Origin of the sequence: Roseovarius maritimus (assembly GCF_043355895.2) — a bacterium.
Classification (GTDB): domain Bacteria; phylum Pseudomonadota; class Alphaproteobacteria; order Rhodobacterales; family Rhodobacteraceae; genus Roseovarius; species Roseovarius maritimus.
In genome coordinates, this window is record NZ_JBHFPF020000007.1 from 1 (window position 1) to 55,092 (window position 55,092).

General features: G+C 63.0%; 59 protein-coding genes (1 of these 59 only partly in view). 30 read left to right on the forward strand and 29 right to left on the reverse strand.

Annotated elements, in window-relative coordinates; translation table 11 throughout:
- Positions 1-128 precede the first annotated feature (128 nt).
- Entirely contained in the window at positions 129-884 is a 756-nt protein-coding gene (locus ACEWPM_RS13100; RefSeq protein ID WP_393962821.1) for a sulfotransferase-like domain-containing protein, read from the reverse strand.
- Between the two features lie 327 nt (positions 885-1,211).
- Between ACEWPM_RS13100 and ACEWPM_RS13105 the strand changes: the two genes are divergently transcribed.
- From ACEWPM_RS13105 to ACEWPM_RS13115, 3 genes are all read left to right on the forward strand, one after another.
- Positions 1,212-2,174 carry an ABC transporter substrate-binding protein gene (locus ACEWPM_RS13105; RefSeq protein WP_393962820.1) on the forward strand — a complete coding sequence of 321 codons (963 nt, stop codon included), beginning with the start codon at positions 1,212-1,214 and terminating at the stop codon, positions 2,172-2,174.
- 69 nt (positions 2,175-2,243) lie between these two features.
- Positions 2,244-3,317, forward strand: coding sequence for a quaternary amine ABC transporter ATP-binding protein (locus ACEWPM_RS13110; RefSeq protein WP_393962819.1), 1,074 nt, complete (start codon positions 2,244-2,246; stop codon positions 3,315-3,317).
- A complete protein-coding gene (locus ACEWPM_RS13115; RefSeq protein ID WP_393962818.1) occupies positions 3,314-5,383 on the forward strand; it encodes an ABC transporter permease in 2,070 nt (689 codons plus the stop codon). Before ACEWPM_RS13110 ends, ACEWPM_RS13115 begins: the two co-directional genes overlap by 4 nt.
- Here the strand turns inward: ACEWPM_RS13115 and ACEWPM_RS13120 are convergent.
- Positions 5,380-6,324: a response regulator transcription factor gene (locus ACEWPM_RS13120; RefSeq protein ID WP_393962817.1), complete on the reverse strand. Its 945-nt coding sequence runs from the start codon at positions 6,322-6,324 to the stop codon at positions 5,380-5,382. The genes ACEWPM_RS13115 and ACEWPM_RS13120 overlap by 4 nt on opposite strands.
- A gap of 260 nt (positions 6,325-6,584) precedes the next feature.
- On the opposite strand from ACEWPM_RS13120, the gene ACEWPM_RS13125 reads away from it, so the two are divergent.
- The 7 genes from ACEWPM_RS13125 to cls all read left to right on the forward strand — a co-directional run bounded on the left by ACEWPM_RS13125 (position 6,585) and on the right by cls (position 13,542).
- Positions 6,585-7,565 (forward strand): NAD(P)-dependent oxidoreductase, encoded by a 981-nt coding sequence (locus ACEWPM_RS13125; protein ID WP_393962816.1) that lies wholly within the window; start codon positions 6,585-6,587, stop codon positions 7,563-7,565.
- A 5-nt stretch (positions 7,566-7,570) separates the two neighbouring features.
- Entirely contained in the window at positions 7,571-8,332 is a 762-nt protein-coding gene (locus ACEWPM_RS13130; RefSeq protein WP_393962815.1) for a class II aldolase and adducin N-terminal domain-containing protein, read from the forward strand.
- Positions 8,333-8,369: 37 nt separating this feature from the next.
- Complete coding sequence (locus ACEWPM_RS13135; RefSeq protein ID WP_393962814.1) at positions 8,370-9,518, forward strand: TauD/TfdA family dioxygenase; 1,149 nt, start codon at positions 8,370-8,372, stop codon at positions 9,516-9,518.
- A 353-nt stretch (positions 9,519-9,871) separates the two neighbouring features.
- Positions 9,872-10,753, forward strand: coding sequence for a LysR substrate-binding domain-containing protein (locus tag ACEWPM_RS13140; RefSeq protein ID WP_393962813.1), 882 nt, complete (start codon positions 9,872-9,874; stop codon positions 10,751-10,753).
- Between the two features lie 87 nt (positions 10,754-10,840).
- Complete coding sequence (locus ACEWPM_RS13145) at positions 10,841-11,278, forward strand: META domain-containing protein (RefSeq protein WP_393962812.1); 438 nt, start codon at positions 10,841-10,843, stop codon at positions 11,276-11,278.
- A 141-nt stretch (positions 11,279-11,419) separates the two neighbouring features.
- Positions 11,420-12,115 (forward strand): endonuclease/exonuclease/phosphatase family protein, encoded by a 696-nt coding sequence (locus ACEWPM_RS13150; RefSeq protein WP_393962811.1) that lies wholly within the window; start codon positions 11,420-11,422, stop codon positions 12,113-12,115.
- Positions 12,112-13,542 carry a cardiolipin synthase gene (gene cls / locus ACEWPM_RS13155; RefSeq protein WP_393962810.1) on the forward strand — a complete coding sequence of 477 codons (1,431 nt, stop codon included), beginning with the start codon at positions 12,112-12,114 and terminating at the stop codon, positions 13,540-13,542. The genes ACEWPM_RS13150 and cls overlap by 4 nt, the downstream gene beginning before the upstream one ends.
- Positions 13,543-13,545: 3 nt before the next feature.
- Here the strand turns inward: cls and ACEWPM_RS13160 are convergent, their stop codons facing one another.
- Positions 13,546-14,445 carry a LysR family transcriptional regulator gene (locus ACEWPM_RS13160; protein ID WP_393962809.1) on the reverse strand — a complete coding sequence of 300 codons (900 nt, stop codon included), beginning with the start codon at positions 14,443-14,445 and terminating at the stop codon, positions 13,546-13,548.
- Between the two features lie 121 nt (positions 14,446-14,566).
- On the opposite strand from ACEWPM_RS13160, the gene ACEWPM_RS13165 reads away from it, so the two are divergent.
- From ACEWPM_RS13165 to ACEWPM_RS13210, 10 genes are all read left to right on the forward strand, one after another.
- Complete coding sequence (locus ACEWPM_RS13165) at positions 14,567-15,352, forward strand: 5-oxoprolinase subunit PxpA (RefSeq protein WP_393962808.1); 786 nt, start codon at positions 14,567-14,569, stop codon at positions 15,350-15,352.
- 20 nt (positions 15,353-15,372) lie between these two features.
- Entirely contained in the window at positions 15,373-15,606 is a 234-nt protein-coding gene (locus tag ACEWPM_RS13170) for an acetyl-CoA carboxylase (RefSeq protein WP_393962807.1), read from the forward strand.
- Between the two features lies 1 nt (position 15,607).
- Positions 15,608-16,990: an acetyl-CoA carboxylase biotin carboxylase subunit gene (locus ACEWPM_RS13175; RefSeq protein ID WP_393962806.1), complete on the forward strand. Its 1,383-nt coding sequence runs from the start codon at positions 15,608-15,610 to the stop codon at positions 16,988-16,990.
- Entirely contained in the window at positions 16,987-17,862 is an 876-nt protein-coding gene (locus ACEWPM_RS13180) for a 5-oxoprolinase subunit B family protein (RefSeq protein ID WP_393962805.1), read from the forward strand. Before ACEWPM_RS13175 ends, ACEWPM_RS13180 begins: the two co-directional genes overlap by 4 nt.
- The gene (locus ACEWPM_RS13185; protein WP_393962804.1) at positions 17,852-18,823 is read left to right on the forward strand and encodes a 5-oxoprolinase subunit C family protein; all 972 of its coding nucleotides are present in this window, start codon (positions 17,852-17,854) and stop codon (positions 18,821-18,823) included. Before ACEWPM_RS13180 ends, ACEWPM_RS13185 begins: the two co-directional genes overlap by 11 nt.
- Positions 18,824-18,894: 71 nt before the next feature.
- Complete coding sequence (torT, locus tag ACEWPM_RS13190) at positions 18,895-19,971, forward strand: TMAO reductase system periplasmic protein TorT (RefSeq protein WP_393962803.1); 1,077 nt, start codon at positions 18,895-18,897, stop codon at positions 19,969-19,971.
- 60 nt (positions 19,972-20,031) lie between these two features.
- Positions 20,032-21,531: a sugar ABC transporter ATP-binding protein gene (locus ACEWPM_RS13195; RefSeq protein WP_393962802.1), complete on the forward strand. Its 1,500-nt coding sequence runs from the start codon at positions 20,032-20,034 to the stop codon at positions 21,529-21,531.
- Positions 21,528-22,538 (forward strand): ABC transporter permease, encoded by a 1,011-nt coding sequence (locus ACEWPM_RS13200; protein WP_393962801.1) that lies wholly within the window; start codon positions 21,528-21,530, stop codon positions 22,536-22,538. The genes ACEWPM_RS13195 and ACEWPM_RS13200 overlap by 4 nt, the downstream gene beginning before the upstream one ends.
- Before the next feature lie 119 nt (positions 22,539-22,657).
- Complete coding sequence (gene dps / locus ACEWPM_RS13205; protein ID WP_393962800.1) at positions 22,658-23,146, forward strand: DNA starvation/stationary phase protection protein Dps; 489 nt, start codon at positions 22,658-22,660, stop codon at positions 23,144-23,146.
- Positions 23,147-23,415: 269 nt separating this feature from the next.
- The gene (locus ACEWPM_RS13210; protein WP_393962799.1) at positions 23,416-24,159 is read left to right on the forward strand and encodes a hypothetical protein; all 744 of its coding nucleotides are present in this window, start codon (positions 23,416-23,418) and stop codon (positions 24,157-24,159) included.
- A 219-nt stretch (positions 24,160-24,378) separates the two neighbouring features.
- Here ACEWPM_RS13210 and ACEWPM_RS13215 read toward each other — a convergent pair whose 3' ends face one another.
- The 4 genes from ACEWPM_RS13215 to ACEWPM_RS13230 all read right to left on the reverse strand — a co-directional run bounded on the left by ACEWPM_RS13215 (position 24,379) and on the right by ACEWPM_RS13230 (position 27,715).
- Complete coding sequence (locus ACEWPM_RS13215) at positions 24,379-25,125, reverse strand: ZIP family metal transporter (protein WP_393962798.1); 747 nt, start codon at positions 25,123-25,125, stop codon at positions 24,379-24,381.
- Between the two features lie 60 nt (positions 25,126-25,185).
- The gene (locus ACEWPM_RS13220; protein WP_393962797.1) at positions 25,186-26,868 is read right to left on the reverse strand and encodes a sensor histidine kinase; all 1,683 of its coding nucleotides are present in this window, start codon (positions 26,866-26,868) and stop codon (positions 25,186-25,188) included.
- Positions 26,869-26,966: 98 nt separating this feature from the next.
- Positions 26,967-27,545: an RNA polymerase sigma factor gene (locus tag ACEWPM_RS13225; RefSeq protein ID WP_393962796.1), complete on the reverse strand. Its 579-nt coding sequence runs from the start codon at positions 27,543-27,545 to the stop codon at positions 26,967-26,969.
- On the reverse strand, positions 27,542-27,715 hold the full coding sequence (locus tag ACEWPM_RS13230; protein ID WP_393962795.1) for a NepR family anti-sigma factor: 174 nt from the start codon (positions 27,713-27,715) through the stop codon (positions 27,542-27,544). The genes ACEWPM_RS13225 and ACEWPM_RS13230 overlap by 4 nt, the downstream gene beginning before the upstream one ends.
- A 129-nt stretch (positions 27,716-27,844) precedes the next feature.
- On the opposite strand from ACEWPM_RS13230, the gene ACEWPM_RS13235 reads away from it, so the two are divergent.
- On the forward strand, positions 27,845-28,675 hold the full coding sequence (locus tag ACEWPM_RS13235; protein ID WP_393962826.1) for a response regulator: 831 nt from the start codon (positions 27,845-27,847) through the stop codon (positions 28,673-28,675).
- 86 nt (positions 28,676-28,761) lie between these two features.
- Here the strand turns inward: ACEWPM_RS13235 and ACEWPM_RS13240 are convergent, their stop codons facing one another.
- Positions 28,762-28,923, reverse strand: coding sequence for a DUF1328 domain-containing protein (locus tag ACEWPM_RS13240; protein ID WP_393962794.1), 162 nt, complete (start codon positions 28,921-28,923; stop codon positions 28,762-28,764).
- 166 nt (positions 28,924-29,089) lie between these two features.
- Between ACEWPM_RS13240 and ACEWPM_RS13245 the strand changes: the two genes are divergently transcribed.
- Positions 29,090-29,404: an ElaB/YgaM/YqjD family protein gene (locus ACEWPM_RS13245; RefSeq protein WP_393962793.1), complete on the forward strand. Its 315-nt coding sequence runs from the start codon at positions 29,090-29,092 to the stop codon at positions 29,402-29,404.
- A gap of 5 nt (positions 29,405-29,409) precedes the next feature.
- Positions 29,410-29,772: a hypothetical protein gene (locus ACEWPM_RS13250; protein ID WP_393962792.1), complete on the forward strand. Its 363-nt coding sequence runs from the start codon at positions 29,410-29,412 to the stop codon at positions 29,770-29,772.
- Here ACEWPM_RS13250 and ACEWPM_RS13255 read toward each other — a convergent pair.
- From ACEWPM_RS13255 to ACEWPM_RS13285, 7 genes are all read right to left on the reverse strand, one after another.
- Complete coding sequence (locus ACEWPM_RS13255) at positions 29,769-30,725, reverse strand: YihY/virulence factor BrkB family protein (RefSeq protein WP_393962791.1); 957 nt, start codon at positions 30,723-30,725, stop codon at positions 29,769-29,771. The genes ACEWPM_RS13250 and ACEWPM_RS13255 overlap by 4 nt on opposite strands.
- A complete protein-coding gene (locus tag ACEWPM_RS13260; RefSeq protein ID WP_393934190.1) occupies positions 30,722-30,913 on the reverse strand; it encodes a PLD nuclease N-terminal domain-containing protein in 192 nt (63 codons plus the stop codon). The genes ACEWPM_RS13255 and ACEWPM_RS13260 overlap by 4 nt, the downstream gene beginning before the upstream one ends.
- A 96-nt stretch (positions 30,914-31,009) precedes the next feature.
- Positions 31,010-31,594: a hypothetical protein gene (locus ACEWPM_RS13265; protein WP_393962790.1), complete on the reverse strand. Its 585-nt coding sequence runs from the start codon at positions 31,592-31,594 to the stop codon at positions 31,010-31,012.
- Between the two features lie 36 nt (positions 31,595-31,630).
- Positions 31,631-32,500, reverse strand: coding sequence for a sulfotransferase domain-containing protein (locus tag ACEWPM_RS13270; RefSeq protein ID WP_393962789.1), 870 nt, complete (start codon positions 32,498-32,500; stop codon positions 31,631-31,633).
- Between the two features lies 1 nt (position 32,501).
- On the reverse strand, positions 32,502-33,410 hold the full coding sequence (locus tag ACEWPM_RS13275; protein WP_393962788.1) for a sulfotransferase domain-containing protein: 909 nt from the start codon (positions 33,408-33,410) through the stop codon (positions 32,502-32,504).
- 97 nt (positions 33,411-33,507) lie between these two features.
- On the reverse strand, positions 33,508-34,608 hold the full coding sequence (locus tag ACEWPM_RS13280) for a porin (protein WP_393962787.1): 1,101 nt from the start codon (positions 34,606-34,608) through the stop codon (positions 33,508-33,510).
- Between the two features lie 471 nt (positions 34,609-35,079).
- Complete coding sequence (locus tag ACEWPM_RS13285; RefSeq protein WP_393962786.1) at positions 35,080-35,364, reverse strand: hypothetical protein; 285 nt, start codon at positions 35,362-35,364, stop codon at positions 35,080-35,082.
- Between ACEWPM_RS13285 and ACEWPM_RS13290 the strand changes: the two genes are divergently transcribed.
- Positions 35,357-35,641, forward strand: coding sequence for a cupin domain-containing protein (locus ACEWPM_RS13290; RefSeq protein WP_393962785.1), 285 nt, complete (start codon positions 35,357-35,359; stop codon positions 35,639-35,641). The two genes, ACEWPM_RS13285 and ACEWPM_RS13290, sit on opposite strands and share 8 nt — an antisense overlap.
- Positions 35,642-35,644: 3 nt before the next feature.
- Here the strand turns inward: ACEWPM_RS13290 and ACEWPM_RS13295 are convergent, their stop codons facing one another.
- From ACEWPM_RS13295 to ACEWPM_RS13305, 3 genes are read right to left on the reverse strand one after another with little or no spacing between them, the layout of a single operon-like run.
- Positions 35,645-36,439 carry a dimethylarginine dimethylaminohydrolase family protein gene (locus ACEWPM_RS13295; protein WP_393962784.1) on the reverse strand — a complete coding sequence of 265 codons (795 nt, stop codon included), beginning with the start codon at positions 36,437-36,439 and terminating at the stop codon, positions 35,645-35,647.
- A 28-nt stretch (positions 36,440-36,467) separates the two neighbouring features.
- Positions 36,468-37,655 (reverse strand): pyridoxal phosphate-dependent aminotransferase, encoded by a 1,188-nt coding sequence (locus ACEWPM_RS13300; protein ID WP_393962783.1) that lies wholly within the window; start codon positions 37,653-37,655, stop codon positions 36,468-36,470.
- Positions 37,652-38,314: a TetR family transcriptional regulator C-terminal domain-containing protein gene (locus tag ACEWPM_RS13305; RefSeq protein WP_393962782.1), complete on the reverse strand. Its 663-nt coding sequence runs from the start codon at positions 38,312-38,314 to the stop codon at positions 37,652-37,654. Before ACEWPM_RS13305 ends, ACEWPM_RS13300 begins: the two co-directional genes overlap by 4 nt.
- A gap of 99 nt (positions 38,315-38,413) precedes the next feature.
- On the opposite strand from ACEWPM_RS13305, the gene ACEWPM_RS13310 reads away from it, so the two are divergent.
- Genes ACEWPM_RS13310 through ACEWPM_RS13325 form a run of 4 tightly spaced genes read left to right on the forward strand, consistent with a single transcriptional unit; the run spans position 38,414 to position 41,579 of the window.
- On the forward strand, positions 38,414-39,238 hold the full coding sequence (locus tag ACEWPM_RS13310; protein WP_393962781.1) for an ABC transporter ATP-binding protein: 825 nt from the start codon (positions 38,414-38,416) through the stop codon (positions 39,236-39,238).
- Between the two features lie 51 nt (positions 39,239-39,289).
- Positions 39,290-40,069 (forward strand): transporter substrate-binding domain-containing protein, encoded by a 780-nt coding sequence (locus ACEWPM_RS13315; RefSeq protein ID WP_393962780.1) that lies wholly within the window; start codon positions 39,290-39,292, stop codon positions 40,067-40,069.
- Between the two features lie 9 nt (positions 40,070-40,078).
- Positions 40,079-40,795 carry an ABC transporter permease gene (locus tag ACEWPM_RS13320; protein WP_393962779.1) on the forward strand — a complete coding sequence of 239 codons (717 nt, stop codon included), beginning with the start codon at positions 40,079-40,081 and terminating at the stop codon, positions 40,793-40,795.
- Positions 40,796-40,799: 4 nt separating this feature from the next.
- A complete protein-coding gene (locus tag ACEWPM_RS13325) occupies positions 40,800-41,579 on the forward strand; it encodes an ABC transporter permease (RefSeq protein WP_393962778.1) in 780 nt (259 codons plus the stop codon).
- Here ACEWPM_RS13325 and ACEWPM_RS13330 read toward each other — a convergent pair.
- Genes ACEWPM_RS13330 through ACEWPM_RS13340 form a run of 3 tightly spaced genes read right to left on the reverse strand, consistent with a single transcriptional unit; the run spans position 41,576 to position 44,831 of the window.
- Positions 41,576-43,111, reverse strand: a complete 1,536-nt coding sequence (locus ACEWPM_RS13330) for a rhodanese-like domain-containing protein (protein WP_393962777.1) — start codon at positions 43,109-43,111, stop codon at positions 41,576-41,578. The genes ACEWPM_RS13325 and ACEWPM_RS13330 overlap by 4 nt on opposite strands.
- On the reverse strand, positions 43,108-43,692 hold the full coding sequence (locus ACEWPM_RS13335) for a cysteine dioxygenase family protein (protein WP_393962776.1): 585 nt from the start codon (positions 43,690-43,692) through the stop codon (positions 43,108-43,110). Before ACEWPM_RS13335 ends, ACEWPM_RS13330 begins: the two co-directional genes overlap by 4 nt.
- Positions 43,693-43,706: 14 nt before the next feature.
- Positions 43,707-44,831, reverse strand: a complete 1,125-nt coding sequence (locus ACEWPM_RS13340) for a CaiB/BaiF CoA transferase family protein (protein ID WP_393962775.1) — start codon at positions 44,829-44,831, stop codon at positions 43,707-43,709.
- Positions 44,832-45,006: 175 nt separating this feature from the next.
- Between ACEWPM_RS13340 and ACEWPM_RS13345 the strand changes: the two genes are divergently transcribed.
- Together ACEWPM_RS13345 and ACEWPM_RS13350 are read left to right on the forward strand one after the other, a co-directional pair.
- Positions 45,007-45,810, forward strand: a complete 804-nt coding sequence (locus ACEWPM_RS13345; RefSeq protein WP_393962774.1) for an HpcH/HpaI aldolase/citrate lyase family protein — start codon at positions 45,007-45,009, stop codon at positions 45,808-45,810.
- Positions 45,807-47,297, forward strand: a complete 1,491-nt coding sequence (locus tag ACEWPM_RS13350) for a FumA C-terminus/TtdB family hydratase beta subunit (protein ID WP_393962773.1) — start codon at positions 45,807-45,809, stop codon at positions 47,295-47,297. Before ACEWPM_RS13345 ends, ACEWPM_RS13350 begins: the two co-directional genes overlap by 4 nt.
- Positions 47,298-47,317: 20 nt before the next feature.
- Here ACEWPM_RS13350 and ACEWPM_RS13355 read toward each other — a convergent pair whose 3' ends face one another.
- The 8 genes from ACEWPM_RS13355 to ACEWPM_RS13390 form a co-directional block, all read right to left on the reverse strand.
- Positions 47,318-48,067 (reverse strand): SDR family oxidoreductase, encoded by a 750-nt coding sequence (locus ACEWPM_RS13355; RefSeq protein WP_393962772.1) that lies wholly within the window; start codon positions 48,065-48,067, stop codon positions 47,318-47,320.
- Positions 48,068-48,077: 10 nt separating this feature from the next.
- The gene (locus ACEWPM_RS13360) at positions 48,078-49,529 is read right to left on the reverse strand and encodes an aldehyde dehydrogenase family protein (protein ID WP_393962771.1); all 1,452 of its coding nucleotides are present in this window, start codon (positions 49,527-49,529) and stop codon (positions 48,078-48,080) included.
- Positions 49,529-50,209 (reverse strand): ABC transporter ATP-binding protein, encoded by a 681-nt coding sequence (locus tag ACEWPM_RS13365; RefSeq protein ID WP_393962770.1) that lies wholly within the window; start codon positions 50,207-50,209, stop codon positions 49,529-49,531. Before ACEWPM_RS13365 ends, ACEWPM_RS13360 begins: the two co-directional genes overlap by 1 nt.
- Positions 50,209-50,955 carry an ABC transporter ATP-binding protein gene (locus ACEWPM_RS13370; protein WP_393962769.1) on the reverse strand — a complete coding sequence of 249 codons (747 nt, stop codon included), beginning with the start codon at positions 50,953-50,955 and terminating at the stop codon, positions 50,209-50,211. The genes ACEWPM_RS13365 and ACEWPM_RS13370 overlap by 1 nt, the downstream gene beginning before the upstream one ends.
- Complete coding sequence (locus ACEWPM_RS13375; protein WP_393962768.1) at positions 50,952-51,908, reverse strand: branched-chain amino acid ABC transporter permease; 957 nt, start codon at positions 51,906-51,908, stop codon at positions 50,952-50,954. Before ACEWPM_RS13375 ends, ACEWPM_RS13370 begins: the two co-directional genes overlap by 4 nt.
- 13 nt (positions 51,909-51,921) lie before the next feature.
- The gene (locus ACEWPM_RS13380; protein WP_393934094.1) at positions 51,922-52,827 is read right to left on the reverse strand and encodes a branched-chain amino acid ABC transporter permease; all 906 of its coding nucleotides are present in this window, start codon (positions 52,825-52,827) and stop codon (positions 51,922-51,924) included.
- Positions 52,828-52,963: 136 nt separating this feature from the next.
- Positions 52,964-54,250, reverse strand: a complete 1,287-nt coding sequence (locus ACEWPM_RS13385; protein ID WP_393962767.1) for an ABC transporter substrate-binding protein — start codon at positions 54,248-54,250, stop codon at positions 52,964-52,966.
- A gap of 66 nt (positions 54,251-54,316) precedes the next feature.
- A protein-coding gene (locus ACEWPM_RS13390) for a cyclase family protein (protein WP_393962766.1) crosses the window boundary here: on the reverse strand, positions 54,317-55,092 show its 3' portion. 187 nt of this gene lie beyond the right edge of the window; only the last 776 of its 963 coding nucleotides appear in the window; the start codon falls outside the window, past its right edge; the stop codon is at positions 54,317-54,319.

The window sequence follows — 55,092 nt, forward strand, 5'->3', positions numbered from 1 at the left end:
TGGCTGACCAGATCCGCCGCCTCCACCTTCAGCTTCTGCGCAGACTCGTGGCTGACGTATAGTTCCGGGATCGGGGTCATCAGGGTGGTGGGCATTTCAGTTTCCTTTAGGCGACTAATGAAGGTGCCTCACACTTGCAGCGCGTGCGCCTTCAGCATTTCATAGTGCGGTAGATGATAATCAAGATACTCCTGCGCGCGGGGCTGTTTCTGCACCAATTCGGCAAACTTGCGCCTCTTCTCGGCGACTTCCGCCTCGCTGATCGGCGCGATGCCGGTCGAGGATGACGCGGTGCCGTGCCACTCTCCGACCTGTTTCCAATCCTCGGGCTGCTCCTCCTGCCAGCTGAACGCATGGTCCGCAGGCGGCAGGCCGATGGCCCGCCAGAGCGCGCTGACGGTGCCCTTGGTATCGCGCCGTACGTCCTCGGCGCAGATGACGGGGGCGGTGATCCCTCGATCCTGCAGCGCCTTGAAATGCTGCGCCTGCGCCTCGAGGCCGATCTCCTCGCAGGTCGCATCGGGGTCAATCTTGAAATAGGACAGGATCGACGCGACGGGATCGCGGATGAGAAAGCAGTTCACCAAGGCGTCGGACAGCGCGGCATCGTCCATGATGCGTGGCATGACGTAATAGCTCATATCCTTGATAAATACCGGGCCCATCGCCGCGCGCTCCAGCAGCATCTTGCGCACGGCCTCATAAGACACCGGGCGGTCCGCTTCGGCCTCGAAATGCGGCATCTTTCGAACCTGTCGGTGCAGGTAATAGTCATACATGAACGGCTCGTGATGGCAGTCCAGATCGCCACGCTCGCGCATCACGCGCTCCATCGCGGTCGACATCGAGCGCGGGTGGGACCAAAGGGCATAAATGGGGTGCATGGGGCCTTCCTTGGCGCGCGGCCTTGGATCATGGGATAGCGCCGCGCTGCTGCCCGGCCCCGTCAGGATAGGCCGGCGAGGCGCCTTGCGTAATGGTGCCTCCAGGCACTATTACGCCGATCGCAGAGCGCGCTAACATCACGGTGACGACACCAATGACAGCGATCGGCGCTGCTGCCCGTTACAATACCCACCCCTGCGCGGTACACTGAGCGGGAGCGGCGCCGCCCCGACAGAGCATGCGGGACGCAGGCCACAGACTATAGAGACCCCAAGGGGCCGAGCACAGGTCCTGACAATCAAGACCGTGACAACAAGGAGACCGACATGAAAGCGATCAAGACACTGACCAGCCTGCTGCTGGCAGGGGCATCCACCATCGGCATGGCCAGCGCCGCCGAAATGGGTGCAACGGACGAGCCGATCAAACTGGCGATCAATGAATGGACCGGCCAGCATATCTCGACGCATGTTGCAGGTACTATCCTCAAGGACATGGGCTATCAGGTGGAATACGTCACCGCCGGCAACTATCCGCAATTCACCGCGCTGGGGGATGGCGATCTCTCGGCCTCACTCGAAGTGTGGCTGAACAATGCGGGCGAGATCTATCCCAAGATGAAGGAGGCCGGCAAAACCGTCGATATCGGCGACCTCGGCCTCGAGACGCGCGAGGGCTGGATGTATCCCAAGCATATGGAAGAGACCTGCCCCGGCCTGCCCGACTGGGCCGCGCTGATGGAGTGCAAAGAGTCGCTGATTACCGCCGAGACTTTCCCGCAGGGGCGCATCCTGTCCTATCCTGCCGATTGGGGCACCCGCTCGGCCGATATCATCGAAGCGCTGGATATCGACTACAAGGCCGTGCCGGCGGGCTCCGAAGGGGCGCTGGTGGCCGAGCTGAAATCGGCGACGGCGCAAAAGACGCCGCTCGTGATGATGTTCTGGTCGCCGCACTGGGTCTTTGCCGAAGTCGAGGCCGGTTGGGTCGAATTGCCCGCGTATGATCCGGCCTGCGAAACCGATCCGGCCTGGGGACCTAACCCCAACGCGACCGGCGATTGCGGCGTCGAGCGGCCCGTGACGATGAAGGTCGCATGGTCAGGCTTCGAGGAGAAATGGCCGGCGGCCTATGCGTTTCTAGAGGCGTTTCAAATGAACACCGCCGATCAGGAAGTCATGATGAAGGCCATCGACCAGGACGGCGAAAAGCTGGAGGACGTGATCAGCGCCTATGTCGAGGCGCAGAAAGAGACGTGGACTCCCTGGGTCGAAGGGGCCAAAGAGTAAGCACAATCAGCGGCCTGCGCCTTGACGCGGGCCGCACCCCACGACCGCTTTTCCCGACCGGAGCATGCAATGCCCAAACGCCAAGGCACCGCGCCATCGACCACTGCCAAGCTTTCGGTGCGCGGCCTCTGGAAGGTCTATGGCGATGATCCCGGCGGCGTCACCTCGGGCGATTTCGAGGCCATGACGCTGGAGCAGCGGATGGCGCATGTGCGCGCCGCTGATCATTTCGTTGCCGCAGGCAATGTCAGTTTCGACGTGGCCAAGGGCGAGATCTTTGTCATCATGGGCCTCTCCGGCTCGGGCAAGTCGACGGTGCTGCGCTGTATCTCGCGGCTGATCGAGCCGACGCTGGGCGAGGTTTTCCTTGACGGAACGGACTTGCTGAAGGCCAGCAAGCGCGAGTTGACTGAGCTGCGCCGCCGCAAGATGGGCATGGTGTTTCAAGATTTCGGGCTGCTGCCACACCTGGATGTAGTTCAGAACGTTGCCTTCCCGCTCAAGGCGCAGCGCCAGCCGCGCGAGACGCGCCGTGCCCATGCCCGCAAGATGATCGAACTGGTCGGCCTCAAGGGCAAGGAAAGCGCCTATCCGCACGAGCTGTCGGGCGGTCAGCAACAGCGCGTCGGCATCGCCCGCAGCCTTGCCGCTGACCCAGAACTCTGGCTGCTCGACGAGCCGTTCTCGGCGCTTGATCCGCTGATCCGCAGCCAGATGCAGGACGAATTCCTGCGCCTGCAGAAACAGCTGTCGAAAACCATCGTTTTCGTGACCCATGATTTCCTCGAGGCGCTCAAGCTGGCTGACCGGATCTGCATCATGAAGGACGGTCAGATCGTGCAGATCGGCACTCCCGCCGAGATCGTCCTGAAACCGGCGAATGCCTATGTACGCGATTTCATAGGGGACGTGCCCCTGGCCAACGTCCTGTGCGCCGAGGACGTGATGGGCCCCAGCCATAATGATGGCAAAGACCACCCGCAGGTGCCGCGCCGCGCCAATCTGAACGAGGCGATCAAGCTCTTTGACGACGATACCGTCACGGTGGACGTGACCGGAGATGACGGGCAGGTCATCGGTGCGCTGCACCCGCTGACAGTGATCCGCTCGCTCTATCACGACGACGCCGTCGCAGATATATGAGCCGCGCCGCCACCCGTATCCTGCGCTCGTCCATCGCCGCCTGGCCCTGGCTGGCTCTGATCGCGGCGACGGCCCTCCTGGTTCTTTTGCGGCAGGACGTCCCGCTGGTACTGGAATATCCCGCAGGCTGGACCGTGCCGCTGGAGGACTGGACCAACGCCGCCGCCGACTGGTTCGTTGCGCAGGCGCAGCCGTTCTTTCGCGCCATTTCGCACGGATTGGGCGCGGCCTTCACTCTGGTGCAACGCCTGCTGACCGAGATGCCGTGGCTGAGCGTCTGCGCCGTCGTGGCGTTGGCGGCCTGGCAGGGCGGCGGCCCGAGGCTGGCCATAATCGCGGCGCTGGGGCTGCTTTATATCCTGATTTCGGGCTATTGGATCGAGGCAATGAACACGCTGTCGCTGGTCTTTGTCGCCCTGCCACTGGCCGTGGGTCTGGGTTTCGCCTTCGGATATCTGGGGTATCGCTCGCACCGCTCGCACTTTGCGATCATGCCCACGCTCGACCTGATGCAGACGGTCCCGGCCTTCGCCTATCTCATACCCATCCTGCTGCTTTTCGGCTTTGGCCCCGTCGTTGGGCTGGTGGCCAGCGTCATCTTTGCGGCGCCGCCGATGGTGCGCAACACGGTGCTGGGGTTCCAGTCCATCCCGCCCGCAATCGTCGAGAGCGCGCGCATGTCCGGCTGCACCGGCTGGCAGAGGTTCCTCTGGGCCGAGCTGCCCAGCGCTTGGCGCCAGATCCTGATCGGCGTGAACCAGACCACGATGGCGACGCTGTCGATGGTCATCATCGCGGCCATCATCGGCGGATTCGAGGATATCGGCTGGGAGGTGCTGTCGTCGATGCGCAAGGCCCAGTTCGGCCAGAGCCTGATGTCCGGCCTCGTCATCGTCGTCATGGCAATCCTTCTGGACCGGATTACCGCCGCCTATGCCGCGCGCGCCCTGCCGATGGCCAGTTTCGTCGGCCTGCGCAGGCTGCACTTCTTCGGCGCCCTCGCGGCCGCCATCGCGCTGAGCCTTGCCGCCGCCTATGTCCTGCCGGGCCTCTGGCGCTGGCCTGAATGGGCCGTCTGGTCGCCCGCGCAAACGATCAACAGCGCGGTTGAGGGCTTCCTGGTGCGCTATGGCGGCGCGATGTCGGCTTTCAAGAATGGCGCGCTTTACTATGTGCTGCTGCCGGTCAAGATCGGGCTCGAGCGCGCCATCGTGCCATTCACTTGGGGCGTCAGTTTCGCCCCCGCCGCCAAGGCCGCCTATTGGGCCGCCGCGGCGCTCCTCTGCCTTGCCGGCTTTGCTACCGTTGCGTGGCGGGGCGGAGTTGCCGCGGTCGTCATGGCGGCCTTTCTCTATTTCGGAGCGACGGGGCTGCCCTGGCTGTCAGTGCTGGGCTTTGCCACGCTGCTGGCATGGCAGCTGGGCGGTTGGCGGCTGGCGGCCTTCGTGGGCGGGGCAACCGCGTTCCTGCTGGTCAACGGCATCTGGCCGCAGGCGATGCTGTCGGTCTATCTCTGCTCGGTCGCCGTGCTGATCTGCATCGTTCTGGGCGGACTGATCGGCGTCTGGGGTGCCACGTCCGACATCGTGTCGCGCGTGATCCGGCCCGTGAACGACATGCTGCAGACCCTGCCGCAATTCGTGCTGCTGATCCCAGCCCTGATGCTCTTCCAGGTGGGCGATTTCACCGCCCTGCTGGCCATCGTCGCCTATGCCATCGTGCCGATGATCCGCTATACCGAGTTTGGCCTCCGCTCGGTCTCGACCACGCTGATCGAGGCGGGCGTGTCCAGCGGATGCTCGCCCTGGCAGCTTTTCTGGCAGGTGCGCCTGCCGCAGGCGATGCCGCAGATCCTGGTCGGGCTGAACCAGACGGTGCTCTATGCGCTGGGGATGCTGGTGATCGCGGCGCTGGTCGGCACGACCGGGCTGGGACAGCTGATCTTTCTGGCGCTGGGGCGCGCCGATGCGGGGGCGGGGCTGGTCGCGGGGCTGGGCATGGCGCTGCTTGCAATGATCGTGGACCGTATCCTGCAGGCGGTGATGCGGCGGCGGCGGGCGCCCTAGCCCGCGTCGGTGGACATCGCGGCGATATACATCGCCAGCAGATCGCGCTCCGAGCTGATGTCGAGCTTGGCGTAGATCCGGCGCTTGTGGTTCTTGACGTTGCCCACCGACAGGCCCAGCGCCGCCGCGATCCCCGCATTCGCCTCGCCCCTCAACGCCGCCGCGACGATATCGCGCTCGCGCGGTGTCAGGCCCAGCTGCGCCACCCAACCCGCCAGCGATGCGCCCGGCGCTACCCCCTGCCGCAGCGGCGTTGCGCGGTAGGTTTCGGGCGCCTGTGCCGGCACCGCGCCCGCGACCTCGACCAGCGCCAGATCGGGGCGCTGCTGCGCGCTCCATTCATTGGTGTACCAGATCGTCGCGCCGCTACCCGAGGTCGCGCGCGCCGGATTGCCCAGCGAGGGCGAGCCATCGCGCGCTGCGCCCTCCTGCCCCAGAAGCGTGCGGATATGCAGCCGGTAGAGCGCCGCCGCCGCATCGAAAACCTCACGCACCGCCTGCACATCGCCGAGCGAAAAGAGCCGCTCCCGCCGGTTGTAGAAAAACGCGACCGAGTCGCGCGCCACGGCGGGCATGAAAACACCGATCTCGTCGCACACACCGATCTGGGGCAGGAAAACCTCGGTATATCTGCGGTATCGCTTGCGCGAGAATGCGATGTCCTGCAGCCAGACAACCCCTGGCGCCTCGGCGCTGCGCCAATGCTCGATATAGGGATCCGCATCAACGAATTGCGACAGGTAAAGCTCGGCCATATGCGAGGGGAAGGTGTAGGAGTGGACCAGGAAGCGCGGCTTTTCATGCACCGAATAGCGCGCCATCGTGATGAAATCATAGCTGAGCACGCAGCCGATCGCATCGGCCAGCTGCTTTTCAAAGCGGGTGGTGCCGACCGCATCCATCGCGGCAGGCAGGGCATCCAGAAAACCGGCATCGGGCATTGGCGGGCGTCTCGCAAGTAACAGGCAGCGCCAGCATAGCCCGCGCCGCGTGCAGGTGCCGCAATATTATGCAGAGCGCCCCCAAAAACGGCGCCGCCGCAACAGTGCGAAACCGCGCAAAGGGCCGCAGCATAACGAAGAAAGGCTCTCCCTCAAAATATCCGCCCCCAATGGGTAAAAACCCATTGCTTTACGTTGGTTTCGAGTTGCTTCACGGTCGCGCGCAGAACGCAATCGCTCATGCGGAAGGGCACACGCACATGAAAATCGGATTTATCGGCCTCGGCAATGTCGGCGGCAAGCTGGCGGGCAGCCTGCTGCGCAACGGCCATGACCTCATGGTGCACGATCTGGACCCCGAGTTGGTGGCAAAGTTCATCGCAATGGGCGCCAAGGCAGCGGCCAGCCCGCTGGCGATGATGGAGGAATGCGAAGGCGTCATCACCTGCCTGCCCTCGCCCGCCGCCTGCACCGCCGTGGTCGAGCAGATGCTGCCCGCCATCGACAGCAGCAAGATCTGGATGGAGATGTCGACCACCGATGGCGGCGAGATGAAGCGCCTTGCCGCACTGGTCATCGAGCGCGGCGGCGCGGCGATGGAATGCCCCGTCTCGGGTGGGTGCCACCGCGCGGATACCGGCAACATCTCGATCTTCGCAGGTTGCGACCGCGCCACGTTCGACCGGATGCTGCCCGTCCTGACCACGCTGGGCCGCCGCGTGCTGCATACCGGCGAGATCGGGACCGCCTCGGTGCTAAAAGTGATGACCAACTATCTGGCCACCGCCAACCTGCTGACCTGCTGCGAGGCGCTGGTGACGATGAAGGCACAGGGCATCGACATGAACACCACCTATGAGGCGATGAAGATCTCCTCGGGCACGTCCTTTGTGCACGAGACCGAAAGCCAGTTGATCCTGAATGGCTCGCGCGACGTCTCGTTCACCATGGACCTCGTGAAAAAGGATATCGGCCTCTTTCAGAAGCTGGCCGAGGACGCGGGCATTCCGCTGGAGATCAGCCCCCTGTTGGTCGACATCTTCAACGATGGCATCGCCCGCTATGGCCCGCGCGAGTTATCGCCCAACATCATCCGCCGCCTTGAGGACGCCACCGGCCTCAGCATCACCGCGCCTGGCTTTCCGGACCACCTGGTCGATGACGAACCCGAGGAGCCCGGCTATGAGGTCATCCCGACAGGCCTCACGCACCCCGCGGCGGCCAAACCAGCAGCGGAGTAAGCACAATGCAGAACCCGAACCCCACCCCCGCCGCCAATCTCAGCCACTGGGCCGAGCGCGCCGATCTGGCGGCCGCGTTTCGCTGGGCCGCGCGCCTTGGCATGCACGAGGCCGTGGCCAATCATTTCAGCCTTGCTGTCAACGATGCCGGCACCGAATTCCTGATCAACCCGAACCAGCGGCATTTCTCGCGCATCAAGGCGTCTGACCTTCTGCATCTCGATGCCAATGACCCCTCCGCGCTGGAGGCGCCCGACGCGCCCGATCCCACCGCCTGGGGCCTGCATGCGGCGATCCACCGGACCTGCCCTCATGCACGCTGCGTGATGCATGCGCATTCTATCTGGGCAACGGTTCTGGCCTGCCTTGCGGACAGCACCCTGCCGCCGATCGACCAGAACACGGCGACCTTCTACAACCGCACTGTGATCGATGACGCCTTTGGCGGTCTGGCCTTCGAGGAAGAGGGCCTGCGCTGCGCCTCGATGCTGTCAGACCCGTCCAAGAAGGTGATGATCATGGGCAATCACGGCGTTCTGGTGATCGGCAGCGATGTCGCCGACACCTGGAACCGCCTCTACTACTTCGAGCGCGCGGCCGAGACCTACATCCGCGCCCTGCAAACCGGTCTGCCCCTGCGGGTGCTTTCAGACGAGATCGCCGAGAAGACGGCGCAAGAGCTGGAAGACTACCCCGGTCAGGCCGACGCGCACCTGTCGGAGCTGCGCGCGATCCTCGATGCCGAGGGCGACAGCTATGCCAGCTAAACCCTGAACCTTCCCGCCTAAAAACAGGATGACAGATATGAGCGATACAACCTTTGATCTTCGCGACAAGGGCATGACCATCGGCTTGCCCGGCGGCGACACCTATTTCAACTACTACTGGCTGCGCGACGCCTGCGTGTCCTGCATTGACCCGCAAACGCGCGAGCGGATCTTCGACGCATCCGAGCTGGCCGGGCCCCCGCGCGCCAGCTCGGCCATGATCGAGGATGACATGCTGGTCATCGGCTGGCAGGACGAGGCGCAGGCCTCGCGCGTGCCGCTGGCGCTGCTGCAGCAGGTGGCCGCCAATGGCCGCGCCGCTGATCCCGCCGAGCTGCCGCGCACGCTGTGGTATGGCGACTACCTGCCGTCGATCACCCGCGTCGCGCAGGATGACGTGGTGGACAGCGACGAAGGCCGCGCCCGCCTGACCCGCGCCCTGATCGAGGATGGCATCGCGATCGTGACGGACATGGAGAAAAGCACCGAGAGCCTGCCGCGCCTTGTCAACGCCGTCGGCCCCATCACGCCGTCGGCTGAGGGTCTCTTCTTTGACGTGCGGGTCGAGATCGAACCGACGAACCTGGCCTTCACCGCCGGCCCGCTGGAGATGCATACCGATCTGCCGGGCGAAGAGACCGCACCGGGCGTACAATTCCTGCACTGCCTTGAGAACACCGTCGAGGGCGGCCTATCGCTGTTCCTGGATGGCGCCGCCGTGGCCGAGGCGCTGCGCGCCGAAGACCCGGAGGCCTTCGCGCTGCTGGCCGGGCACGAGATCCCGTTCTTCTACCGCCACGAGAACTGGGATTACCGCGCCCATCAGCGCGTGATCGAGCTGGATGCAGACGGCAAGGTAACGGGCGTGACCATCTCGCAGCACCTGCAGGACAACATGGATCTGCCGCAGGACCTGCTGGACGACTATTACCCGGCCTTCATCAAGTTCATCCGCATGATGCAGGAGGATCGCTTTACCATGCGCTTCCGCTCGGAGGCCGGGAATTGCGTGGTGTTCGACAACCACCGCATCGTGCATGGGCGCGAGGGCTATGTCGCCGAGAGCGGCAGCCGCCATCTGCGCGGCTGCTACACGGATCGCGGCGCGGTGCGCAGCACCTACCGCGTCATGGCGCGCAAGGGCCATTCGCAGGATGAAGAGACGCCCCAGCGGGCTCGCGCCTGACGGGCAGCCCCACTGTCACTATCAAAACGGCGCGGCGTTTTTCGCGCCGTTTTCTTTTGTCCGGCATGCCTTGACTTCAAGACAGCGCTCCGCTCAGGCGGGCCCGGCCCGTAGGCGTGGCGACGCCGATGAAAACGCGCTAAGGCTAGCCACACGCATAACGGCATCTCCAAATGCAGGGACCGGCATCGCAATTTTTCGCCCGGTGGGATCAGAGCGAACAGAAATCGCAGCGGCAGCGCTGCAACCAATGGCTTTGGCCGCTATGCCCGGCCATTAATTCGCTCCGGGCGCGTAGCCGCCCCCCCCCGGCGGATCACGGCCATCATCGCGCTCAAATGAAGGGACATTTCATGCGCCGACTGCCTCATGTCACCTGGCTGCGCGCGTTCGAGGCGGCGGCGCGGCACAGCTCTTTCACCTCGGCGGCGGAAGAACTGAACTTTACCCCCGCCGCCGTCAGCCAGCAGATACGCCTGTTGGAGCAGCATTTGGGCGTGCAACTGTTCAAGCGGCTTGCCAAGGGGGTAGAGTTGACCGATATGGGTCAGGCCTATGCGCTGCCAATCCGCAAGTCGTTCCAGGCGATGCAAACGGCGACCGATGGCCTCTTTCGCCATCAGCGCGGGTCGCTGATCCGGGTGCGCTCTTCCATCTCGTTCGCCGCCCTCATTCTGGCGCCGCGACTGAACGAATTTCGCGAATTGCACCCGGATATAGAAATCGAGCTTTCCACCACCGTCTGGGCCGACCGGATGAATGACGCGAGCATCGATCTGGATATCCGGTACGGCGACGGAAACTGGCCCGAGCAGAACATACATCCGCTGGCGCTTGCGCCTGCCACGATCGTCTGCCACCCCGACTACGCGCGCCACATCGCTGGTGCGCCCCCGGAAGAAACGCTGCCCGGTGCCGATATCGTGCAGGTCGTCGGCTCAGAGACCGACTGGGACCGCTGGTTCGAGCGAAACGGCTATGATCGACCCGCTCCCACCCATTGGATGAGGGCCGATTCGTCGCTGATTGCGCTTCAGATCCTCTCAGCCGGACATGGCTGCGCCATCATCAGTCGCAGCTTCGCCCGGCATGCCTTGGACAGCGGCGCATTGGTGGCGCCCTTTACCGGCGAGATGCCGATGCAAGAAAGGTTTTCAGCCGTAGAGCGAAACCATATCGACAGCCGCGACGATGTGTTGAAGATTATCGACTGGTTGAATGCCACCCCGCTCTAGCACCCAGCCGCCCGGCGCACGGACTTGATCCTGTCCGCGACGGTGCACAGGTAGAAGTGATCCGTTTATCCGTCAGAAAGTACGCCCATGAAACGCATCATCCTTGGCTTCATCATCCTCGCGGCTACCGGCATCGCCGCCATTTCCGCGCTCGTGGCCCAGGACCGCGACAGTCCGGCCCTGACCGGCGGCCCGTGGGGCATTGAGTATATCGGCGATCGCGGCGTGATCGACCGCTCGCCCGCGACGCTGTCCTTTCAGCCGGATGGCGCGCTTGCGGGCAATGCCAGCTGCAATCGCCTCGTCGGCGAATATACCGCCGGGCCGGGTGGCGCGATGGAGTTGTCGCCCACGGCCACAACGCGGATGGCCTGCCTGCCCGCTCTGATGGAGCAGGAGCAACGGCTGCTGGCGCTTTTACCCGAAATCACGCGCTACGAAATCGACCGGACCGGCGCGCTGGTTCTGACGGCGCCGGACGGCCAAACGATCCGCGCGCATCGGCGCAAGGATGGCGCGCAATAAGGGCGGCCCCGGCCTTTCCTTTTGCCGCGCGGCGCGGCATCCTTGCCGGGCATCATACCCCGGCAGGAGGCCCCCAAGAATGAGCGACCCGGCCCCCGGCGCACTTCCGAAATTCATTGCGCGCGGCGCGCGGCGCCGCTGATGCGCATTGCCAGCTACAATATCCGCAAGGCCGTGGGCCTCGACTGGCGGCGGGACGGCGACCGCATCGCACGCGTGCTGCAAGAGATCGGGGCCGATGTCGTCATCCTGCAGGAGGCGGACAAGCGTGTCGGCAAGCGCGCGGGGGTTCTTCCGCTGGACATGCTGCGTGAAAAACTGGGCTATCGGCTGGTCGATCTCTCTGTGCGCCCGGCCAGTCATGGCTGGCATGGCAACCTGATCCTCTATCGCGACCAATCTCTGGTGCTGACCGATTCCACCCGGATCGAGCTGCCCTCGCTGGAGCCGCGCGGCGCGGTCTCGGCACTGTTCGGCGCGCCCCGAATCGAGGTGATCGGCGTGCATCTGGCGCTGGCGCGGCGGGTGCGGGCGGGGCAACTGTCGGCGTTGGGGCGGCACATGAAAAATGCCGACCACCCCGTGCTGCTCGCCGGGGATTTCAACGCATGGCGGCACGATCCGGCCATCGCAGGCCTTCTGGGCGGCAGTTGCCGCATGATCCTTCCCGGCAACAGCTTTCACGCGTCCCGGCCCACGGCGCCGCTGGACCGCTTCGTGCTGCGCGGCGATCTGCAGGAGGTGTCTGCGCATGTTCACGTCTCGGATCTGGCGGCCCGCGCCTCGGATCACCTGCCCGTAGTCATAGACCTCGAAATGCCAAAGGATGCCGGATGAGTATCGCCCTTGCCGCCCACATTCTGATGGTGCTGTCGCTGTCGGTGCGGCTGATGCTGCGCGATGACCTGTCGCCGCCCGCGCGCCTGGCCTGGATCATCGTGCTCATCGTCCTGCCGATCTTTGGCAGCATCGTCTATTTCCTCTTTGGCGAAAACAATCTGGGCCGCCGCGCCCACGAGATGCAGCGTAGCATCCGCGAGCAGCTTCATGGCGTTGCGCGCGCGCTGATAGGCGAAACCTCGGCGCTTGACACCGAAATCAAGGCGCAGTTCCGGCCCGTTTTCAGCTATGCGGCCTCGATCAACGGCTTTCAGCCCGTTCCCGGCAATGCCGCCGAGTTGATGGAGGATGCCACCCATACGCGCGTCCGGATGATTGCCGATATCGACGCCGCGACCGATCATGTGCACGCGCTCTATTACATCTGGCTGGAGGACGGCACCGGCATTGAACTGGCCGAGGCGTTGATCCGCGCCACCCGGCGCGGTGTCACTTGCCGCGCGATGGCCGATGGTCTGGGCTCGCGCGCGCTGATCCGCTCGACCCTGTGGATACGTATGCGCGAGGCGGGCGTACACCTGGCCGTGGCGATGCCGCTGACTCGGCCCATCCGCACGATCCTGACCAGCCGCCTCGACATGCGCAACCACCGCAAGATCACGGTGATCGACGGGGCCGTTACCTATTGCGGCAGCCGCAATTCGGCAGATCCCGAGTTTCTGCCCAAGGCGAAATACGGCCCCTGGGTGGATATCATGCTGCGCCTCACAGGGCCGGTCGTGGCGCAAAATCAGCTTCTCTTTGCCAGCGACTGGATGCGCGCAACGGGCGAGCCACCCGAGGCGCTGGCCCATTCCTGCCCGCCTGTCCCCGGCGGCTTCGCCGCGCAGGCGATGGGCCACGGGCCGACCGAGCGGCGCAGCTCCACACCGCAGCTTTTTGCGACGGCGATGGGATGTGCGCGCGACCGGCTGGTGATCTCGACACCCTATTTCGTGCCCGATGCCACCGTGCTTGAGGCGCTGTGCGCCGCCGCGCACAGGGGTATTGCCGTGACGCTGATCATGCCGCACAAGAATGACAGCCTGATCGTCGCCGCCGCCAGCCACAGCTACTACCGCCGTCTGCTCGAGGCGGGCTGCATCATTCACGAATACACGGGCGGCCTTCTACACGCCAAGACGCTGACCATCGATGGCACGGCCTGCCTCATCGGCTCGTCCAATATCGACCTGCGCAGTTTCGATCTGAATTTCGAGAACAACATCCTGCTTCAGGACACCGGGATCGCGCAGGCGGTCGAGGCGCGACAGGGCGATTATATCGCCGGATCTGTGCAGATCACACTCAGCGATGTCGACGCCTGGCCCTATTACCGGCGCATCTGGAACAACGCGGTGGCGACGGTCGGCCCGATCCTTTGATGGCTACCCGGCATAGGGCGAATTGAACGCCTGCCGGAAATAGGCGTGTATCAGGTCCATCTGCGGGGTGAATACCGCGCCGCGCCGCCATGCCAGACCCACATCCATCGTCGGCACCTGTCCGGCGGGCATGACCGTCGCGATACGCTTGCCCTCCAGCGACCAGGGCCGGTAGACCATGTCGCTGAGGATCGTGATCCCCTGCCCGTTGGCCACCATCGAGCGGACGGCCTCGATCGACATGGTGCGCAGGCGCACGCGCGGCTCGCGGGTCTGGGCGCTCCAGTATTTCATTGCGGTATTCGCGGCCTCGTCGACGGTCAACAGGATGTAATCCTCGTCCGCGATCTCATCGAAGGTGATGTTGCGCCGCTGCGCGAATGGGTGCCCACTGGCGCACCATACCCGCCGGGCCGAGCGCAGCAGCGTCTCGCTCTCCAGTCCCGGATTGGTGATGTTCGACGTCAGAAGAACCGCGACGTCAAAGCGGCCCGACAGCAGCCCCTCCTCGATGCTGTCGCGATTCAGCTCGTGCAGCTCGATGTTCAGGTTGGGGTGCAGGCGGCGCAGACGGTCGAGGTGAAAGGGCAGAAAATAGCCGATCACCGTATAGCTGGCGGCGATGCGGATGGTGCCCGAGGCGTCGGTGTCGCGGTGGCGCAGGTTCTGCGCTTCGTCGATCTTGCCAAGGATCGCATAGGCCGAGGCCAAGAGCTCGCGCCCCGCATCGGTCAGGTCCATCCCGTGCCGCGTCCGCAGGAAAAGAGTCGCGCCAAGAGACGTTTCAAGATCGCGGATCGCCGTTGTCACCGAGCTTTGGGAGATCGACAAGGCCGAGGCCGCCCGGCTGACCTGCGCCGTCTCGGCCGTGGCGACAAAGTATTTGAGTTGCCTTAAATTCATACGATGCCTCGCAAATTCGGATTATCGGATTATCCGATATTAGTTGCGCAATTTTTTGTAATTTACAAACACTCAATCGAGGCGCAGGCTCTGCACAACAATAGTTTCGGGGGGATACGGTATGCGCAAGATTGTGGATCTCAACTGTGACATGGGCGAAGGCTTTGGCCATTGGAGCTATGGCGACGCCCCTGACGAGGCGCTGATGGCCGTCATCAGCTCGGCAAATGTCGCCACCGGGTTTCATGCGGGCGATCCCAATTCGATGAACCGCGTCGCAGCCTTGGCCAAGGCGCATGGCGTCGGTCTGGGCGCGCATCCGGCCTACAAGGATCTTCAGGGCTTTGGCCGGCGCAAGATCGACGCCGCCGATGACGAGCTGGTTAACGACATCCTCTACCAGATCGGCGCACTGCGCGAATTCGGCCGCCGCCACGAAGTGCCTTTGCAGCATGTGAAACCGCATGGCGCGCTCTACATGGAGGCCGCGCGCAACGAGGATCTGTCGCGTCACCTGGTCGAGACGCTGCAGGCGACCGCGCCCGATCTGATCCTTTTCTGCATGGGCGCTGCACTCACCTATGAGGTGGCCAAACGGCATTCGCACCCGGTGGTGCGCGAGTTCTATTCGGACCGCGACTATGGCGATGACGGCATGATCATCTTTACGCGCAAGGGCGCAGCGGCCGACCCGGAGGCGATTGCCGCCAAGTGCCTGCGCGCCTGCAAGGAAGGCAAGGTCGAGACCGAGAGCGGCAAGGATATCGACGTCGCCTTCGAGTCCATCTGCGTGCATTCCGACACGCCCGGCGCGGTCGAGATTCTCAAGGCGATCCGCAAGACCCTGACCGAAAACGGTATCATCATCGCACCCGCGCGCGACGTGCTGGCGCATGACGCCAGCTGAACACTTACAGGAGACACCCCATGGCTGACATTCAATCCCCCGTCCCCGGCACCTTCTACCACAAGCCATCGCCCGATGACGCGCCCTTCAAATCGACGGGCGATGCGGTCAAGAGCGGCGAGACGATCGGACTTGTCGAAGTGATGAAATCCTTTATCGAGGTGCAGGCCGAAGAGGATGGCACCTTTGGCGGTTATTCAGCGGAGAACGAGGCGGCCGTCTCGGCGGGCGACGTTCTGGCGACACTGAAGTAAGATGAGCATTCAACGCCTTTTCATCGCGAATCGGGGCGAGATCGCCGTGCGCATCGTGCGCGCCGCGCAGAGCCTTGGCATCCACACGATCCAGGCCCATTCCGAGGCGGATGCCGAGATGCTGGCCGTGCGCATGGCCGATGAGGCGGTGTGCATCGGCCCGGCGCAGGCCTCCAAATCCTATCTGGATGTGGATGCCGTGGTGAAGGCGGCCAAGGACGCCGGCGCGGATGCGGTGCATCCCGGCTATGGCTTTCTGGCCGAAAGTCCCCGCTTTGCCCGCGCGGTGGTTGACGCGGGCATGATATTCGTTGGCCCCTCGGCAGACACGATCCAGAGCATGGGCGACAAGGTGTCGGCGCGGCAAGTGGCCGAGACAGCAGGCGTGCCCGTGGTGCCCGGATCGGACGGGCGCGTCGATGACATGGATGCAGCCGCCGAGATCGCCGAGCGCATCGGCTATCCGGTGATGATCAAGGCCAGCGCGGGCGGCGGCGGGCGCGGTATCCGCATCGCGGACACGCCCGAAGACCTGGCCAAACTTGCCCCGCGAGCCCGGCAGGAGGCTGAGGCCTCCTTTGGCGATGGTGGTATCTATATCGAGAAGGTCATTGAGCAGCCGCGCCATATCGAGGTGCAGATCCTCGGCGATGGCAAACGCGCGGTGCATTGCTTCGAGCGCGAATGCTCGCTCCAGCGCCGCCGCCAGAAAGTGTGGGAGGAGGCCCCCGCCTTCGGCTTGCCCGAGGCCACGCGCACCGCGATGTGCGACGCCGCCGTCGATCTGGCCGAGGCGGTTGAATATTGCGGCGCGGGAACGGTCGAGTATCTCTATGACGTGCGCGCCGACAAGTTCTACTTCATAGAGATGAACACGCGCATTCAGGTGGAGCACCCTGTGACCGAGATGATCACCGGCCTCGATCTGGTCGCGCTGATGATCCGCGTCTGTGGCGGCGAAGAGCTGCCCGTCACGCAAGACGAAATCGCGCTGAACGGCCACGCAATCGAGGTGCGCCTCAATGCCGAGGACCCGCTCAAGAAATTCATGCCTTTCCCCGGCGTGGTCGGCAGCCTTGATCTGGCGGACGACAAGGACGGCATCCGCGTCGATCACTTCCTCTACGAGGGCTACCAGATTCCGCCATTCTACGACTCGCTCATCGGCAAGCTGATCGTGCACGCGGATACCCGCGAGGCCGCGATCGACAAGATGGCGAGCGCGCTGGACGCAGTAAAGATCGACGGGCTCAAGACCACCATCCCGCTGCACAAGGCGCTGGCAACATCGCCAGATGTGCGCGCAGGCCGCATCCATACTCAATGGCTCGAGCCGTGGCTGGACGCGGACAATCTCACCAACGAGACAGGAGGAGCATCGTGAAGACACGGTATTCATACGGCGGAGACGAGCATATCTTCGTCGAGATGGACGAGGAGATGTCGCTGGACGCGTTCTTCAAATCCCTCGCCATGAGCAACGCGGCGCGCGAGGCCGATATCGACGGCGTGCGCGAAATCTGTCCGGCCAACGCCTCCTTTCAGGTGCGCTATGATCCCGATGTGATCGCGCCCGAAGACATGATGGCCAAGCTGAAAGAGCTGGAGAAGAAGGCCGAGAATGCGGAAAAGCGGCTGGAGACGCGCATCGTCGAGGTGCCGGTCTTCTACCAGGATCCCTGGACACATGACTGCGTGATGCGCTTTCGCGAGCGCCATCAGGACCCGTCGGGCACCGATCTGGATTATGCCGCCCGCATCAACGGCTATGATAGCGTCGAGGCGTTCATCGAGGCGCATCATAGCGCGCCGTGGTTCGTGTCGATGGTCGGCTTCGTGTCGGGCCTGCCATTCCTCTACCAGCTGGTCGAGCGCGACAAGCAGATCGAGGTGCCCAAATATCTCAAGCCGCGCACCGACACGCCGAAACAGACGGTCGGTTATGGCGGCTGCTTCTCCTGCGTCTATTCGGTGCGCGGCGCGGGCGGCTACCAGATGTTCGGCATTACGCCCATGACCATCTTCGATGCGGATCAGGAGGTCAGCTATCTCAAGGACTTCATGGTCTTTTTCAAGCCGGGCGATATCGTCAAATGGAAGCCGATCGACCGCGAAGAATATGACCGCATCCTCAAGGCGGTCGAGGACGGCACTTACCAGCCGCGCATCGCCAACGTGACCTTCGATCTGGAGGATTTCAACGCGAATATGGAAGGCACCAACGCCAAGCTGATGGAGGCTCTCAATGACGTTTGAAGTTGTCAAACCCGGCCTTTTGACCACCATTCAGGATCTGGGGCGTCCGGGCTATTTTCACCTCGGCATTCCCGAGGGCGGCGCGATGGACCGCGCGGCAATGCGCATCGCCAACATGCTGGTCGGCAACCCCGAGGATGCCGCCGGATTGGAAGCGGTCTTCATGGGACCTCAACTTACCTTCAACGACGATGCACTGGTCGCTATCGGCGGCGCGGAAATGCCCGTTTATGTGGATGGTGAAGAGCGCAAATGCTGGTCGTCCTTCCCGGTCAAGGCCGGGCAGACGCTTAAATTCGGATTCCTGAAAACCGGCGCGCGCATCTATATCGCCATCGCTGGCGGCATCGATACGCCCCCGGCGCTTGGCAGCCGCTCGACCTATCCGATCGGTGCATTGGGTGGCTTTGAGGGCCGCGCCTTGGCGGCTGGTGATGTTGTCCCCGTGGGCAAGGCCAGCGCAAATGCCAAGGAGCGTACGCTGGATCATTCCTTGCTGGCCGAATTGCCCAAGCCTGTGGAGTTGCGCGTTTTGCCGGGCCTTTACTGGCACCGACTGACGGAGGGCTCGCAAAAGCAGTTCTTTGCGGATGAATGGAAGGTCGCGCCCGAGGCGGACCGCATGGGATACCGCTTTCGCGGCGGCAAGCCGATGGAGTTCGTCGAGCGCGAGCAGCCCTTTGGCGCAGGCTCGGACCCATCGAACATCGTCGATGGCTGCTACAGCTACGGCTCGATCCAGATCCCCGGCGGGACGGAGCCCATCGTGCTGCACCGCGACGCGGTGTCGGGTGGCGGTTACTTCACCGTCGGCGCGATCATCTCGGCCGATATGGACCTGATCGGGCAGCTTCAGCCCAACACGCCGGTCAAGTTCGTCGAGGTCGATATGGAGACCGCGCTGGAGGCGCGCCACGCGCGCACCGCCCGGCTGGAGAAGATCCGCAGCGCCCTGAACTAGGCGCGCGCGGCAAAATAATCAACGAGGCGGGCATCACGCCCGCCCGCACATACCAAAGGGAGTAACGATCAATGACAAAGACACTGACAAAACTCACCCTCGGCACGGCACTTGCCGCGCTGATGCCGGTGGCTGCCGTCGCGCAGGAAGCGTGGTTCCCCTACGAGGCCGAGCAAACCGAACCGGCCTTTGCTACCGATGGCGAGCGCACGCCGGTCACCTACGAGGCGCTGGATAAGGCCGAAAAGGCCTGGAACATTTGCGCCGCCCTGCCGCACATGAAGGACGCCTATTGGCTGGGCGTCGATTATGGCCTCGTCGAGGAGGCGCGCCGCCTTGGCGTCAAGCTGAACGTGACCGAGGCGGGCGGCTATACCGAACTGGCGAACCAGATCAGCCAGATCGAGGATTGCGTCGCGGGCGGCGCGGATGCCGTCATCATCGGCGCGATTTCCTATGATGGCCTCAATTCGGTCATCTCGGAGGTCGCGGACCAGGGCATTCCGGTGATCGACGTCATCAACGGCGTCTCGTCGCCAGATATCGCCGGCAAGGCGCTGGTGTCGTTCCAGACGATGGGCAGTGAAATCGGCAATTACCTGGCCGAGCAGCATCCCGCCGGCAGTGATGAAGTCACCGTTGGCTGGTTCCCCGGCCCGGCGGGCGCCGGTTGGGTCGAGGCCGCGAATACGGGCTTCATGCAGGCGGTCGAAGGCTCTGCGGTTAGCGTGCTCGAGCCGCGCTATGGCGATACCGGCAAGGAGGCGCAACTGAAGCTGGTCGAGGACGTTCTGCAGGCCAACCCCGAGGTTGACTATATCGCGGGCACCGCCGTGACCGCCGAGGCGGCGCAGGGTCTCATCCGCGAGCGCGGTCTGATGGGCGAGACGGGTATCCTGGCCTTCTACCTGACGCCCGGCGTCTGGACCGGGATCGAGCGGGGCTTCATCACCGCGGCACCTGCCGACTCGATGGTCATCCAGGCGCGCATGGCGGTCGATCAGGCCGTCCGCATCCTGGAAGGCAAGGACGTGATCCAGCATGTCGGCCCCAAGATCTTTGTCATCAATCAGGACAATATTGCGGACACCGACCGCAGCACCGTTCTGCCGCCCGAAAATTTCTCGCCGGTCTTTTCGATCGAGTAATACGTGTTTCCGGGCGGCCCTGCGCCGCCCGGCGCTCCCTTTCGAAGGGCCAATTCCCCCATGACCGACACCCCCCTCATCCAGACGCGGCGACTGACGCGCGCCTATCCCGGCGTGATCGCGCTTGATCATGTCGACTTCGACGTGGCGCGCGGCGAGGTGCATGTGCTTTTCGGTGAGAATGGCGCGGGTAAATCGACGCTGATTTCGCTGCTGGCGGGCGCCAACACCCCGTCCGAGGGCAGCATTGAGGTCGAGGGACGCGCGGTGCGCTTTGCCTCGGTCGCAGATGCTCAGGCGGCGGGCATCTACACCGTATTTCAGGAATTCTCGCTGATCCCGACGATGACCGTTGCGCAGAACATGTTTCTGGGCCGCGAGCCGGGGATCGGCCCCTTTACAGACCACCGCGCGATGCGCCGCGGCGCTCAGGAACTGCTGGACCGCCTCGGCTTTGACGTGCCCGTGGGCGAGACGGTCGCTCACTTAAGCCGCGCGCAGCAGCAGATGGTCGAGATCGCCAAGGCGTTTCACGGCCAACCCAAATGCCTCATTCTGGATGAGCCGACCGCATCGCTGACCGACCGCGAAGTCGATCACCTCTTCGAGACGATCCTAAAGCTGCGCGCTGAGGGCGTCGCGATCATCTATATCTCGCACCGCATCCACGAGTTCGAGCGCATTGCGGACCGCGTCACTGTGCTGCGCGATGGCGCCTATATCGGCACCGTGCCGATGGCCGAGACTGACGAGGCCACGCTGGTCGAGATGATGGCCGGGCGCGCCATTCGTGACATCTATCCCGACATTCCGCACGATCCCGCCGAGGTGCTGCTGGAGGTCGAGAGCCTACGCGCATGGGGCGTGAACGGCGCTTCCCTGACCGCGCGGCGCGGTGAAGTTCTGGGGATGGCGGGGCTTGTCGGATCGGGCAAGTCACGCATTTTTCGCAGCATCATGGGGATCCAGCCCATTCGCGGCGGCACCGTGCGCTGGAAAGGCAAGGATATCACTGGAACGGCCACCCGACACGTGATCGGCGCGGGTATCTATTACCTGTCTTCCGACCGCAAGGCCGAGGGGCTCGACCTGGCCAAGAGCGCCTGGCAGAACCTCGGGATCGACCTGATGATGGGGCGCGAAGCCAGCGCGATGATCCGCCCGCGTGCCCTGCGCGAGACTTCGGCCGAGATATTCGAGACGGTCGAGCTTAAGGAGAGCTACCGGCCAAAGGCTGTCGCGCAGCTTTCGGGCGGGAACCAGCAGAAGGTGCTCTTTGCGAAGAGTTTTGGCCATGACGCCGACCTTTTCATCTTTGACGAGCCGACGGTGGGCGTCGACATGGGCACGCGCGCCGCGCTTTACCGGCTGATCGGCGACATCGCCGCGTCGGGCAAGGCGGTGATCGTGATCTCGTCCGATCTGCCCGAAGTTCTGAACCTCGCGCACCGCGTTCTGGTCATGGCCGAGGGCCGCATCACCGCCGAACTGACCGGCGATGCGCGTACCGAAGACAACGTGCTGCGCCACTTTTTCGACGACACTGGAGAGACTGCATGAACACCGGAACCGAGGGCGACACAAAGGACAACCTGCTGAAGCGGATCTTCATCCGGGTTGGCGTGCTGCCCTTTTTCCTGGGAATCGCGCTGATCGTGTTTACGGTGCTGTCGGACAAATTTCTGACGGTTCAGAACCTCGTCAATGTTGGTCGGCAGTCGGTCTACCTGATCCTCGTGTCGCTGGGCCAGATGCTGGTGCTGATCTCGGGCGGCTTCGATCTGTCGGTGGGCACGGTCATAGCGCTCAGCTCGGTCGTGTCGGCGATGACCATGGTTGCGATGGCGCCGATCTTTCCGGAGGCCGTGTGGCTGGCGATCGCCATAGGCGCGCTGGCGGGGTTCGGTGCGGCGCTGATCGTCGGCGGGATCAATGGCATCGGGGTTGCGGTCTTTGAGGTATCCCCCTTCATCATGACGCTGGGTGTCAGCTCGGTCGGGGCGGGGCTTGCCCTTTTCCTGACGGGCGGTATCCCGGTTTCGGGCCTACCCTTCGCTTTTGGCAATGTCTTCGGCTTCGGCAGGCTATGGGGAGTGCCGATACCTGTGATCGTTGCTGCCATCTGCATCGTGGCCATGTGGATTCTTATGTCGCGCACCCGCGTCGGCGCGCAGATCTATGCGGTGGGCGGCAACATCAAGGCGGCGCATCTCTCGGCGATCAACACCAAGCGGACCTTGATGACCGCCTATATCCTCTGCTCGCTGATCGCGGCGCTTACCGGCCTGTTGCTGACAGCCCGCGTGGAATCGGGCGAGGCCAATCTGGGCGGCACCATCGCACTGGAATCCATCGCCGCCTGCGTCATCGCCGGGGTCAGCCTGCGCGGCGGGCTTGGGCGGGTCGAAAACGTGGTGCTAGGCGGCTTCTTCATTATTCTCGTGCAGAACGGGATGAACCTCGCGCAGGTCAGCTCCTACATGCAGATGGTGCTGCTGGGCGCGCTTCTGATCCTTGCGGTGATCTTTGACCAGCTGCGATTCCGCATGATCATGAGTGGCCGCTGAGCGGGTCAAATCTTTCGTCACATTCCGGGAACCGAATGGGTTGCCGGGGCGTATACCCCACATACCAGCGCGGCCCCGGAAACGGCGCCGCGCGAAGGGATTGGAAGAAAGGATACGCCATGACCGAGAAGTTCACCGACTATCTCAGCGACAACGCCCGCGAAGCCTCGATCAATCACCTGAATATCGCCCTGGCGACCGGCATTCAGTTGCAACTGGCGATCAAGCAGGCACATTGGAACATCAAGGGCCCCAGCTTTATCGGCATCCACGAACTGCTGGACGATGTCTATGCCCGCATGGGCGAGCATGTCGACACCATTGCCGAGCGTTGCGTCATTCTGGGCGGCACCGCCGACGGCACGCTGGAAGGTGTCGAGAAGAACGGCAAGCTGGAGGCGTATCCGCGTGATGCTGTCCATCAGGACGCCCATATTGAAGAGTTGAAGAAGCGCATGGTGCAGTTCACCACCATCGTCCACGAGAGCCTCAAGGAAGTGGGCGAGTCGGGAGACGAGGAAACCGCGGACCTCTTCACCGGCGTCAGCCGCGGCGTCAGCAAGGATGCTTGGTTCATTGGCGCGCACCATACCAGCGCCAAGAAATAATCGGATCCTGTCGCGATGTGTAAAGGGTGGCCCCTGTTGGGGTTGCCCCTTACCGAATGTGTGGGAAAACCGCGCATGACCCAAAGTGCAACATGATCCTCGACAGGCGAATACCCTCGCAAAAATCCGCGAGGGCGGTTACGTCGTCCGGGATGCCAACTCAGCGCGCTTTTCTGCCTTTTTGCTGCGGCTGCATCGATGGCAGCTTTCGAATTTTGTGCAACGGTCAGCCGACGTGCCCGGGGCAAAGCAAGAAATGGCCCATTTGAATGCGGGATTTAACTGCAAAAGAGCTATTGGTAATTCACATTGAAATCGGGAGACCCACTATTGACTGGGCTTTCGGCAAGCAATTGCTTGATCTTTTTTTCAATTTTGACCATCGACTCGCTCCAAAAACCCTGAGTGTTTGGGGCGAAAAAGTTGCGAACTTATCTGGCAGCGAAGATGTTCGACCCCACTGGGCAGGCTTAGGCCAGATGCGGGTCAACGGCTCCTTATCTGAGTTTCACGTTGGCATCGGTTGGCACCGCAAGTTGACCACAATGTATCACGCAGAAATCCAGCACGAGAGCCAAAATATTCGAGGGCGCTTGATACCAGCAAAGCTATCCGTGTACGCTAAACCACATAGAGCAATCGACTGGCGAGGCTTTACGAATCTCTTATTTGAATTGACGGAGGCGCAGTATGGGTTTGCCCACCTTCACAGGGATGCCCATCTGAGAACGGACTTGTCAGAAGCCCGAGAACCAATTTGGATCACCGGCGACAGAACATCAAAAACGGTCCCACAACTCGGGTGGTCGACATTTCTCGGTCGGCCCTACGTCGATATCGTCAGTCCGCTCTCAGACCAAATCCAAGATGTGGAGATTGCCAAAATTGGCGATGGATATGCAATCACGCTAACCGACAGCATATTGGATGTGGCAGACAGATATGAGGAGTTCAATGAAATACGGTCAAAAGTGAAGACCTGCTTCCCGAGGAGCTTTTTTGATATTCTGTGATGCAAGAATCTCAACTGTAACATCGCCAATATTGGAATGCTTGTCCCCCCGGTAAAAGCGGACATTTACACGCCATGCAGCATCCGGCAAAACGGGTTCAAAGCGTACGAACGTACTGTTGATGATTGCGATTAATCCGATCGCGATCATCAACACATCTGGTAAAAGGCTTGCCCTGCTGGGGTTGCCCTTTTTTTCATGCGTAAACCGTGACGTTTGCTAGAACAGATGGCTACCCGCAAAGGCCAGCAGAAATCCGACCGCCGCGATAGGGCCCGACAGCGCGTGTATCTTGTCAAAAGCTTCCGGGATCATCGTATCAATCAGCATGACAAACACGGCCCCTGCGGCGCAAGCGGTCGCTGCCGCGATCCAAAATGGGCCCAACTGACCGACCACGACATACCCCAGAAACCCCGACATCGAACAGGCCAAGGCAATTCCGGCCCAAATGCTGAAAATATAGCGCGCGGACTTGCCAGCGGCCTTCATGCCCACTGTACTCGACAGCCCCTCGGGCACATTCGAAATGAATACGGCGATCAGCGCGATAATGGCCACCCCCTCCTCGTCCAACAGCGAGATGCCGATAGCCGTGCTTTCGGGAATTCCGTCCAGCAGCGATCCGATCGCGATGGCCAGCGAGGCGGAAGCCGCTGTCGCTCCGCCCCGGTCTGACCTTTTGCGCTTGTGCGCGCCCGCGCCGGCAAGCACCGCATTCGCCAGCGCATAAAGGCCACCGCCCACCGCAAACCCGAGCGTTGCCGCCCAGATTCCGCCGACGACAAAGGCCTCATCCATCAGATCGAAGGACAGGGCCGAAACAAGAACCCCGATCCCGAATGCCATGATCGACGAGGCCGCCTTGGCGGGCAGTCGCAGGAAATAGCCCGCCGTGGCCCCTATGAGCAGCGCGCTTCCGGCCAGCAGACCCCAGAACGCCGCCTGAACCTCCGGCGCAATCAACCCGTCATCCTGCGGTTTACAAACGGGCGGACTGGCGCTGCGCGGGACGTCCGACGCCGATCAGACACGCGGCGTGTGCTGCTCCGGCTCGAATTCCTGCATTTTGAAGCAGACCTGCATCGCATACCATCCAGCCTCCTCTGTGCTGCTTTTCATGCGGCAATCAAGCTGTGCACAGAAGGCCTGTATCAGTTTCAGGCCCAGCCCCTCCTCGCTCTCGGCACGGATCTCGCACTGCACCGTATTGGCGATCTCGAACATGACCATATCGGGGCCGGACGAATGAGGATAGAGGCGCACGCGGATGCGCTTGCGCCCATCATCGCCCGCCGTGGCGTATTTCAGTGCGTTGGTGAACCCTTCGGAAGCAAGCAGGGCCAGAGGACCGGCCTGGTCCGGCACCAGCGTGATCGGCTCAAGCTGCAGATCCACGTTCAATGGCGTCGAGCCGCCATCGCCCAGCTTGGCCAACTGGCCCAGCAGATCGTCCAGCAGCGTATCGACGCGCACCTGACTGACCTGAGGCGTCTCGTAAAGCCCGCGATGTACGGCAGCGAGGCTGGTGAGGCGGTCCTGTACCTTGCGCAGAGCACTGCGCGTGTCCGTGCTGGGCGCATTGCGCGATTGCATGTTGAGGATCGACGCCATGAGCTGAAGGTTGTTCTTGACCCGGTGATGCACTTCCTTGATCAGAACATCGCGTTCGTGAACCGTATTCTCCAGGTCCGCCTCATCCCGTATGACCTTTTGTGCCATGGTCGCGAAAGTTTCGCCAATTTCGCGCAGTTCACTGGGGGCATTGTCCAGCGCATCGTTTTGAAAGACACGGCGGCCTTCGGCGAAATCGCGCATCTGGCGACCGAGAATGCGAATGGGCCGGATGACCTGCAGCCGTATCGCGACCAGTGCAACGGCAAGGCTGATCAGCCACATCAGGAGCGGAAAGAGCAGCGTGAAGAGTGAAAAGGCACGCTCGCGCATCAGGGGGCGCGTCGCCTCCCAGCTGCCCAGCGCGTAGGCTGCGCCCTCGATGATCGGCACGACGGCGAAATCGCGCGTCGCGCCCTGCTGACTTGCCTCGGTAAATAGCTGACTGCCCTGCCCGACCAGATCCGTCAGGGACGTCTCGGCGGGAAGATATTGTTCGTACCCGCCCGATGCGTCATCCGCCGTCAGGATTTCGCCGCGCTCATTGAAAGTGACGATGACCGCCTTTTCGGATGACGGATCGGCTGCCCGACTGGCAATCATCGCCTGAGTGGACATCGAGAGGGTGACGAAGCCGCGGAAAATGCCTTGGGCGTTGTAGACGGGCTGTTGCAGAACGACGACGGGCAGGCCGCTGGCCCCGCCCGACGGATTGTAGTTGATCGACAGCTCGCCGTTTTCCATCGCCCGGCTCAGCAAGTCGATATGCGAGAAATCAAAGGTCGTCCCAAAATTATTGCACTCAGATCGGCGATTCGTGTCGATATAGCCCAGAAAAACCACGTCATCATTGCGCTGCGAAGAATACTTCATCAACTCGGTGCAGATGCCGTCACTCGGGCCCATCACCGCCAGCGCGTCGGCCAGACCTTGGGTGATGCCGCGCGCACTTTGGATCGTCTCACGCTCGGCTGCGACGAGACGGGTCGTCTGAGCACTGAGGCTGGCCCGATACGTCTCGCGCGCGGCAGTGATCGCGCTTTGAGTCTGCGCAACGGCGATGATGCCAAGAGGCAGAAGCGCCAAAGTCAGCATCAACGCGATACGTGGAAGCAGCGCATTTCGACGCCTCAGGGACTTCCAGCCCTCTTCCGGCCTCACCGCCCTTTCAGGTCTGATCTGGTCCACGGAACTTAGCTTCCTGGGTTGCGGCTTATCACTGCGACGGTGGCTTGGTCCGTCAGCTCCATCGCTTCATCTTCATGCATGTCCAGCATCTCGGCAAGGCGTTTACGACCGCGATTTGCGCGGCTTTTCACCGTGCCGACAGCACAGTTGCACATGCGCGCAGCCTCTTCATAAGCGAACCCTTGGGCGCCCACCAAGATAAGCGCCTCGCGCTGCTCGGCTGGCAGTTGATCAAAGGCCTTGCGGAAATCTGTCAGGGCCAACTTGCCATCATGGGCGGGCTTCTCGGACATTCGTTCGGTCATGGCACCGTCGACATCGGCCACCTCGCGCTTGGCCTTGCGTCGTTCGGAATAGAACGTATTGCGCAAGATCGTGAATAGCCACGCGCGCATGTTCGTGCCGACGGTGAACTTCTCGATATTCGTCCACGCCTTGACCACGGTATCCTGCACAAGGTCATCGGCGCGCGCGACGTCCCGCGTGAGCGACAACGCGAAGGCACGCATAGGTTTGAGGTGGAGCACAATTTCCTCGCGCGGATCCATATGCGCGGTATCGTGCTCGGCTTTTTTGGCTGTCATGATTTATCCTGCTCGCGCAACTGCCTCAGCAATTCTTCGAAGCGGTCAGGCACATCTTCTTCGAGCATCTCGTTATAGACGCGCTTGAGGTTGTCATCGATCTGGTTGCGCTTGGGTGATTTTGGCTGCGGCTTGCTGCTGCCTTCACCGCCGTCCTTCTTGTTCGCCATGATCACGTTTGCCAATCCATGGTTTCAACCTTTAATTTAAAATTATACACATGCGTTGGAACCAAACGCTCGACATGGGTGTTCGTTCCATGAGTTTCAGAAAATATACAACTATTCAACGGAGCAATGATGGGTACTTCTGACGCGAGCGAGAATTTTTCGCAACAGATCGCACACCACCTTCCCTACCTGAGACGGTATGCACGTGCGCTCACCGGCAGCCAATCCAGTGGGGATGCCTTTGCGACGGCAACGTTGGAAGCGATCTTGATGGACCGCGATGCCTATGCGGGCGACCCTTCGCCGAGGGTGGCCCTTTTTCGTGCCTTCCGCCTTGTATGGCAAAGCGCAGGCGCGCCAGACGAGGGACCGGCACCGGAGCCGCTTTCGCGCAACCTCGAAACGGCGGCGCAGGATCACATGCGCCAGTTGACGCCCGATACGCGTCAGGCACTCTTGCTGAATTCGATTGAGGAATTTTCGCCCGAAGAGATCGGCCAGATCATGGATATCAGCGCCAGCGATGCCGAAGATCTGATCGCCGCCGCGCGCCGCGAGATCGAGGAAAGCATGGCGGGCGATGTTCTGGTAATCGAGGACGAGGCCATCATCGCCATGGACCTGCACAGCATCGTTACGTCGATCGGCCATAACGTTACCGGCATTGGTCGCACCCGCGACGCGGCGATAGAGCTGGGGCTGAAAAAGACGCCCGACCTCATCCTGGCCGACATCCAGCTGGCAGATAATTCGTCCGGCATCGATGCGGTGAACGCGCTGCTCAAGCAGATCGGTGATATCCCGGTGATCTTCATCACCGCCTTCCCCGAACGATTGCTGACCGGAGACAAGCCCGAACCGGCCTTTGTCATTGCCAAGCCCTATACCGAAGACCAGGTTCGCTCGGCGGTAGGACAGGCGATGTTCTTCTCCTCAACCGAGACTCTCAAGACGGCCTGACTTTTGGTCCTTGGATGCGACGAAGAACACCGTTCCCGAATTCTACGGGAACGGTGTTTCTATGCATGTCATCGCTAATGCCCTGTTTACCTGCGCACCACTTGCACGATCAGGGCCAGGACGAACAAGACAATGAAGATGAAGAATAGAATTTGTGCGATCCCGGCAGATGCCGAGGCGATCCCGCCAAACCCGAATACGGCGGCAACGATAGCGACGATAAAGAACACGACGGCCCAATACAGCATGATAACCTCCTTTAATGAATTCTTGTGAGGGCCCAGTGCCACTCTAGAAGGCAACGCCGCGTCAATGGGTGGGTTCCTTGCGTCATCCAAACGTGAGACACTATGGAACCGGCGCCGCATCCGCGCGTTCACGCAGTGCATATGCGAATTTTTCAGGAGGCCCAGAATGGCACAGACAAAATCCCCCGATAGCGAAGATCTGCAGGCTCAGATTGCCACCCTGCGCAAGGATCTGGCGGGTATCACCGAGACGTTGGGCGCCATGGCCAAGGCGCAGAAGGACGGTATGACCGAAGCCGCCGCCAAGCGCTATGACGAGGCGCGCGCCCGCGGAGCCGACGCGATTCACTCGGCTCAGGCGCAGGCCAATGCACTGAATGCGCAGGCGCATGACTTCGTGCATGAGAAGCCTGCATTGTCCTTGGGTATGGCCGCGGCATTGGGCTTTGTTGTGGGGATCCTCTCCACCAGCAGGCGCTGAACCCCGTGATCGGTCTTGTTTCCGCGATCAAGTATCGCTCGGCGCGCGCCCTTCGGCGCGCGCTTTTGACCGCTATCGGGTCTGTCCTCGTGACCATAGGCGCAGTCTTTTTGACTTCCGCTGCGTGGATTCTGCTGGCAGAGATCTATTCGTCTCTCTTCGCCGCATTGATCCTGGCGGGCATCTTCTTGGGACTTGGTCTCATTTTTCTCGGCGTCGCCTCGGCCACCCGATATCACCCGATCGCACCCGAAGCAGCGCCACTACGTGACCCCGCAACGCCTCCGGCGCCCGGCGCCATGTCCCCGCTGGCCGAAGCATTTCTCATCGGTCTGAACGCGGCCCTGGCGGCACGCGGCCGGCGTTAATCAGCGGTCGTCCGCCCCTTGCGGGTAAGGTGGTCGGCAACGAATGCGCCGCGCTGTCCCATAGGCTTGGCCGGGCCGCGCGTCGTGTCCTTGCGCTGCTGCAGTTCCAGCTCGGCATTCAGTGCCGCGCCCAGCAGGCAGACGAACGAGCTGATGTAAAGCCATAGCAACATCACGATCACTGCCCCGAGCGAGCCGTAGATTTTGTTGTAATTACCAAAATTCTGCAGGTAGAGCGTGAAGCCCCATGTCGCCAACGCCCAGAGAATGGTTGCCGCGATCGCCCCCGGCGTGATCCATCCCGCGCGCGCCACACCGCGCCGATTGGGCGCATATCGATAGAGCAATCCCAACGCCAGGAGCACCGTCGAAATCGCCACAAACCAGCGCAAGACCTCGGCCGCAAAGGTGCCAAGAGGTCCCAGCGGCAGATATAGAAGGGCTATGGGCACAACGACCAGCGCAGCGAAGCAGGCCAGCGCCAGAAGGATCAGCGATCCGGTCAGGCCGAATGCCACCATCAGGTGCCGAAAGCCGCCCCTGTTTCGCTCACCATAGACCGCGTTGAGGCCGACAATCATCGCGGCGATTCCGGCCCGTGCCGACCAGAGCGCAATGGCGATGGAGACAAGGCCCGCCCAGCCCAGCGTGGTGCTGTCCGCGGCCACCAGCTCGGCCACGCGCGCAGTCAAGAGTTCGGCCACCTCGGGCGGCAGAAGCGACGTGAATTCTGACACTTGCGCCGCAACAAGCGCCGGATCCGCGACAAAGCCCCAGAGCGCGATCAGCGCGGCAAAAAAGGGAAAAGTTGCGAGGATTCCGTAGAAACCGATCCCGGATGCGATCAGGTTGAGGTTCTTCTCACCGATCAGTGTCCAGACGCCCTTGAGCGCGGGCCAGACCCCGACGGGCCAGTGGGCGCGGCCATACGCAGCAGCGCTGCGCAGGTTCACGCGTCTGTCCGCGCGGCCCGTGGGCCGAACAGCAACCAAAGGATGAAGCCGAGGATCGGCAGGAGCACGACGATGACGATCCACAGCACTTTGCGGCCCGCCGAGGCGCGCGAGCCGAAGATCGACACAATAGCCCAAACGTCACAGATAAGGACGATCAGCCCGCCCAGTCCCGAGATCTCAACCATTCTCATGCCTCACTGCCTCACTATACAATCCTACGTAGTAAAAACGCCGGACCTGTCGACGCGGTTCCCGGCAATTTGAGAACTGGTCGCGGCGCGTTACTCGCTGGCCTCGATCTTGCCGGAAACGCCGGTGCCCTTCAGATGATACCACGGCTTGGGATCGCTGGGATGTGCGCCCGGACCGGTTGGACGGAACCAGATCAGGATACCGCCGGACTCGCCAAAGCCGCCGTCGAGATCGTTATAGACGATCTGGCGCGGGATATGCACCTTAAGCGGGCGGGCCTCATCGCCGGCACGCCAGGGGCGCTCGGTCGTGATGCAATTGGCCTCCAGTCCGGCATAGCTTTCGGCCGGATCGACTTCACGCAGGAAGCCAAGTCCCTGCGCCACGGCTTCGCCGCCAAGGGTGACGCCGCCGCTATCGAGGATCTTGGGCGCGGTGTTGCGGGTCATGACCGACTGGTTGATGCTCTCGGCCCAGACGCCGCAGATCCCGGTCAGGCCACCGATATTGCGCGCATCCACCGCCACGGTCAGACCGCCGGGCGACGTGAAAGTGCCGCCCCCCAGCGTGGGCTGCGCGCCCAGCGTGGCCTGCCCCGCCGGCATGTTGGGCGAGCACGCGGCAAGGCCCGCCGCGCCGATCGTCGCCAGAATTGTTTTCGCTGCCTTGGTCATAGCTTTGGTCCTCATGCTCTTGCTGCCGCCGGGCCGTCACGCACCCTGCGCGAACGCCTCGGTCTCGGCCAGCATCTCAGGATAATGCAACTCGAGCGTCGGAAGAAAGGCCTCGCGGATGCGGCCAACTTGCGCAGGCGTCAGATCCGTCTTCCACACGCCCGATTGCCCCTTGGCGAAAAAGCTCTCCATCCCGGCGGGTTTCTCGGTAAAGCCATGTTCACGCTCCTGCTTTTGCATATTGGCAAAGGTGGTGGCCTTGACGGCCTTGGCCAGCTTGGCAGCGTCCACCTTCTGGCCCAGAAACACCCCCAGCAGCCCGCGCATTTCCTTGGCGGGCTTGGTCAGCAGATCCTCATAGCGGATGACGCGCCGTTTGAGGCCGGGCGCGTGGGTCCAGGAATGGACGTGATCGTCCCAACGGCCCAGCACGTCAAAAATTCCGCTGGGCGTGCCCATCACCGTGTCGGGGTTGCACATCCGGTCGATGGCCGTGTCGATATCCGCCGACTGATGCCGCGCGAAACTGGGGGCCAGGTCGAACGGGTTCCGGATCAGGTAGATGCCGCCCGCCGTCACCTCGGGCGGAATCACGTCCTGGTTGCCGATGCGGATCGTCTGACAATGCGTCTTGACGAAATGATGGTTCGGCCGCGACTGCGCGATCAGGCGCAGCGCCTGCGGGCGCACGCGCATCCAATCGTTCAGATCCGCGCCCTTGTAGGGACCGCCATTGGCGGCGTCATAGAAATCCTGCCGCACATCGGCGGTGGTGAAGTTGCGCAGGTTGTTGATATCGGGCGCCTGCCCCGCTGGCATGAAGTAATGCGCCAGAAGGCTGCGCATCCATGTATTGCCTGATTTCGGGTAGGACGCGATCCAGATGATACGGTTGAGCGGCGCCATCCTAGAGATACCCGAACCGCTTCATGGTGGCTTTATGATCGGTGCGGATCTTCTCGATCAGATCCTCGCCCAGCGCCTCTTTCCACTTACCTGCCTTGCCGGAGGTAAAGAATGTCTCGCTTTTGCCCGGGTTCTCGGCAAAACCGGTCGCCTTCTCCTGGCTCGACACCTCGTCAAAGCTGGCGAATCGGATCGCCTTCTTCAGCCGCTCTTCCTCCAGCGGAACGCCCAGATGGCGCACCAGGGCGCCGAACGCCTGCTCGGGCTTGTCCAGCATGTCCTCATAGCGCAGCACCAGCGACGGGTAGGGCGAATTGTTCGTCCAGCTTTCCACATGCTCGGTCCACGAGCCGAGAAATTGCCAGACCGCCGCGCCATCGGTGGCATTGGCATTGTCACTGCGCCCGATCGCCTCGACGGCGGCGGCAGGCTCGATCCCGTAATGACGTGCATAGGACAGCACCATGTCCAGCGGATTGCGCACGATATAGACGGAGGATCGGGTGTATTCCGGCGGGATCAGCGTGGTGCCATAGGCTTTGCTTCGAATATTATGCGTCTTGACCAGATTGACGTCGGCCCCGTTGCCGATGATGCCGCGCAGCACCTTGTCGCGCAGGCGCAGAGTGACCTGGTAGTCCTGCAGGTCAGGCGTATGTGGCGCGGCGACCATATTATAGGTCTTGGCGATGGAGTCGCCCATGCCAAAGCGGTGGACCTCATTGATCGACACCGGCTTGTCAGGGTTCATCAGATAGTTGGCAAGAAAGATGCGCGTCCACGTGTTGCCCGATTTCGGGTAGGACGCCAGCCAGACAATGCTGGCCTTGGGCTTGGCCGCAGCGGGGGCTTTTGCCTTTTGCGCGGGCTTGGTCGCGGTCTTTGTCGGTGTCTTGGGGCGTTTGCTCATCGGTCCCGCCTGCATGCAGGTTTCATATCCGGCACCCGAATAGACGAACGGGAGGGGCGTTGCCACCCCTCCCGCTGATTTGTCTGGCGAACCGGTCTTAGAAGGACAGGTTGATGCCGGTGCCGATGATGGTACCATCAACGTCACGGTTGGCTGCGCCGAGGGCACCGTTATCGGCGCTCAGCTGCACAACGTAGATGTCCCAGTCAACGCCCGGGCCCAGGTCACGGCTTGCGCCGATGCGGTAGGCTTCGTAATCGGCATTGCTTGCGCCGATGTCGGTCTCACCCTGGTAGGTCAGAGCTTCGACTGCCCACGGACCTGCGATGTCGTAGGTCATGCCAAGGCTCCAGCCTTCGCTGTCGGTGTTGCCCAGTGCCAGACCGTTGTCGTTTACGGTGTAGCTGCCGCCGAAGGTGAAGTCAGCAAAGCCGATCTGCATGCCAACGCCCCAGGTCTCGGGATCGGAAGCCGCGCCAGCTGCGTCGCCTGTGCCATAGCGGGCCGACAGCGTGACGCTGGTCGTGCCGAAGGTCTGGCTGTAGTTCACACCGATGTCGAAGATGTCCGACAGAATGAGGTTCCGGTCGGTGCCGTAGCTGTTGGCGACGTTGCCAACACCTTCGGGTGCATACGAAACGCCAAGGGTCAGGCCGTTGAAGGAAGGCGTGAAGTAGGTCAGACGCTGAACGTCGTTGTTACCCGCGACTTCGGTGAAGCTCGACAGGCCTGCCTGACGGAAGCCGCCCGGATATGCCAGCGAGAACGGGATGAAGGTCGAAACCGACGGCGAGTTGATGTACATCGAAGTCACGCCGGGCGCGCCAACCATGGACTTGTAGCCGGCCGAGTTCTCGGAACCGATGATGATCTGACCCATAGTGTCCGAGCTGATCGTCATGTACGATTCGTCGATTTCACCGAAGTTGTTCTGCTCGCCTTCGAGCTGAACGTTCACACCGAAGGTCAGGCCGTTGTCCAGCGTGATCGAGGGGGTGAAGATGATTTCGGTGTTCGAGTGGATGTCGACGCCGTCATAGTCGCCACCGGGCGTCAGAGCGGAACCGCTCAGGTCGGCATATGCGACGTGCTGGCTCATGAAGCCGCCGAACGAAACGTCCCATTCTTGGGCTGCAGCAGGTGCTGCTGCGGCGACGCCCAGGGCGATTGCGCTGGTGCTAAGCAGATGCTTTTTCAAGGTATGTCCCTCCTCAGAGTAGCAGGAATGATTGTGTGTCATGATCCGCCGCCTCCAAGGATGGACGCGACTTGAGGATCAGATGCTGCATTTTACCCGCTCGTGTCAACGAACCCCGCTGGGGTGGCGCGGATGTTGCCCGCGCTGTGACGATTTTGGCACACAGTGTTGCAGAGGTTAGAGCGCCTCCCGCGGTGGCCTTTGTTTCTTGACTCGCTCTGTGCTGTGCTCTGGTCCGGGCAGGCTTTCAAGCTTTCAATGCAGCGTAGCCCGGGCGACGCTGCAAGCCAGCCGCAGCCCCTGCCGGCCAGTCCTTGATCCGCGTGAAATCTCGCTTGGCAACACGTCCGCGCCCCTCTCTACATGCGCCAGCGACTCATCGGACCACGCGGATTCCAAAGATCCGCAGCGGTGATATCCATTTATGCGCTCTGCCAGGGCTGACGCTCGGACGGGTCAGCTCTCTCGAAGCTATTGCATGACGACAGCGCCGAGGATCCCGCGCGCAAGCTGCCGGGTTCTGTTGTCGAAACTGGCAAGCCCTTCGGAGAGCACATGATGAGGATCGATGTTGGAACTGCGCACCTGCCAGGTAAATGCTCGGATTTTTACGCTGTGCTCGGTAATAAACACAGAAAAATCCGTGCCCGCGTCACTATGCCTGCGCGGGCGATCTGGACAAGGCTCCGGGAGTGTGGAGAGATAAGCGCTCATCATTCCCGAATTACTGTCGCCGGAGGCTCCGACCATGGCCATGACCTGCACCGCAACCCAATTGATCGACGACGCCCGCGTCCGCGTCACCCGCTTCGACTTCGAGCCGGGGCAGCAGACGGGCTGGCATACGCATGGGATGGATTACGTGATCACCACGCTGACCGATTGCCATATGCGGCTCGAACTTCCCGGCGGCGAGACCGCCGAGAACAATGTGAGCGCCGGGACGGTCTATCGCCGCAGCGAGGGCATCGAGCATAACGTCATCAACGGCGGTGACGCGCCCATGTCCTTTGTCGAGGTCGAGCTGAAGTAGCGCCTACTTCGTCGGATTGAAGCGCAGCGACAGGCAGGACATGCCACCATCCAGCAGCGCGCAATCCGTATTGTCTATGGGCCGGATGTCATAGCCCTCGCGCGTCAGCATCTCAGCCGTCATCGGAAATCCGTCCGGCAGCAGCACAACATCGTTGAAGCGGATGGCATTGGCCGCCGCTTCCTCGCCCTCGGGCAGGTGCAGCACGCGATAGCCGTCAAAGCAGCCCTCCGAATCGAGCAGTTTCGTCGACAGGATCGTCTCGGGGTCCAGTAGCGAGCAATCGGTCTTGAAATGCAGCACGCCTTCAGGCGTCTGCAACTCGCGCAGGCTGTGCCCCCATTCATCCAGGATCTTGCGCAGCTCGGCCACGCCTTCGGCATCCGTGCGGGCGGATTTGCCCACCAGAACCTCGCGTCCGGTATAGAGAATGTCGCCCCCTTCAATATGGCCGGGCCCTTCGATGTCGCGCAGATCGGCGAAGAGGCTAGCAAGCGTGGGGCGCATGTGGTCCACCTCGCCCATGCGGCTCGGCGCTCCGGGGCGCATCATGATGGCGCCCTCGGGCAGACACAGCGCGGTGTCCTCGACAAAGAGCGCATCGGGATAGTCCTCGAGCGGGTCCAGCACCGTCACCTCGGCGCCAGTCGCGCGCAGAGTGGCGATATAAGCGTCATGCGCGGCCAGCATGCGCACCCGGTCGGGCGCGCCGTGATCTGTCGCGCGCAGCCCGTCCGTTACGGACCGACCCGGACGGCGCGAGATAGCGTGACTGAAATGGGTGGCGGGGCTCGTCATGTCATAGGCTCCTTGCGGATTGTTGGGGTCAGACAGCGGCGGGGACGCGCGCAGCGGCATGGGCGATAATGCGGTCGCAAGCCGCCTCGATTGCCGCATCTGAGGCCGTCAAGGCCACGCGCACCCATGTGTTCAGGGTGGTGCCGAAGGATGTTCCGGGCATCACCGCGACGGCCGCAGTCTCGAGCAGGTCGAACGCATAGGTCTGGGCATCCATTCCGGTGGACGAGACGTCGATCAGCGCGAACATGCCCGCTTGCGGACGGCTGACGCTGAGCGCGCTTTCATTTTCCAGCCGTGTGGCCAGGTATCCGGCGCGTGCCGCGAACCGCTGTCGCATGCCCGGCGCGACGGTCGAAGGCGCCGAGACAGCGGCGGCGGTCGCATCGGCAAGGAAGGGCTGGCTGCCGAAGAGCATGGTCTCGGACAGGGACAGCAGGTGCGACGTGAATTCCGTGCTGCCAATGGCCCAGCCGCTGCGAAATCCGGGCGCCGCGTGGCTTTTCGAGATGGAGGACACGATCACGACCCGCTCGGCCAGATCCGCATCGGCAAGTGGCGAAGCAAAGGGCACCCCGTCAAAGATCAACTCTTCATACACCTCGTCCGAGATGATCCAGAGATCATGCTTCTGCGCGACCGCACCGATCTCGCGAATATCGGCCTGCGTCAGCACGGCGCCCGTAGGGTTGTGCGGCGTGTTGAGCAGAATCGCGCGGCTGCGCGGCGTGATGCGCGCCTCGATATCGGCGGCGCGCATGCGAAACCCGTTCTCGGGGCTGAGCGGGACTGGCACCAGCGCCGCGCCGGTGGCGCGAATGCAACCCTCATAGGTGGCATACATCGGATCCCCGACCAGCACCTCATCGCCCTGCTGCACGAGGCCCATGAGCGTGGTAAAGAGCGATGTCTGCGTGCCGGGCAGACACATCACCTGATCGGGGTGAATGTCTCGGCCCGTCGACTGGGTATAGCGGCGCGCCAAGGCAGCACGCAGCCCCGGCTCACCCATGCCGTCGGAATAGCCCATGCGCCCGGCGCGCATTGCGCTGGCGGCATCCTCCATCAATGCATCCACGGGCGGCACATCCGGCTCGCCGATGGTCAGCTCGACGATGTCGCGGCCCTCACGGGCCAGTGCGCGAGCCCGTGCATGCACTGTCCACTTCGCACCGCCGAGACCCGCCAGGCGCTCTGTAATGTCTGCAAATTTCATATTGTCACCTCTTCGGTCAGTGTTGTCGTGGCCGCCTCATTCAGCGGTAGATCCAGCATCGCGCCGATCGTGTCGAGCCCGATTGATGCGAGTTCCCCTTGCTCAAAGGCATCGGGCAGCATACCGCCCTCCAGCCACAGCCCGTCGATCACCGCGTTGCAGGCGATGGCATGACGGCGCAGCGCGGGTTCGGGTGCCGGGCGACCTGCTTCGATCAGGGCTTCGGCAACCAGCCCCTGCAGATGGTCGCGGAACGCGCCATAGGTGCGCGCGTGAACGCCGTGCATTTCGGCGCTACGCTGCACATGGGTCAGGAATCCGGCCCAAAGCGAGACCGTCTCGGCGCTGACTACCGGCGCGCACAGCCCTGCCTCGATAAAGGCCGCTAGCCGCGCGGCGGCGCTGCCTCCGCGCCCCGCATCGCTGGTGGCGCGGGTCAGATCATCCATATGCCGCTCGTAGGCAGCACTCAGCAGAGCATCCTTGCTGTCAAAGTAATGCCGGATCAAGCCCGGTGTCACGCCTGCCCGTGCCGCAACCGCGCGGGTGGTCGCAGCAGTGATGCCATCCTCGGCGATGATCGCCAGCATCGCGTCGATCATCGCCTCGCGGCGCTGATCGGGGCCGATACGGCGGAATGGCTTGCGCTCGGGCGACATGGTCGGGCCTTCAGGGATAGAGTGACGGGCATACGTAATTATACAGTTGCACAATTAGCCAGAATCGGAATTACTGCAAGCGAGAAGGGAGACGACTGCATGAGTTCCGCACAATCCGCGCCAAAAGCGGAGGCGAACGCCGCACATACCGCTGCAGACCGGGCCGAATCCGCTGCCGAGGCGATTCGCGTCGAGGATTTGCATAAATCCTTCGGCAACCTCGAGGTGCTCAAGGGCGTGTCGCTGACCGCGGCGCGCGGCGATGTGGTGGCCATCATCGGCGGCTCGGGCTCGGGCAAGTCGACCATGCTGCGCTGCATCAACTTTCTGGAAACGCCCACCAGCGGCCGCATCATCGTCGCGGGCGAGGAAGTGGCGATGAAGCCCGATGGCAGCCCGGCCAAGCCGCGCCAGATCGAACGGATCCGCACGCGGCTGGCCATGGTGTTCCAGTCCTTCAACCTCTGGACGCACCGCACACTTCTGGAAAACGTGATCGAAGTGCCGGTGCACGTGCTGAAAGTGCCCAAGAAGGATGCCATCGCCAGTGCCATGACCTTGCTTGAACGCGTCGGGCTGGCGGAAAAGGCCGAGAGCTATCCCGCGTTCCTCTCGGGCGGACAGCAGCAGCGCGCAGCCATCGCGCGCGCGCTGGCGGTCGAGCCTTCGGTGATGCTGTTCGACGAGCCGACAAGCGCGCTCGACCCCGAGCTGGTGGGCGAGGTGCTGACCGTGATCCGCGATCTGGCCGCCGAGGGGCGCACCATGATCCTTGTCACGCATGAGATGAAATTTGCGCGGGAGGTGGCGAGCCACGTCATCTACCTCTCCGAAGGTCGCATCGAGGAAGAAGGGCCGCCCGAAGAGGTGTTCGGCAATCCGAAATCCGAGCGGCTGCAACAGTTTCTCAGGACCGTCGGCTAGGACGGACCTTTGAAGACCCCAAATCACAAAACCAAAACAGGGAGAGACACCATGAAACTCAAGACAACGCTGACCGCAGGCGCCGCTGCCCTTGCCCTCATGACCGGGGCGGCACTGGCCGAGACAGTCAAGGTGGGCATCGCCGCCGAACCCTACCCGCCCTTCGCCGCGCCGGATAGCGCCGGCAACTGGACGGGATGGGAAGTCGAGATGATCGGAGCCATCTGCAACGCCGCCGAGCTTGAATGCGAGATCACCCCCACCGCGTGGGATGGCATCATCCCGTCGCTGATGGGCGAGCAGATCGACGTCATCATGGCGTCGATGTCGATCACCGAGGACCGCGCCAAGCAGATCGACTTCTCTGATCACTACTACAAGACGCCCGCCGTCATCGTCGCGCCCAAGGGCTCGGACATCACGCCGACGGCCGAAGGGCTCTCGGGCAAGATCCTGGGTGTTCAGGCCTCGACCACACACCAGGCCTATGCGCAAAAGCATTTCGAGGATGCCGCAGCTGAAATCCGCGTCTACCAGACGCAGGACGAGGCCAATCAGGACCTCTATTCGGGCCGCATCGACGCGATCCAGGCCGACAGCATCGCGATGGCAGATTTCGTCGAGAGCGAGACCGGCAGCTCCTGCTGCGAGATCGTCGGCGCTGTCGAAGATGACGTGGCCATCCTGGGCCAGGGCGTGGGCGCTGGCGTGCGCAAAGGCGACGACGAGCTGCGCGAAAAGCTGAACATGGGCATCGCCAAGGTGCTTGAGGATGGCACCCACGAGGAGATCACGGCCAAGTATTTCTCGGCTCCGATCTACAGCAAGTAAGCCCGCGTCTTGGAGCAAACCTTTGAGCTGCTCTCGCTATCGCCCCCCGGCTGGGGGGCGAACCTCTTGCGCGGTCTGGTCAATTCGATCCAGATCGCGCTTGGGGCCTTTGGGTTTGGCCTGATCATCGGATTTTTTGGCGCGATGGGCAAACTCTATGGCAGCCCGTGGGTGCGCGACCTTTTGGAGGTCTATACCACCGTCGTGCGCGCCGTGCCCGAACTGGTCCTGATCCTGATCCTCTATTATGTCGGCACCGACCTCATCAATCAGGCGGCCGGTGCTTTGGGGCGCGGGCCTGTCGAGATCAGCGGCGTTGCCGCCGGCATCTGGGTGCTTGGCATCGTGCAGGGCGCCTATTCCACCGAAATCCTGCGCGGCGCGATCCGCGCCATCCCACCCGGCCAGATCGAGGCGGCGCGCGCCTACGGCATGCCGCGCGGCCTGATGGCCCGCCGCGTGACGATCCCCGCGATGACGGCCTTCGCCATTCCGGGCCTCGCGAACCTGTGGCTGATTGCCACCAAGGATACCGCGCTGCTGGCGGTGGTCGGGTTCAGCGAACTAACGCTGGAAACGCGGCAGGCCGCACAGTCGACGCGGGCCTATTTCACCTTCTTTCTGGCCGCCGGGTTCCTCTACCTGATGGTCACCCTCTTTTCCGGCGTGATTTTCAGCCGGATCGAAAAATGGGCGCGGCGCGGTCAGCCGTCGCACCGGGGATAGCGCCATGCAGATGATCCGCGCCATGCTCATTCCCCGCCGCATCATCATGCTGGGCCTCTTCATCGCCTTCGTGATCTGGTGCGCGATGTCCATGGATTGGAGTTGGCTGCCCCGCTACGCGCCCCTCGCGCTCGAAGGGCTGTGGCTGACCGTCTGGCTGCTGATTGTAACGATCATTCTCGGCTTCATGCTGGCCGTGCCGCTGGGCCTCGCGCAGGCCATCGGACCCTGGTATCTGGCGGCACCGGCGCGGGCGTTCTGCACGGTGATCCGGGGCACGCCGCTGCTCTTGCAGATCTGGCTGCTCTATTACGGTCTCGGCTCGCTTTTCCCGCAATTTCCGTGGATCCGCAATTCCGACCTCTGGCCCTATCTGCGGCAGGCCTGGCCCTATGCGGTGTTGTCGCTGACGCTGTCCTATGCGGGCTACGAGGGCGAAGTCATGCGCGGCGCCTTCGCGTCGGTGCAAAAGGGCCAGATCGAAGCGGCGCGCGCCTTCGGCATGCCGCGCTACAAGATATTCTTTCGCATCTGGCTGCCGCAGGCGTTCCGCAGTGCCCTGCCCACGCTGGGGGGCGAGACGATCCTTCAGCTTAAGGCAACGCCGCTTGTGGCCACCATTACCATTGTAGAACTCTATGCCGTGGCAGCGCGCGTGCGGCAGGACACGTTCATCGTTTACGAGCCGCTCTTGCTGCTGGCCGCCGGATACCTCGTGATCGCGGGCGCCATCACTCTCGCCTTCCGCTGGATCGAGGGGCGCGGCCCCAAGATGAGCCGTTAGCGTGGCCTCAGCGGCGCCAATGCCGCGCGCTCATCCGCGTCCAGCTGCGCCAGCAGGCCCGTCTCCCATTCGAGATACCGGCGCGCGGCATCCAGATTGCCGTCATGCCGGTCATGCACGAAGAAAAGATGGTCGATGCACTCAGCATCCGAGGGACTGTCCAGTGAGGAGGTCACGCAAAGCCCCCCCGCGCGCCAGTCCTCCGGTCCGCTGGGGATCGCCTCGACATCGCGATGGCCTTGATATGCCAGCTCGGCCCTGATGCCCTCGACCAGCGCCGGGTCGCGTCCGACCACGGTGATCGGGTCCTCCAGATCGGGGCGGCCCCGCCACAGATGCGCGCGTTGGGCCCAACGCGCGCCTTCGATATGCGCGGCGCGGAAGTCCATCCCGCGCGAGGCATCCAGCCACGTGCCGGGCCGCAGCCGCGTCAGATCCGGGCGCTTCTGAACAGGCTGGGCTTCGGTTTCGGTCAGGTGCGCGCCCTGCAGGACATAGGCATCATGCCCCATCCCGCGCAGCCAGATCGCCGTGGTTGCCGCGCGCAGGCCCGTGTCGCAACTCAGCACGATGCGCGCGCCGCGCACGGCCAGTTTCTCGTCGGTGGCCTGCACCAATTGCCCACCCGGGGCGGAGGCAAAGCCGGGTGCGTGGCCCGAGCGGTATTCGGCCTCGGTGCGCACATCAAAGCGAAATATCGTATGCGCTGAAGCGTCCCATTTATCCATCTTGGCCAGATCGACCACCGGCAAGGCATAGTCGGCGATGAGCGTCGCCGCCCGCATCCGCGCCGCCTCCAAGCCCTCGGGCGGGACCGGCGGCAGCGCGCCCGCCTCCCGCCCGTGGTCCAGATCATACCCTGCCAGCCGCCAGCCTTGCGTGCCATTGCGAAGCGCATGCACCGCGCCGTCCCAGCCCGCCAGCCGTAGCGTTTCGGCGCCGATAATAGACCGCGTGCGTCCCGCGCAATTCACAACGATGGGCGTGCCGGGCGCCGCCATTTGGTCCGCACGATAGCTCAGCTCGGCATTCGGGCAGGAGCGCGCACCGGGGATCGACATCTTGGTAAACTCCCCGGCGCTGCGCCCGTCGAGGACAACCATTTCGCGGCCCTCCGCCTGCATCGCACGCAGATCACAAGCGGAAACCGAAGGCGTGCCCAGCTCATGCTCGACCAGCTCGCCGAAGGTCTTGGAGGGCAGGTTCACCCCCTTGAACAACGTGTGCCCCGCCGCGGCCCAGCCGGGCGCGCCGCCCTCCATGACGTGCAGATCACCGTAACCCAGAGCCGCAAGCACCTCGGCTCCGCGCCCGGCGATGCCGTACCCGTCATCAAAGAGAATACAGCGAACCGAGCGGCGCGGCATCAGACGCGGGGCGTCCCATTCCAGCCGGCTGAACGGGATATTAACGGCAAAGAACGGGTGCCCCTCGCCATATTGCCCAAACTCGCGCAGGTCGATAAAGGCGACCTCGCCCCCGTCACTCAGCGCGTCGCGAACGCCGGCCACGCTGATCCGTGCGGCGCTCATTTCTTGGTCTTGGCGCCGATATCCATGACCTTGCACGTCCCGGCCTCAAGGTCGTAGCTGATCCGCCGGTCCAGCGATTCCAGCGGCTGGCCGTAGAAATGCAGATGCCGGATCACCTCGGTTCCGTCGATGACCACGCTGTGGATATCGTCGGGCATCATGGCCAGCGCGTTACCGGGGCGCAGATCCACCTCCTCACGCAGTTTCAGCTCGGCCTTGCCGGGCACGGACCCGTCATCGACCCGTTCATAAACCTTGTTCTGCTCGGCCCCCTCGACGGCGGCGATACAGGCAAAGACGGTATGGTTATGCGGCGGGATCACCTTTCCGGGCTGCATGACATTCAGGTAGAGTGTCAGGCCGCCGGGATCATCCGCGATGAAATAGCGGTTCTGCTTGTCCTCGGGGCTGGGCGCGGGGAAATCGTCCTCACCCCAAAGCTCCGTTCGCGCGGCAATTTCCATCAGCCGCTGCTTGATACGGTCTAGCCGGTCCCGGTTCATCGGCCCCTCAGCGGCGATAGCGCGAGCATCGGCGATGAAGGCGCCTGTCACCTCTTGACGTTCAGCGGTCGTGGTCATGTCATCCTCCTCCTTCAGTCGGAAAATTCGGCGCGCAGCGCCTCGGTATGCTGGCCGAGCGCTGGGACGTCGCCCAGTTCAGGCACCGTGCCATCCGCCAGCGCGCCGGGGGCCAGCATCCGCACCGGCCCCGTGGGGCTGCCCACCTCGACAAAGCGGTTCTGCGGGTGCTGCGCCAGATCCTCCATCGTGCTGACGCGGCCATAGGCGATGCGGGCGGCCTGCAGCCTCTCGGCCATCTCGTCTCGAGGCACCTTGGCAAAGATCGGGCGAATGAACTCATCGAGCGCGTCGCGGTTCTCGACCCGCTGCGAATTGGTGTCAAAGCGCGAATCCTGCGGCAGGTCTGGCAGGCCAAGAATGTCAGCGCAGAACACGCGCCATTCCCTCTCGTTCTGAATGGAAAAGAGGACATCCTTGCCATCCGATCCGGTATAGGCGCCGTAGGGTGCAATGGTCGGGTGGTTCAGCCCGCTGCGCACCGGCACCTTGCCGCCATAGACATATTGCAGATAGGGCACGTTCATCCAGTCGGTCAGAGCATGAAAAAGCGAGACAGACAGGTGACGCCCCTGCCCCGTCACGCCGCGCCCGATCAGCGCCTGAAGCACAGCTTGATAGGCAGTCATCCCCGCCGCGATGTCACAGACCGACACGCCCACACGCGCCTGCGCATTCTCGGTGCCAGTGATCTGGGATAGCCCGCTTTCGGCCTGCACCAAGAGATCATAGGCCTTCAGATCCTTCAGCGGCCCCTCCTCGCCATACCCGGAAATTGCCACAGTGATGAGGCGCGGAAATTTCCGCCGCAATTCGGCCTGATCGAAGCCGAGGCGCGAGATCGCGCCCGGCGCGAGGTTCTGGATGAACACATCCGCCTTGGACAGCATCCGGTACATCAGCGCCTTGTCGGCTTCTTCGCGCAGATCGAGGCAGACCGATTCCTTGCCCCGGTTCAGCCAGACGAAATACGCGCTCTCGCCATGGACAAGATGGTCATAGCCGCGCGCGAAATCCCCCTCTGGCCGCTCGACTTTGATCACGCGCGCGCCAGCCTCGGCCAAGCGGCCCGAAACATAGGGAGCCGCGACCGCCTGTTCGACCGAAACCACCATCAATCCTGCAAGATCGCCCGCCATAAATCCAATTGCCTTTCATCCGTTCTTTTGATGATGCCCGATACGGCGAGTGGTCAGAAATAGCCACAGGCGGCGGGGGGGCATAGGCACCGGCTATGCCTGCCGGGCATGGTGACTGGCCGCACCCTGCCGTGCAGGCTAGCATGCCGACCAGCCAGCCTGCCGGAGTGCCCGAATGCCCAGCCCAACCGACCAGATGACCCTGACCCTTTTTGTACCCGCCGATCGACCCGAGCGGATCGGCAAGGCCGCAGGCGCAGGCGCCGATGCGGTGATCGTGGATCTGGAGGACGCGGTGTTGGCGGAGGCGCGCGAGGCGGCCCGCGCCGGTCTGGCCAAAGCACTGGAAGGCTTAGGCGTCCCCCTGATCCTGCGCATCAACGCCGCCGGTACGCCTTGGCACAAGGACGATCTGGCGGCGGCTGCTACCCTGCCCGTCAGCGCCGTGATGCTGGCCAAGGCCGAGACGGGTGAGAGCTGCGCCCATGTCGGGCGCGCCACGGGTCTGCCGGTGATCGCATTGGTCGAGACGGCGCGCGGAATCGCGACCCTGGACGAGATCGCGAAGGCGACGGCGCGGATGGCCTTCGGCTCGATCGACTATGCGGCAGATTTGGGGATGGGGCATACGCGCCAGTCCTTGCTCAGCGCACGCGCGGCGCTGGTTCTGGCCGCGCGGCTGGCGGGGCAGCCCGCCCCGCTGGACGGGGTCACCACAGCGACGCGCGACGCTGCGCTGATCGAGGAAGATTGCCGCCACGCCGCCGAGATGGGCATGGGCGGCAAGCTTATCATCCACCCCGCGCAGATCGCGGCGGCGCGGCGCGGCTTCGCGCCCTCGGAAGATGAGGTGACATGGGCGGGCCGTGTGCTGGAAGCCGCCAAAGGCGGCGCGGCGGTGCAGATGGACGGCGCGATGATCGACGCGCCTGTGATCGCCCGCGCGCGCCAGATCATGGCCCGCGCAGGTGCCGCATGAGCGCGCGCATCAAGGAGACGGACCTGATCACAAGCATCGCGGATGCGCTGCAGTATATCTCTTACTATCACCCGCCTGATTTCATCATCGCCATGGCGGATGCCTATCGGCGCGAGGAAAGCCCCTCGGCCAAGGCCGCCATCGCTCAGATCCTGATCAATTCTCGCATGTGCGCCATCGGGCATCGCCCGATCTGCCAGGATACCGGCACCGTGAACGTCTTTGTCGATATCGGCGTCGAAGCGCAGACTGACTGGACCCGCCCCCTGCAGGACATGGTGGACGATGCCGTAAGGCAGGCTTGGCAGCTGGACACGAACCCGCTGCGCGCCTCGGTCGTGGTCGATCCTTTGGATAGCCGCAAGAACAGCGGCGACAACACGCCCGCCATGATCCAGACCCAGATGGTCGCCGGGAACGCGGTGCATATCACCGTCTCGGCCAAGGGCGGCGGGTCCGAGAACAAGACGCAATTCGCGGTTCTGAACCCCTCGGCCAGCGTCGCCGATTGGGTGGTAGAGCGGGTTGCGCAGATGGGCGCCGGCTGGTGCCCGCCCGGCATGTTGGGCATTGGTGTGGGGGGCAGCGTGGACAAGGCGATGGCCATGGCCAAGGCGGTGCTGAACGATCCGATCGACATCACAGACCTGCGCAACAGAGGGCCGCAAAACAAGGTCGAGGAGATGCGTCTGGAGATCCTCGAACGGGTCAATGCGCTCGGGATCGGGGCGCAGGGTTTGGGCGGAATAACCACCGCGCTCGACGTCAAGATCGCGACGTTTCCAACCCATGCTGCCTCGATGCCCGTCGCGCTGATCCCGAATTGCGCAGCGACGCGGCACGTGGAGTTCACGCTGACCGGCAATGGCCCCGCAGGATTCGCGCCGCCCGACCTTTCTCTCTGGCCCGAAATCGAGGGGCACGGCCCGATCGGGCGGCGCCTGTCCCTGAATGATCTGTCGGACGAAGTGCTGAAGGGGCTGAAACCGGGCGAGACGCTGCTGCTGTCCGGCACACTCTACACGGGGCGCGACGCCGCGCATAAGCGCATGATCGAAACGCTCCGCGCGGGCGGCACCCTACCCGTCGATCTGAAGGGCCGTGCACTTTATTACGTGGGCCCCGTCGATGCCGTGCCGGGCGAGATCATCGGTCCTGCCGGGCCGACCACATCAACCCGCATGGACAAGTTCACCGAGGAAGTGCTGGCCGCGACCGGCCTCAAGGTGATGATCGGCAAGGCCGAGCGCGGCGCGGAGGCGATCGAGGCGATCCGCCGCCATGGCGCGGTCTACATGATCGCCGTGGGCGGCGCGGCCTACTTGGTGAGCCAGGCCATCAAATCGGCGCGCGTCGTGGCCTATGACGATCTGGGCATGGAGGCGATCCGCGAATTCACGGTCGAGGATATGCCGGTGACCGTCGCGGTGGATACGCGCGGCAACTCCATCCACGAAACAGGCCCGCGCCAATGGGCACGGGCCTGAATTCAGGTCGTTGAAACCGTTTAGATCGTGCGGCCGCCATCCACTTCCATCACCACGCCCGTGATGAAGTCGGCATCGTCCGAGGCGAGGTAGAGCGTTGCGTTGGCAATATCCCGCGCCTCGGAAAGGCGCCCCATCGGCACGGTCGCGATGAATTTCTTGCGGTTCTCGGGCGTGTCCTCCATCCCCATGAACTGCTCCAGCAGACCGGTCGCGCCCATCACCGGGGCCACACAATTCACGCGGATCTTGTCTGGCGCGAGTTCGACCGCCAGCGATTTTGTCATCAGGTTCACCGCGCCCTTGGACGAGTTGTACCATGTGAGGCCGGGGCGGGGACGGATGCCGGCAACTGACCCGATATTGATCATCACGCCGCCGCCCTGCTCGCGCCACATCGGCACGCAAGCCTTGGTCATGTGAAAGATCGACAGCACGTTGACGTCATAGATCTTGCGGAACGTCGCCTCGTCCGTTTCCATCAGGGGGCTGTTCTTGTTGGTCCAGCCCGCGTTGTTGACGACGATATCGAGGTCGCCGAAAGCGTCGGCCGTCTGCTTCACCGCATCCGCGACTTGCGCGCCGTCCGCCACGTCACAGCCGATGGCGATGGCGGCATCACCGAGGCTTGCCGCCACGTCTTCCGCGCCCTCTTTGTTCAGATCGACAATGGCGACCTTGGCCCCTTCGGCCACGAAAAGTTCGGCGATCCCCTTGCCGAAGCCAGAGGCGGCGCCTGTGACCAATGCTGTTTTGCCTTTCAATCTCATGGCTTTATCCTCAATCGTGTTTGTTGATGATGGTCTTGATATGGGAAAATTCCAGAAGCGCGGCGAAGCCCTTTTCGCGGCCATGGCCGGATTTGCGTACCCCGCCGAAGGGCAGCTCGATCCCGCCCCCCGCGCCAAAGCCGTTGATATAGACCTGCCCCCCGCGTAGCTTTTTCGCCACACGCTGCTGGCGCGCGCTGTCGTGGGTCCAGATCGAGGCCATGAGACCGTATTCGGTGTCATTCGCGATGCGGATCGCGTCTGCCTCATCCTTGAACGTCATCGCGCAAAGGACGGGGCCAAAGACCTCCTCCTGACCGATTTTCGAGTGCGGATCCACGGGGCCGAACAGCGCGGGCGCCACGAAATAGCCACCCTCGGGCGCGCCCTTCCGGACAGTGCCACGCGCGACCAGCGGCGCATCGGCGCCGTCGATATAGGCCTCGATCCGTTTTTTCTGCTTGGCCGAGATGACCGGGCCCAGCGCCGCCTCCTCGGCGATGTCCGATGCCTCGATGTTCTCAAAGCGCTCTTTCAGCCCCGCCACGACCTTGTCGTAGACGCCTTCCTGAATGAGAATGCGTGATCCGGCAGAGCAGGTCTGGCCCGCATTGGCGATGATGCCGCCCACGAGGAAGGGCAGCGCCGCCTCGATATCGGCATCGTCGAACACGATCTGCGGGGATTTTCCGCCCAGTTCCAGCGTGCAGGCGATGTAATTCTTCGCCGCCGCGATCTGGATCATCTGGCCCACTTCGGGCGAGCCGGTGAAGGCGATGAAATCAACGCCGGGATGCTCGCTGAGAGCCTTGCCCGCGACATCGCCGCGGCCCGTCACCACGTTGATGGCCCCCTCCGGAAAGCCGACCTCGCCCGCGATCTCCGCAAGGCGCAAACAGGTCAGGCAGGCGTCTTCGGCGGGTTTCAGAACCGTCGAATTGCCCATCGCCAGCGCCGGTGCCAGCGACCGTCCAAACATTTGCGAGGGATAATTCCACGGGATGATGCAGGCTATGACGCCGTAGGGTTCACGCACGACCTGCACGTTGTATCCCGCCATGAAGGGGATGACTTCGCCATGCACCTTGTCGGCGGCGCCGCCGTAGAACTCGAAATACCGCGCGCAGGCGGCCATGTCGGCCCGCGCCTGTTTCAGCGGCTTGCCATTGTCGCGGCTCTCCAGCTGGGCCAACTCTTCGGCCTCGTCCAGAATGGCGAGGCTCATCTTCTGCATCAGGCGTCCGCGCTCGGTGGCGGTCAGCTGACCCCATGTGCCGGTGTCGAATGCTTCGCGGGCGGCCCTAACAGCGGCGTCCACATCCTCGGGCTGGGATGCCGCGATGGTGGTGAACACCTCGCCATCCAGCGGTGAGCGGACGTCCATTTCATCACCCGACGCGGCGGGCATCCATTTGCCGCCAATGAGGTTCAGCGGTTTCGGCAGGATCGTATCTTTGGGCATCAGGCCTCTTCCTTCTTGTCGTCCAGTGAGCCCTCGGCAACGGCGCCGCGCTCGATCACGAATGTCTGGCTGGCAAATCCGCGAAGGAGCGAGGGGTTCGATTCCGTGATGATCAGTGTCACGTTCCGGTCCGTGTCACGCAGATCGCGCAGGGCGTCGGCATAGCGTTTGGCCAGCGCGGGGGCGAGGCCCTGAAACGGCTCGTCAAGCATGATCAGCTTGGTGCCCAGCATCAGCGCGCGGCCCAGCGCGACCATCTTGCCCTGCCCGCCCGACACGTTTCCGGCGGGCCGGCCCGCCATCTCGCGCAGCTCGGGCAGGATGTGGTAGACGCGGTCCAGCCGCTTTTGCGTGGTCTCGGCGTCCAGCTTGGCGACCTGCGCAGGCAGCAGGATGTTCTCCTCGACCGTGAAGGCGGAAAAGAGACGCCGGTCCTCGGGCGCGTAGCCGATCCCCAGCGCAGGACGCTTGGCCGGGGTCATTTCGGAGATGTCCTGCCCGTCAAAGCGGATCTCGCCGGTGACATTGGTAAATCCCATGACCGAGCGCAGCAGCGTCGTCTTGCCCGCACCGTTGCGCCCAATGAGGGCGACGGTGCCAGAAGCCGGAACAGTAAACTCCAGACCGCGCAAAATGGGGATATTTCCAATCGAGGCGTTGGCATTGTGAAAGCTCAGCATCAGGCGACCTCCCCGATCACGTCGCGGATCACGTCGGGATGCGCCAGCACCTCCTCGGGCGTGCCGCGCATCTCGATCTTGCCCATGTTCCAGACAGCGACCTCATCGGCGTATTTTTCTACGATGCCCATGTCATGCTCGACAAACACGGCGGTCACATCGGCTTCGGCCAGCGCCTTGACGAGGATCTCCATGACGCCGAATTTCTCCGAACTGGAGACGCCCGATGTCGGCTCGTCCATGAGCAGCAGCTTGGGCTTGAGCGCCAGCGCGACGGCGATGTCGATCAGTTTGCGCTGACCTTCCGACAGCTCGTCCACCTGCCGATGCGCGACATCAGTGCAGTTCACGAGGTCCAGCAGATGCATCATCTCTTCCCGCTGCCTGCGATCCTTGAGCGCGCGGATGGGATTGCGCAGACGGTCGCGCGCGGCGGCGGCGATCAGCAGGTTCTCCAGCGCCGTATGCTCGGTGAAAAGCTGCGGGATCTGGAAGGCGCGGGCGACGCCGCGCCGCGTGATCTCGCGCGGGGAGAGGGGCGTTACGTCTCGGCCCTCGAAATAGACCTTGCCCTTGGCCGGTTTCAGCCAGCCGGTGCAGATGTTGAGGAAGGTCGTCTTGCCCGCGCCATTGGGGCCGATGATGGCAAGGTTCTTGCCCGAATCGATCTGGATCGAGACATCATCGGCGGCCACGACCCCGCCAAAGCGGATTTCGAGCCCCTTGGTTTCCAGCAGATGGGTCATTCGCCCTCCTCCTTCTTGCCGGCGATGCGGTCCATCAGACTGTTATAGATCCCGGCAATGCCGCCCGGTGCAAAGAGAATGATGATCAGCAGGAAAGTGCCCAGAACCATTTGCCACACATCGCCCGCAAAGGCCGAGGCATAGGTGCGCACGATCTCGTAGATCGCCGCGCCCACCAGTGCGCCCGGCACCGAGCCCGCACCGCCGAGGACGGCAATGAACACCATCTCGCCCGAGCGGATCCAGTACGCGTATTCCGGCGTCACCACACCCTGCACAAGGCCCATCAGGATGCCCCCGGTGCCGCAAAGCATGGCCGACAGCACATACCCGTTCAGCATCACGCGCTGCGGCGACATCCCCAGGTATTGCAGCCGCGTCTCGTTCGTCTTGATCGTCCTGAAAAGTTGCCCCAAGGGAGAGTCCAGCCAGCGCATCGCGAACCAGCCAAGGCCCAGCGCCAGCGCTAGCGCGAGGTAGAACATGACCAGCTCGTAATTGCCGCGCTCAAGATCCATCCAGAGGACGGTGGGGCGCGGCAGGCGCATCCCGTCGGCGCCGCCGGTATAGTGGTAAAATTTTTCAAGGATCGACCAGAAGATCATCGAAAAGGCGAGATTCAGCATCGCGAAGAAGATGAACCGGTAGCGCGCCACAAAGAGGCCCACCACGATGCCCGAGAGGACAGCGGCAAGGATACCCAGCACCAGCACAACCGCCAGATCGGCACCCGGCATCAGCATCAGGGTAAACGCGCCGCCATAAGCCGCGATGGCGAAATAGAGCGCGTGGCCAAAGGACACCTGGCCGCTGCGCAAAAGCACAGTGATGCCCATGACGGCAATCCCCTTGGCCAGTGCCAGCGTCAGCAGCACCTGCAGCGTCGGGGCGGCGAAGGGCACCAGTGCCAGCAGGATCAGCAGGATGGCGGGGATGATGAAACGGATCGACATTACCTCGCCCCTCTCAGATCTTGCGCGCCGACGGGCTGCCAAAGAGCCCCTCGGGGCGGACCAGCAGCACGGCGACCATAATGAGATAGGGGACCAGAACCTGCGTCTCGGGCCAGACATAGACGGCGAAGGATCGCCCCAATCCGATCAGCAGCGCGGTCAGTGCAGCGCCCTCGATCTGGCCGAGGCCGGCGGTGGCGACCACGGCAAAGCTGAGCACGATCATATCCGCGCCGATCCCCGGCAGGATCGACGTAGTCGGCGAGGCCAGCGCGCCGCCAAGGCCCGCAAGGCCCGCGCCCACGATGAAGGTCAGAAGGAACACCTTGTCGGCGTCGATGCCAATGGCCTGCGCGGCCTCGCGGTCCTCGGTCGTGGCCAGGATCAGTTTGCCCGCGATGGTGTGCCGCAGGAAAAATCGCAGCCCGAACAGGAGGCCAATCGCCACCATGGGCAGCAGGATCAGCTGGTAGACGGTGTAATTGACCGAGAAGGCGCGCACATTGCCCAAAAGCTGCAGCGCCGAGGACTGGAAGATCGGCTGCGTGCCCCAGATCAGGCGCTGCACATCCTCGAGGATCATGAAGATCGCGAAGGTGACCAGCAGCTGAAGCACCTCGGGCTTGTGATAGATGCGCCGCAGCAGCAGCCATTCCAGCGGGCCGCCAAGGACCACGCCGATCAGGATGGCCGAAACCAGCATGCAGGGAAAGGCGAAGATCGGCGGCAAACCGGCCGAAAGGACGAATGTCGTGAGCGACGCCGTGAGATACGCCCCCATCGCATAGAGCGAGCCATGCGCGACATTGAGGATGCGCATCACCCCAAAGATCAGTGTCAGGCCGACGGCGACGATAAAGACGAGCGCCGCATAGGCGATACCGTCGAACAAGGCGAGCAGGAACAGGGTCAGGTTCATGAGGGTCCACTCTGTAATCTGGCGGCGAAGGAGGGGTGGCGGTTCAGCGGCGCATCATCGGGGCGCGGAGCCCGGGCGGCGGGGGTGCGAACGGGGCCTTCGACTGGCGAAGGCCCCGGCATTTGATGTGACGCTATCAGTTTTCGTAGGAGTCGACGGTCAGACCATCAAGCCAAGCCTGATCCAGCGTTCCGACCCAGGAAACCGATTCCTCGCCCACGGGCGTCGTCAGCTCGGCCCCGTCGAAGATCATGATGTTCTCAAGCGTGGCGAAGGGATGCTCGCCACCCTGAACGGACATGCCCAGGAGCTGTGCCTCGATGCCCTGATGATCTTCGCGCAGCGACACGGGACGTCCAAGACCCTGGAACTCCAGCCCGTCAAAGGCCGCGATCACCTGGTCCTCCGACGGCCAGTTGCCGCCATTGGCCTCGGCCGCCTTGTCATAGGCCGCCTCAAGCGCGGCAAGGCCCTGACTCATGTGAAAGACGGGGTAGATCGCCTTGGCGCCGGTCTTTTCCTCGAACTTGGCCATGAACGATTTGAAGTCCTCGTCATCGCGCCGCTCGGGGTGGTTCCAGTAGTGATCGCCGCGCGCACCCACGATATGGCCCGACGGCAAGGCAGAGCCCAGACGCTCGAGCGAGCTTTCGGCCAGGGGCAGCACGAACATCGAAGTGTTCGTCAGGCCGCGCTGCGATGCCTGCTGAACGAAGGTGTCCAGATCGCCGCCCCAGCTCGTCGAAAGGATCACGTCAGGCTGCAATGCCTGCAGGCGCGAAATCTCGGTAGAGAAGTCAGGCGAGCCGAATTTCGGGAAGAATTCACCCACGACTTCGACATCGGGCTTGAGCGCCTTGAGCGCGGCACTGAAGATATCCCAGCTGTCACGGCCCCAGGCGTAGTCCTGGTTCACGACGGCGATGGTTTCGAAATCGGGATTGGTTTTCAGCAGATAAGCAACCGTCGCCAGCATCTCGGTGCCGGCATGAGCCTGGCTGCGAAAGACGTAGTTGTAATCGCCCTCTTCAAAGATCTTCTGCGTGCCGCAATCCCACATGATGTTGATGACCTTGAGATCCTCGGCCAGCGGAGCGATCGTCTTGCAGTTGCCCGACGAGATCGCGGCCAGCATCGCATCGGCGCCATTCTCGACAAGGCGGCGATACTCGGTGGTCAGCGTCTCGGTGCCCGCACCCTCATCGACGAAGGTCAGCTCCAGCGGCACGCCCTGGATACCGCCATTGGCGTTGATATCCTCGGCCATGATCTCGGCCGCATCCTTGGCGGGTACGCCAAAGACCGACGCAGGGCCGGTCAGAAAGGCGGTGACGCCGACTTGCAGCTTCTCGGGCTTGTCCTGCGCGAGTGCCGCCAGCGGCATCAGGGCGCAGGCCGCTGTGGCCATAAGCAGTTTTTTCATTGGTTCTCTCTCCCCTTTTTCTTGAATGTCGGGCGCCGCACTGATGGCGGCGACCCGAATGAGCGATCAGCGGATCGCGATCGGATTGATGATCATCTGAACAGCGCCCTTGATGCGCGCCTGTCCCAGGACGAAAAGGAATTCATGAACGCCGTCTTGCGCCAACTCGCGCGTGTCCATGTTTTCCAGAATGTAGATGCCATGCTCGGGCTGCAGGATCTGATGCGCGCGAAAGGCCTGGCCTTCCTCCTCGGCGGGCACGACCTCCATGCCCCAGGTGTCGGCGCCCACGGCCATCACACCCAGCGATGCGAGGTATTCCGCACCGCTGACGCCAACGCCCGGCTCTTTCGCGCCAAAGCGCTCGGGATCGGGAGCGTCGCCGTCCAGCAGGTTCATCCAGTTCGAGTTGAAGAGGACGACATCGCCCTCGCCGATGGTGACGCCCTGCGCCTCGGCGGCAGCCTTGATGTCCTCTTCGGTATAAGGCGTGCCCTCTTCGACCATGTCGACGCCGAAATGCTTGGCCATGTCCAGCATGACACCGCGGCCCACAAGGCCCGGCAGCTTTTCGAGGCCCAGTTTGCTGAGGCCCGCAGCGTCGGCGAATTCATCGTCCGTATGGCCGTTGTAATACATGTGATCGACGCCGGCATGGCCAAGTCCGTCGATCTGCGGGCCGATGCCCAGCCAGCCCATGAAGATGTCATCGTTATAGGTGAAGGCATTGTCGCCCAAGCCGCTGGTCGAGACCTGGTTGGGCTGAAGAACCGTCACCGACAGGCTGCGCGGCGGAAAGGCGGGCGTGTCGCTGCCCACGATCATGCCGAGGCTGTAAACCT

Bases quoted from the DNA above. Each gene is read 5' to 3' on its own strand.
- ACEWPM_RS13275 (WP_393962788.1), bottom strand. From the start codon at position 33,410: ATGAGCAAACGCCCCAAGACACCGACAAAGACCGCGACCAAGCCCGCG.
- ACEWPM_RS13105 (WP_393962820.1), top strand. From the start codon at position 1,212: ATGAAAGCGATCAAGACACTGACCAGCCTGCTGCTGGCAGGGGCATCC.
- ACEWPM_RS13245 (WP_393962793.1), top strand. From the start codon at position 29,090: ATGGCACAGACAAAATCCCCCGATAGCGAAGATCTGCAGGCTCAGATT.
- ACEWPM_RS13330 (WP_393962777.1), bottom strand. From the start codon at position 43,111: ATGAGCGCCGCACGGATCAGCGTGGCCGGCGTTCGCGACGCGCTGAGT.
- ACEWPM_RS13225 (WP_393962796.1), bottom strand. From the start codon at position 27,545: ATGACAGCCAAAAAAGCCGAGCACGATACCGCGCATATGGATCCGCGC.
- dps (WP_393962800.1), top strand. From the start codon at position 22,658: ATGACCGAGAAGTTCACCGACTATCTCAGCGACAACGCCCGCGAAGCC.
- ACEWPM_RS13285 (WP_393962786.1), bottom strand. From the start codon at position 35,364: ATGGCCATGGTCGGAGCCTCCGGCGACAGTAATTCGGGAATGATGAGC.
- ACEWPM_RS13310 (WP_393962781.1), top strand. From the start codon at position 38,414: ATGAGTTCCGCACAATCCGCGCCAAAAGCGGAGGCGAACGCCGCACAT.
- ACEWPM_RS13265 (WP_393962790.1), bottom strand. From the start codon at position 31,594: ATGACCAAGGCAGCGAAAACAATTCTGGCGACGATCGGCGCGGCGGGC.
- ACEWPM_RS13220 (WP_393962797.1), bottom strand. From the start codon at position 26,868: ATGCTGACTTTGGCGCTTCTGCCTCTTGGCATCATCGCCGTTGCGCAG.
- ACEWPM_RS13355 (WP_393962772.1), bottom strand. From the start codon at position 48,067: ATGAGATTGAAAGGCAAAACAGCATTGGTCACAGGCGCCGCCTCTGGC.
- ACEWPM_RS13335 (WP_393962776.1), bottom strand. From the start codon at position 43,692: ATGACCACGACCGCTGAACGTCAAGAGGTGACAGGCGCCTTCATCGCC.
- ACEWPM_RS13120 (WP_393962817.1), bottom strand. From the start codon at position 6,324: ATGCCCGATGCCGGTTTTCTGGATGCCCTGCCTGCCGCGATGGATGCG.
- ACEWPM_RS13100 (WP_393962821.1), bottom strand. From the start codon at position 884: ATGCACCCCATTTATGCCCTTTGGTCCCACCCGCGCTCGATGTCGACC.
- ACEWPM_RS13240 (WP_393962794.1), bottom strand. From the start codon at position 28,923: ATGCTGTATTGGGCCGTCGTGTTCTTTATCGTCGCTATCGTTGCCGCC.
- ACEWPM_RS13165 (WP_393962808.1), top strand. From the start codon at position 14,567: ATGCGCAAGATTGTGGATCTCAACTGTGACATGGGCGAAGGCTTTGGC.
- torT (WP_393962803.1), top strand. From the start codon at position 18,895: ATGACAAAGACACTGACAAAACTCACCCTCGGCACGGCACTTGCCGCG.
- cls (WP_393962810.1), top strand. From the start codon at position 12,112: ATGAGTATCGCCCTTGCCGCCCACATTCTGATGGTGCTGTCGCTGTCG.
- ACEWPM_RS13345 (WP_393962774.1), top strand. From the start codon at position 45,007: ATGCCCAGCCCAACCGACCAGATGACCCTGACCCTTTTTGTACCCGCC.
- ACEWPM_RS13195 (WP_393962802.1), top strand. From the start codon at position 20,032: ATGACCGACACCCCCCTCATCCAGACGCGGCGACTGACGCGCGCCTAT.
- ACEWPM_RS13380 (WP_393934094.1), bottom strand. From the start codon at position 52,827: ATGAACCTGACCCTGTTCCTGCTCGCCTTGTTCGACGGTATCGCCTAT.
- ACEWPM_RS13115 (WP_393962818.1), top strand. From the start codon at position 3,314: ATGAGCCGCGCCGCCACCCGTATCCTGCGCTCGTCCATCGCCGCCTGG.
- ACEWPM_RS13365 (WP_393962770.1), bottom strand. From the start codon at position 50,209: ATGCTGAGCTTTCACAATGCCAACGCCTCGATTGGAAATATCCCCATT.
- ACEWPM_RS13340 (WP_393962775.1), bottom strand. From the start codon at position 44,831: ATGGCGGGCGATCTTGCAGGATTGATGGTGGTTTCGGTCGAACAGGCG.
- ACEWPM_RS13270 (WP_393962789.1), bottom strand. From the start codon at position 32,500: ATGGCGCCGCTCAACCGTATCATCTGGATCGCGTCCTACCCGAAATCA.
- ACEWPM_RS13325 (WP_393962778.1), top strand. From the start codon at position 40,800: ATGCAGATGATCCGCGCCATGCTCATTCCCCGCCGCATCATCATGCTG.
- ACEWPM_RS13135 (WP_393962814.1), top strand. From the start codon at position 8,370: ATGAGCGATACAACCTTTGATCTTCGCGACAAGGGCATGACCATCGGC.
- ACEWPM_RS13290 (WP_393962785.1), top strand. From the start codon at position 35,357: ATGGCCATGACCTGCACCGCAACCCAATTGATCGACGACGCCCGCGTC.
- ACEWPM_RS13350 (WP_393962773.1), top strand. From the start codon at position 45,807: ATGAGCGCGCGCATCAAGGAGACGGACCTGATCACAAGCATCGCGGAT.
- ACEWPM_RS13370 (WP_393962769.1), bottom strand. From the start codon at position 50,955: ATGACCCATCTGCTGGAAACCAAGGGGCTCGAAATCCGCTTTGGCGGG.
- ACEWPM_RS13235 (WP_393962826.1), top strand. From the start codon at position 27,845: ATGGGTACTTCTGACGCGAGCGAGAATTTTTCGCAACAGATCGCACAC.
- ACEWPM_RS13125 (WP_393962816.1), top strand. From the start codon at position 6,585: ATGAAAATCGGATTTATCGGCCTCGGCAATGTCGGCGGCAAGCTGGCG.
- ACEWPM_RS13110 (WP_393962819.1), top strand. From the start codon at position 2,244: ATGCCCAAACGCCAAGGCACCGCGCCATCGACCACTGCCAAGCTTTCG.
- ACEWPM_RS13385 (WP_393962767.1), bottom strand. From the start codon at position 54,250: ATGAAAAAACTGCTTATGGCCACAGCGGCCTGCGCCCTGATGCCGCTG.
- ACEWPM_RS13375 (WP_393962768.1), bottom strand. From the start codon at position 51,908: ATGTCGATCCGTTTCATCATCCCCGCCATCCTGCTGATCCTGCTGGCA.
- ACEWPM_RS13170 (WP_393962807.1), top strand. From the start codon at position 15,373: ATGGCTGACATTCAATCCCCCGTCCCCGGCACCTTCTACCACAAGCCA.
- ACEWPM_RS13210 (WP_393962799.1), top strand. From the start codon at position 23,416: ATGCGGGATTTAACTGCAAAAGAGCTATTGGTAATTCACATTGAAATC.
- ACEWPM_RS13145 (WP_393962812.1), top strand. From the start codon at position 10,841: ATGAAACGCATCATCCTTGGCTTCATCATCCTCGCGGCTACCGGCATC.
- ACEWPM_RS13160 (WP_393962809.1), bottom strand. From the start codon at position 14,445: ATGAATTTAAGGCAACTCAAATACTTTGTCGCCACGGCCGAGACGGCG.
- ACEWPM_RS13140 (WP_393962813.1), top strand. From the start codon at position 9,872: ATGCGCCGACTGCCTCATGTCACCTGGCTGCGCGCGTTCGAGGCGGCG.
- ACEWPM_RS13260 (WP_393934190.1), bottom strand. From the start codon at position 30,913: ATGGTTGAGATCTCGGGACTGGGCGGGCTGATCGTCCTTATCTGTGAC.
- ACEWPM_RS13175 (WP_393962806.1), top strand. From the start codon at position 15,608: ATGAGCATTCAACGCCTTTTCATCGCGAATCGGGGCGAGATCGCCGTG.
- ACEWPM_RS13130 (WP_393962815.1), top strand. From the start codon at position 7,571: ATGCAGAACCCGAACCCCACCCCCGCCGCCAATCTCAGCCACTGGGCC.
- ACEWPM_RS13230 (WP_393962795.1), bottom strand. From the start codon at position 27,715: ATGGCGAACAAGAAGGACGGCGGTGAAGGCAGCAGCAAGCCGCAGCCA.
- ACEWPM_RS13305 (WP_393962782.1), bottom strand. From the start codon at position 38,314: ATGTCGCCCGAGCGCAAGCCATTCCGCCGTATCGGCCCCGATCAGCGC.
- ACEWPM_RS13360 (WP_393962771.1), bottom strand. From the start codon at position 49,529: ATGCCCAAAGATACGATCCTGCCGAAACCGCTGAACCTCATTGGCGGC.
- ACEWPM_RS13295 (WP_393962784.1), bottom strand. From the start codon at position 36,439: ATGACGAGCCCCGCCACCCATTTCAGTCACGCTATCTCGCGCCGTCCG.
- ACEWPM_RS13185 (WP_393962804.1), top strand. From the start codon at position 17,852: ATGACGTTTGAAGTTGTCAAACCCGGCCTTTTGACCACCATTCAGGAT.
- ACEWPM_RS13315 (WP_393962780.1), top strand. From the start codon at position 39,290: ATGAAACTCAAGACAACGCTGACCGCAGGCGCCGCTGCCCTTGCCCTC.
- ACEWPM_RS13200 (WP_393962801.1), top strand. From the start codon at position 21,528: ATGAACACCGGAACCGAGGGCGACACAAAGGACAACCTGCTGAAGCGG.
- ACEWPM_RS13150 (WP_393962811.1), top strand. From the start codon at position 11,420: ATGCGCATTGCCAGCTACAATATCCGCAAGGCCGTGGGCCTCGACTGG.
- ACEWPM_RS13300 (WP_393962783.1), bottom strand. From the start codon at position 37,655: ATGAAATTTGCAGACATTACAGAGCGCCTGGCGGGTCTCGGCGGTGCG.